Raw genomic sequence first — 57,671 nt, forward strand, 5'->3', positions numbered from 1 at the left:
TCGCGCTCGCGCGGCGTCAAGCGGTCCAGCGGCGATGCGGTCGCGCTGGCCTGGATCATCCGCGCGGCCAGCCCTTCGCTGAAGAACGTCTGCCCGGCCAGCACCGCGCCGATCGCGCGGACGATCTCGCTTGCGGGCGAATCCTTCAGCAGGTAGCCGCTCGCGCCGGCGCGCACCGCCTGCGTCACGTATTCGATGTTGTCGTGCATCGACAGCATCAGCACGCGGATGCCCGGAAACCGCTCATGAAACACGCCCGCGAGCGTGATGCCGTTCATTCCGTTCATGCCGACGTCCATCAGCGCGAGATCGGGTTCGAGCGACTCGGCGAGCGCGAGCGCCTCGTCCGCGTTGCCGGCCTCGCCGACCACCGACAGGTCGGCCGCTTCCAGCCGCATCCGCAAGCCGTCGCGCACGAGCGGGTGATCGTCGACGAGCAGCAGTCGGGCAGCGGGCCGGGCGGTATCGGGGGCGCTCATGCGTGAAAGTCTCCTGTGATGGGGCGCGTCGTCACGCCGCGCCGGGCAGCGGCACGCTCGCGGCGACGATCGTGTGGCCGACCTGCGACGTGATCGTCAGCGTGCCGCCGAGTGCGTCGAGGCGTTCGCGCATGTTGCGCAGGCCGATGCCGTGGCGCACGTCGGCCTGCGAGCGTTCGGCGTCGAAGCCGCAGCCGTTGTCGGCGATCGTCAGCGTGACGGTGTGCGCGCCGACGTCGAGCGTGACGGCCGCGCGCGACGCCCGCGCATGATGCACGATGTTGCTGAGCGCTTCCTGTGCAATCCGGAACAGCGCGGTGTTGACGGCTTCGGGCAGCGGCTGCGTGCCGCTGTGCGCGACCTGCGTATAGCCGATGTCGATGCCGCTTTCGGCGCCGAGTTCGCGCACGAGTTGCTCGAGCGCGGCCGCGAGGCCGAGATCGTCGAGCATCGACGGCCGCAGCGCATGCGAGATGCGCCGGACCTCGCGCAGCGTGTCGCCGAGCCGCCCGACGCCCGACGCGAGCGCCTGCTCGGCTTCGGGCACGCGCGACGTGCCGCGCTCGAAGCGTGCGAGCGCCGATTCGAGCATCAGCTTCGCGGACACCATCATCTGGCTGATCCCGTCGTGCAGTTCGCGCGACAGCCGCGCGCGCTCCTGCTCCTGCGATTCGACGACGCGCTGCGCGAGCAGCTTGAGCTTCGCATCGGCGCTGCGCGACTCGCTGACGTTCAGCACCAACGCACACACGGCGATCGCCGCCGCGCCGGTGAGCGCGATCGCGGTGAGCCAGCTCATCGTGCGTTCGATGTTCGCGGACGCGCGCGCGTCGATGCGCTGCAGTGCGGTATCGACGTCGTCGAGATAGATGCCGGTGCCGACCATCCAGCCCCAGCGCTCGAGCGCGACGACATAGCCGAGCTTCGGCGCGACGCGGCCCGTCGACGGCCGCTGCCAGGCGTAGCGCACGTAGCCGCCGCCGTGCGATGCCGCGCCGATCAGCTTCTGGATCGTTAGCGCGCCCTGCGGGTCGCGCATCGACCAGAAGTTGTGGCCGACGCGCTCGGGCTCGCGCGGATGCATCAGCGAATTGCCGTGCAGGTCGTACACGAAGAAATAGCCGTCGGGGCCGAAATCCATCTTCTGCAGCATCGCGAGCGCCTGGGTGCGCAGCAGCGCATCGTCGCGCGCATTGCGGCCGCTCGCGTCGTAGAGCGGCATGATCGCGCTCGTCGCGAGCTCGACGTAGTGTTTCAGCTCGACTTCCTTGCTCGACAGGTACGCGGCCTGGATCGTCGCGTGCTGGGTGCGCGCGAGCGACGTCGCCTGCTGGCGCACGCCGAAGCCGATGCCGGCGATCGCGAGCAGGAACGGCACGATGGCCAGAAGGAAGATCTTTGCCTTGAGTCTCATGGTGGTGCGAAGCGGCCGCGAACGGGTGCGGCCGGTCAGGCGCCGGCTGGCCGCGCGCATCGGCCGCGCGGCGGCGCGGTGGCGTATCGAGCCGATATTGTCGGTGATTTTGCACGCGGACGGCGGCGGCCCCGCCGCTGTCCGTACGCTCAGGCCTGCCGCGACTCGAGATCGTCCGGCGACGTGGCTGCCTGTACGACGATGCGGTTGCGCCCGCCTTCCTTCGCCCGGTACAACGCCTCGTCGGCCAGCTTCAGCGCGGCCTGGATGTTGTCGTCGCGCTCGGGATAGCTGGTCGTCACGCCGATGCTCACCGTCAGCCGGCCGACCGTGCCGGCGTCGTGCCGGATGCCGAGATCGAGGATGCCCGTGCGGATCGTTTCGGCGATCGTCACCGCGCCGTCCGTGTCGATGTCCGGCAGCACCACGACGAATTCCTCGCCACCGTAGCGCGCCGCATAGTCGGCCGGCCGGCGCAGGCATCCGGCGATGCAGTGGCCGACCGCGGCGAGTGCGTCGTCGCCGGCCTGGTGGCCCTGCGTGTCGTTGTAGTGCTTGAAGTAATCGACGTCGATGAACAGCAGCGACAACGCATGTTGCGAACGTGCGGCGCGGCGCCATTCGCGCGCGAGCGTGACGTCGAGCATCCGGCGGTTGTCGAGGCCCGTCAGGCCGTCGGTGCGCGCGAGCGCCTGCAGCTCGGTTTCCGCGCGGTGGCGCTTGCGCAGCTGCACGTCGAGCAGCAGCGACAGGCCGACGAAGCCGATCGCGAGCAAGACCATCGCGGAGCCGATCGGGATCGCACGGTCGTACCACGCGGCGTAGGTGTCCGCTTCCGAGCGCGCGACCATGACGATGAGCGGCAGGCCGTCGAGGTGCCGGAACACGTACAGGCGCCGCACGCCGTCGATCGATGCGGTATCGGCGAAGCTGCCTTCGCTGGCGGTCATGAATTGCCGGAACGTGCTCGCGCGGCTGATGTCGCGGCCGACGATCTTGGGGTCGTACGGCTCGCGCGCGACCATCTTGCCGTCCGTGTTGATCAGCGCAACCGAACCGCGATCGCCGAGCGACAGGCGCGAGAACAGGTTCTGAAAATATTCGAGCCGGATCGACATCACCGCGACGCCGCCGAACGACCCGTCGGGCCGCGTGATCCGCCGGCTCAGCGCGATGCTCGGCGAGCCCCCGCGCAGCCGGGAATGATACGGATCGCTGACGTACAGGCCGACGTCGGGGCGGGCGCGGTGCACGGTGAAGTACGGCTCGTTGCCGAAGTTGGCCTTGCGCGGCACGTCGCTCTTGCCGTCGACCGCGATGTCGCCCTTCGCGTCGAGCACGTAGATGCCGCCGAGGTACTTGGCCGTCGTCGCACGGTCGAACAGCACCTGGCGGCGCAGCGGCATCGGCAGCCTGGTGACTTCGGGGTCGTTCGCGCCTTCGACCACCGCCTGCAGCGACAGCGAATAGATCTCGATGTTGCGTTCGATGTCCCACGACGCCATCAGCGCGAGGTTCTGCTGCATGCTGCGCGAGCGGTCGCGCGCATCGATACGGCCTTCGTACAGCACGATCCCGCACAGGAGCAGCAGGATCAGCGCGATCAGCAGCCCCGTATAGAAGATCAGGTGCGGCAGGAGGAACCGGCGCAGATGAGCGGCGACACGGCTCGTCAGGCCGGATTCGCTGGGCATTGCGTAGTCGGTTTCGGCCATGGTCCGTGGATCGGGGGCATCGTCGCCGGGCGGCGGGCCGATGCGATTGTTCGTATGACTACCGGTGGCGATCCGGTGCGCAGCCCTGCCCGTACCAGCCCTCCGTTCAGCTGAGAAAACGGGCACCGATTATCGACGATCGCGGCCGGATAAACCCTATATTCATAGGTAAACGTCTACTGCAATTCGACGATCCGATGAATCGCGCGATGCGAATTCCACGGAGTATAACGCGCGTGTTTGCATGCGCGGAAAATGTTGCGTCGGGTTGATCGGGGTCAAATTATGGTGTAATCCCGGGCTTGCAAATATCGGGGGAAGCGTTGCCCCGCAAGGCTTTGCGGCGCGGCGGAAGGCGGGGCGCCATACGGCCGCGGAAACGGCGAATTAACGATCGGCGGACCGTCGCACGCGAAAGCCGGCGATAGGCGCCGATTATCGGTTTCAACGATCGGGTGAACGCGAATATGAAAAACGGGCAGCCGTGAGGCTGCCCGTTTCGCGAGGCCGGTGTACAACCGGCATTCCGGCATGCGGGACGCGCCTGCCTGCGCAGGTTTATGCGCCGTGCTGCTGCGCCTTGAACGCGAGCCGGAACCGATGCAGCAGCGGCTCGGTATAGCCGCTCGGCTGCGACGTGCCTTGCAGCGCGAGCGCGCACGCGGCCTTGAACGCGGTCGACTGGTCGTAGCCGGGCGCCATCGGGCGATAGTTCGGATCGCCGGCGTTCTGCTGGTCGACGACGCGGGCCATCCGCTTGAACACGTCGAGCACGAACGCCTCGGTGATCACGCCGTGGCGCAGCCAGTTCGCGATGTGCTGGCTCGAAATGCGCAGCGTCGCGCGATCTTCCATCAGGCCGACGTCGTGGATGTCCGGCACCTTCGAGCAGCCGACGCCCTGTTCGACCCAGCGCACGACGTAGCCGAGGATGCCCTGCGCGTTGTTCTCGACCTCGCTCAGGATCTCGGCCTCGCTCCACGCGGCACGCTCGACGACCGGCACGGTCAGCAGCCCTTCGAGCAGCGCGTCGCGCTCGCTCGCGTACGGTGTCTTCTCGAGTTCCTGCTGGACGGCCTGCACGTCGACGAGGTGGTAGTGCAGCGCGTGCAGCGTCGCGGCGGTCGGCGACGGCACCCAGGCGGTGTTCGCGCCGGCGCGCGGATGCGCGATCTTCTGCTCGAGCATCGCATGCATCAGGTCCGGCATCGCCCACATGCCCTTGCCGATCTGCGCGCGGCCGCGCAGGCCGGCCGACAGGCCCGCGAGCACGTTGTTGCGCTCGTACGACTGGATCCACGCCGACGACTTCATGTCGCCCTTGCGGATCATCGGGCCCGCTTCCATCGCGGTATGCATCTCGTCGCCGGTGCGGTCGAGGAAGCCGGTGTTGATGAACGCGACGCGCGCGGCCGCTGCCGCGATACACGCGGCGAGGTTCACGCTGGTGCGGCGCTCCTCGTCCATGATGCCCATCTTCAGCGTGTTGCGCGGCAGGTTGTACAGATCTTCGATGCGCGCGAACAGCGTGTCGGCGAACGCGACTTCGACCGGCCCGTGCATCTTCGGCTTCACGATGTAGATCGAGCCCGTGCGCGAGTTGCGCTTGGCCTTCAGGTCGTGCAGCGCGCACAGCGTCGTGACGACGCCATCGAGAATCCCTTCCGGAATTTCGTTACCGTCGCGGTCGAGCACCGCGCCGTTGGTCATCAGGTGGCCGACGTTGCGCACGAACAGCAGCGAGCGGCCGTGCAGCGACAGCGTGCCGCCGGCCGGCGTCGTGTACTCGCGATCGGCGTTCAGGCGGCGCGTGAAGGTCTTGCCGCCCTTCGCGACTTCCTCGACCAGCGTGCCCTGCATCAGGCCGAGCCAGTTGCGGTAGAGCTGGACCTTGTCGTCGGCGTCGACCGCCGCGACCGAATCCTCGCAGTCGATGATCGTGCTGACCGCGGCTTCGAGCACGACGTCCTTCACGTTCGCGAGATCGGCGCGGCCGATCGGGGTCGACGCATCGATCTGGATCTCGAGGTGCAGGCCGTTGTGCTTCAGCAGGATCGCGGACGGCGCATCGGCCGCGCCTTGATAGCCGACGAACTGCGCCGGCTGCGCGAGGTGCACGACGCCCTGCGCGGTTTCGACCGCGAGCTGGCCGTCCTGCACGCGGTAGCGCAGCGCGTCGCGGTGCGAGCCGCTCGCGAGCGGCGCCGCGTTGTCGAGCACATTGCGCGCGTAGTCGATCACGCGCTGGCCGCGCGTCGGGTTGTAGGCCGCGGTGCGTTCGGCGCCGCCGTCTTCCGGCAGCGCGTCGGTGCCGTACAGCGCGTCGTACAGGCTGCCCCAGCGTGCGTTCGCGGCGTTCAGCGCATAGCGTGCGTTCGACAGCGGCACGACGAGCTGCGGGCCGGCCTGCGTGGCGATCTCGCTGTCGACGTTCGCGGTGGCTGCCGCGACGTTCGACGGGACCGGCACGAGGTAGCCGATTTTTTCGAGGAACGCGCGATACGCGGCATGGTCGCGTACCGGGCCGGGGTGCGCGCGATGCCACGCGTCGAGTTCCTGCTGCAGGCGGTCGCGTTCGGCGAGCAGCTCGCGGTTGCGCGGCGCGAGGTCGTGCACCAGCGCCGAGAAACCGCTCCAGAACGCGGCCTTGTCGATGCCGGTGCCCGGCAGCGCTTCGTTTTCAATGAACTGGCTTAGCGCTGGCGCGACTTGCAGTCCTGCTTGGTCGATCATCGTGAATCCTCCCGGGGAAAATGCGCGCGGTTTGGCTGGTTATTCCGCGACGCTCTGTGTACCGGCGCGGGCGATCTGCGCGTCCTGTTCGGACTTTACGCCAGACACACCGATCGCGCCTGCGATCTGGCCGCCGACCGTGACCGGCACGCCGCCTTCGAGCAACCCCGACAGCGGCGCGCTCAGAAACGCGGTGCGGCCACCGTTGATCATATCTTCATACGCCTTCGTCTCGCGACGGCCGAGCGCCGCCGCGCGCGCCTTGTCCTGCGCAATGGTGCTGCTGGCCGGCGAGGCGCCGTTCAGCCGCGCGAAGGCGAGCAGATGGCCGCCATCGTCGACGACGGCGATCGACACGGCCCAGCCGTGGCGTTCCGCTTCCGCGCGGGCGGTGGCGAGCATGCGCTCGGCGTCGGCCAGTTCGAGTTCGGGTTTCGTTTGCATGGCGTTCCTCCGGAAACGGCGGTCGGTTGACCAGCCGGTTGTCGACGAGCTCGATCCATTGGCGCACGGGTGTGCGGCCCGCGTCGTGCAGATGAGTCTGGCAGCCAACGTCGGCGGTGACAATCGATTCCGGCTGCGTGCGAGCGTGGTGACGCGACCCGCCTTGTCCGCATAGACGGGGTCGGAGCGCAGCAGGTCGCCGTATTCCTTCATGAACGCGCCGCAGCCGCTCGCGTCAGTACGATCGCTTCCGCGCCGGCTGCGATCGCGGGCCACCACGCGTCGACGTTGCGGCTCGAACGAGGGATGTACGCGGGACGGGGCTTGGCCGGCGCGGTAACCGCTAGAATTGCGGTTTTAGCCCGGAACACGTCCATGTCTTTTGCCTCGCTTGGCCTGATCGAGCCGTTACTGCGTAATCTGCAGGGCCTCAATTACCAGACACCCACGCCGGTGCAGGCCAAGGCGATTCCTGTGGTGCTCGGCGGCAAGGACGTCATGGCCGCGGCGCAGACCGGCACCGGCAAGACGGCCGGTTTCGCGCTGCCGCTGCTGCAACGGCTGGTGCAACACGGCCCGGCGGTATCCAGCAACCGCGCGCGCGTGCTGGTGCTGGTGCCCACGCGCGAACTGGCCGAACAGGTGCTGCAAAGCTTCGTCGAGTACGGCAAAGGTCTCGATCTGCGATTTCTGGCCGCCTACGGCGGAGTGAGCATCAATCCTCAGATGATGAAGCTGCGCAAGGGCGTGGACGTGCTCGTTGCCACGCCGGGCCGCTTGCTCGACCTCAATCGCCAGAACGCGGTGCAGTTCGATCAGGTGCAGACGCTGGTGCTCGACGAAGCCGACCGCATGCTCGATCTCGGCTTCGCGCGCGAACTCGACGCGGTCTTTGCCGCGTTGCCCGCCAAGCGCCAGACGCTGCTGTTCTCGGCCACGTTCTCCGACGAAATCCGCAAGATGGCGGCCGGTATTCTGCGCAGCCCGGTCGATATCAGCGTCAGCCCGCCCAACGCGACGGCCAGCAAGATCAAGCAGTGGGTCGTGCCGGTCGACAAGCGGAACAAGCCCGACCTCTTCATGCACCTGGTGGCCCAGAACAGGTGGGAGCACGCGCTGGTGTTCGTCAAGACCCGCAACGGCGTCGACTATCTAGCGCTCATGCTGGAGAAGACCGGCTATGCGGTCGATACGATCCACGGCGACAAGCCGCAACCCGCGCGTTTGCGCGCGCTGGAGCGTTTCAAGACGGGTGAAGTACAGATGCTGGTCGCCACCGATGTGGCGGCGCGCGGGCTGGATATCGACGATCTGCCGCTCGTGATCAACGTCGATCTGCCGATCGTCGCGCAAGACTACGTGCACCGTATTGGCCGGACCGGCCGCGCGGGCGCGAGCGGCGTGGCGGTATCCCTCGTGTGCGCCGATGAAGCGCCGCAACTGGCCGCGATCGAAGCGCTGATCCGGCAGACGCTGCGGCGCGAAGAAGAGCCGGGTTTCGAAGCCGAACACCGCGTGCCGGAAACCAGCGCGACGGGCGAGATCATCAAGAAACCGAAAAAGCCGAAGAAGCCGAAGGTGCAGCAAGCTGCGCCGGTCGGCAGGCAGGCGCAGCCGGGCAAGAAGCCGCCTACGCAAGGTGGCGAAGGCAAGCGCAAGCCCGTGGCGCAGCATGCGAAGCCCGCCGTCGGCACGGGAACGGACTACACCATCGGGAGCCCGTTCAGCGTGCAGAAGCCGCGGAGCAAACCGGCCGGCAAGGCGGGGGCGGGGAAGCCGGCCGGCAAATCGGCGGGTGGTCGGGGCAAGCCCGGCAAACCGTCCAGATAACCCGAACCCTTCCCGTTCAAAACGTCTGACAGGATTGATTCGTCCGATACGGTGAACGAATACGAGCGGTTCGGAACAGCGCTGCCGGTTTTCTCGTGAGCGACCTGGAACCGCCCGCGACAAGGCTTCCCGGCATGACCAACGATGTGCGATGACTGAAGTGAGAGAGGGAATGACGACGACATTCGACGAGGCGACAACGGCGGCGATCGCCGCGTTTGCCCAACTGGATTTGTACACGGCCGTGCAAGCGATGCGCGCCGAGGCGGATTACGACCACGAACGAGACCAGTGGATCTCGCGCTATATCGACGAGCACGGCGGCGGCGCGGACGATGCGGAATACGACGCCTTGCACGCGCGGGCCCAGGCAACGCCGGAATACGCGCAGTTCATCGATGCGGTTCGCCAAGAAATCCTCGAATACTTCGGCGTGACCGACGATCAACTGGACTGCATGGTCGTGCTGCGCGAGGACGACAGCGACGAGCTGTGGGCGGAAGTCAACCGGCAGCGGAGCGCGCTGGGAACCGGTGAAGTGCGCGGGGATCTCTGACCACGGGTGAGCGTGGTGCCTCGACTCCCGCCCATCAATCAATCTTCTCGCGCAAGTCGCAGCAAGACGTCGGCGAGGGCCCGGATTTTCGGTTGTGCCGCACGTTGGGGCGGATAGACGAGGAAGTAGGACAGGCCGTCTTGAGCCACATCCTCGAACGGTGTCACCAGCGATCCCGCACGGAGCCGGTCTCTCGCCATTCGCGGGTCGCCGATGGCAATGCCGTGTCCTTCCGTCGATGCCGCGAGCGTCAATTCGAGGGTATCGAATACGAGTCCGCGTCCCGCGTCGATCTGGCGTGCCCCGACATGATCAAGCCAGCACCGCCACTCTGCGTGGCTCGGCCCGGGATGCAGCAAATCGACCTGCGCGAGATCGGCAACGGATCGCAGTGAGGTTGCCAGTGCGGGCGCGCACATCGGCGTGAGCCTCTCGGAGAACAGCGGTATCGCGTCCATGCCGGTCCACTGTCCCGTGCCGCGCACGACGATGGCATCGACATCGGACGTCGTGAAATCCGGCGTATCGTCCGCGGAGGTCGAAATACGAAGCTCCGTGCCGCTCATCGCGCGATGAATGTCCGGCAGCCGCGGGAGCAGCCAGCGAACGGCGAACGTGGACGGCAACTTCAACGTGAGCACCGAAGTCGCCCGTGCATGAACGTCCGCGTGCCGGACCAATTGCGTGAGCACGTCGACCGCGACCGTCAGCAGTGCATTGCCTTCTGCCGTCAACGTCAGGCCCGATACATGGCGCACGAAGAGCGCGCATCGGTAATGCGTTTCCAACTGCTGTATCTGGCGGCTGACTGCACCTTGCGTGCGGCATAGGTGATCCGCAGCCTTGCTGACGCTGCCCAGCTGTGCCGCGGCGACGAACGACTGAATTGCCGCCAACGGCGGGAGCGGTCGCGTCAGGTCGGCCAGCGGGTATGCATGCGCGGCATACCCGGGTTGCAAATTTTTCGATTGTTCGGTCATCGGGGCGTCGCTATCGTGCGTGTACCGGATGCCCCGTTCTTGCGAGTGAACGGGGTCGTCAACGAATGATCGGAGGATAGTTTTGGACTCAACGTCGGAATCACTCCATACGCAACAGGTTCGCGCTTACCTTCGAGAACTGGAGCGAGGCGATGTCGGTGCGATCTGCGCGCTATTTACACTGGACGCGCAGATTTTCTCGCCATTTCTCGGCTGGATGCAGCCCGAACCCTTCTTTTCGAAGGTCGCCGCCGCGTCGGGAGACAGCAGGATTACACCGATCGACATCTGCGTCAGCGCAGCCGGAGCCCCACGTGCGACAGGTTACTTCATCTACGACTGGGCCTTGAAAGACGGTTCGGTGGCGCGCTTCGAGTGCGTCGACGTGTTCGAGTTCGACGTCGCGGGGCTCATCGAACGGATGATCATCGTCTACGACACCCATCCGATTCGCAGTACGGTCGGCGACAAGTACGCGTAGCCGACCCTCGGCGATGGGGCGGGCTGCCGCAGTCGTTGACGGCGTCGAAGACCGGATGGCCGGCTGGGGCGGACAGCGGCCGTTGTAAAGGCGCACGCTAAATCTCCCTTCGCTTGAAAGGGGATTGTCACGAAATCAGAGGATGGTTTCCGGTTATCGAATGTTTCAAAACCATTTCCAATCATGGGTCGCCTTTTCTATACCGGTGCTATCGATAGAAACAATCAATTTATTCGGGCGGCTGACCGCCTCTTGTAGACCGTCCAGGCTTGTATTAATCTGACGTCTACCGGGTACCGCTGAATCCACCCCTCCCCCTGCATCGTTCGGTATAAACGATGCAGACGGTGAGGTGCATTGTGACTTCGAGTCGATTTGCCTGGTTTGTCCTTGGACTGAGTGTGATTGCCGAAGTATTCGGTACCATTGGGCTCAAATTCTCGTCTGGATTCACCCACCTTCCTTCTTCAGTCTTCACCGTCGTTTGCTACGCCGGCGCCGTTTGGCTCATGTCCATTACGACATTAAACGTCGAGGTGGGTCTGGCCTACGCCGCGTGGGCCGGCGCCAGTACCGCCATCACCGCCGGACTCGGAATATTGCTCTTCGGCGAATCTGTTTCGGTATCGAAGCTCTGTGGCCTCGCGATGGCTGCAGGTAGCCTCGTCCTGCTGAATCTCAGTGATGGCCCTACCTAGCAATATCTCTCTCCTCGTCTGAACCGATACTCAACGAAGTTGCGAAAGTATTGATTTTATTCGCGATGGTGAATCGTTTATAAATTTTCATACCGGGGTATGAGATGAAGTCTGAGAATACTTGGGCATTCGCGCTTGTTTGCGTGACCATACTCTGGGGCTGGTCATTTGTCGCAATTCATCAATCTCTAGGGTTCGTCAGTGCATCAACGTTTAACGCATATCGCTTCCTGATCGGCGCAGCGGCGATGTTCATCGTGTTGATGCGCCGCTGGCGACACGTCGAATGGCGCGCAGGGCGGCGTGCCATATTGCCCGGCGTGGTCCTTTTCATCGCATTCGCGTTCCAGACAGCCGGCATCGCTTACACGACTGCATCCAACGCGAGCTTCATTACGGGGCTCGCGGTCATCTTCGCTCCAGCATTTGGCTACTGGATGCTCAAGATTCGGCCGAGCCGGCAACAGGTGATCGGCGCGGCGATCGCCGCTGTTGGTCTTGCCATGTTGACGATGCGGGACCTTTCGATACACGTCGGTGATGCACTTGTTCTTGGGTGTGCTGTTTTCACGGCGCTGCACATCGTAGTGCTATCGAAGCGAAGCAAGGGCGCCGACGTCGAACTGCTTGCATTCATCCAGGTATTGGTCGTAGGCGTACTGTCGCTGTTGTGGTCGTTGGCATTCCACGAGTTTTCAGTTCCTAACTCACCTCAGCCCGTCTGGACGGCGATCATCGTCGGAATCGGGGGGACCGCGATCGGCTATTTCGTGCAGACCCGGGCACAGGTCGAATCCGCACCTGGTCGAATCGCACTGATCCTGGTGCTGGAGCCCGTTTTCGGTGGGCTCTTCGGCTACGTCCTCGGTGGTGATCGCCTGAGTTCCATGAATTTCGCCGGCGCAGCGCTCATCATCGCCGCGATGTTCGTCACGGAGTATCGCCCTCGCTTACGTGTGGTCACGAATTGATATCCCGATTGTGGAGAGGCAATCGGTGTTTGTGCATGTTCCTTAGAACTTTTCTTTTGTGGAGAAATTCATGCGCGATCAAGTCCAGAAAGAGTCCAGTGAGCTTATCGTGATCGACCGAAGGCTCGACAACACAGCGCCCTGGCAGGAGTGGGCTAACCAGATTGTCGACCAAGGATTTGCGATCATCTCGATCGGGCCAAGGATGCAGGATGACTTCCATGCGCTTCAGCAGTTGGCGGGGACTGTGGGTTTCCGCGACAAACAGGAGTTCTGCTTCGTCGACCGGACCGACGGCTACTTTCCGGTCGGATACTCCCATATCGGAAAAGAAAATAGTGACCGGTGCGAGATCTTCAACTACTGGCATCGCTTCAAGGACGAGCACCAGCAGTACGAGTTCAGCCGTAGCGAGTTTTACTCGCGTATCGCGAGCTACGAGGCGCAGGTCGCCGGCTATGGGCAGAAGTTGGTCGACGAAATCCGGAAGCGCTACGGCTACGCACGCGAAATTCCGACGCGCGACGACTCATATCTGCAATACAACCACTACCGCGAAGACCTCCGTCTCGGCAACAGCCGTTATCTGCAAGGAAAGCACGAGGACGGACACCTGATCACGGTTATCAAGCCGAATGCGCCGGGACTCGTCCTGTTCCAGGGCGACAAGGAGTGTCTCGTCGACGTCGCGAAGGACCAGGCCATCGCGATCTCAGGGTCTCTATTAACGGAGCTCTCTGACGGAGAAATCCAACCGACTTTCCACGCCGTTCTGAACCTTACCCTGCCGACCGCCCGTGCCTCGATCGTCTACAACGTGAACGTATTGAGCAGTATCATTCCGAGCTTCAAGCAGGGCCGCGATATCCGCATGTACGACTTCGCGAACGAGCGTCATCTCGAATTCGGGCATGCACCCTACGTCATCGAGCAGGTTTAAGCCCTGTCCGTTCTGCAAAGCTACGTCGAGCGCCAGACAACTCACCATCCTCATTGATTGTTGTTGAAAAAATGAGGATGGCATTCCGCTCCCGTCCATCCCCAGTTTCATACATTCACCTCAGGGCCGCGAGGGAACGCACCGCTCGCCGTGCCTGAGTCGTTGAATGGCAGCTTTCCGACTCCGCGAAAGGAAGCTCAGGCTCCCCGACCGACATGCACGCACCCCCGCAAAGCATGAAAAAAGCCCGCCGAAGCGGGCAACCTCACGATGCGGAGGGGGAGATTCGAAACGCGAGCGGCGCGCGTTCAGCCTTTCGTCGCGCCGAACGTGAGCCCCGCGACGAAATGCTTCTGCATCGCGAAGAACATCGCGACCGACGGCAGCGCGGCGAGAATCGACCCGGCGGATACGAGATTCCACGACGTCGTCCATTGCCCCTTCAGCGCCACGACACCCGCCGTGATCGGCGCGGCCTCATCGCCTTGCGTCAGACACAGCGCCCAGAAGTAATCGTTCCACACGAACGTGAACACGAGAATCGCGAGCGCGGCCAGCGCCGGCCGGATCAGCGGCAGCACGATGCGCCAGAACACCGTCCATTCGCCCGCGCCTTCGATGCGTGCCGCCTCGATCAGCTCGAACGGCAACTGCTTGATGAAGTTGCGCAGGAACAGCGTGCAGAACCCCGTCTGAAACGCGACGTGGAACAGGATCAGCGCTTCGACGGTGTTGAACACGCCGAGCCGCAGCGACAGGTCGCGCACCGGAATCATCAGCACCTGCACCGGCACGAAGTTGCCGGCGACGAACGTGCCGAACAGCGCGGTATTGCCGCGAAACCGGTAGGTCGCGAGCGCGAAGCCAGCCATCGCGGCGAGCGCGATCGAGCCGATGACCGACGGCACCGTGATCTGCACGCTGTTCCAGAAGTAATGCAGCATCGGCGACGTCGTCAGCGCGTCGCGATAGTTCTCGATCATCGAGAAATGCCGCGGCCAGCCCCAGTAGTGGCCTTCGACGAGTTCCTCCGTCGAGCGCACCGACGTGACGAACACCGCGATCATCGGCAGCAGCCAGATCACGAGCGCGACGGGCAGCGACAGCTTGTACAGCCGGCGCGATATCGGCTTCCAGTGGGCAACGGGTGTCGGAAACATGATGAGTGAGCTCCCGGAAGGTCACTGTTCGTTGCGCAGCATCCGGCGCAACTGGAACACGATATAGACGAGCATGATCGCGAACAGCACGACCGCGATCGATGCGGAATAGCCGAGCCGGTAGTACTTGATCGCCTGGTCGTACATGTAATACGCGAGGACGGTCGAGCTTTCGAACGGGCCGCCGCCCGTCATCACCGAGATCAGGTCGAAGCTGCGCAGCGCGCCGATCACGGTGACGACGATCGCCATGAAGGTGGTCGGCCGCAGTTGCGGCAGCACGACGTGCCACAGCAGCGCGAAGCCGCGTGCGCCTTCCATCCGCGCGGCTTCGATCTGTTCCGGGTTGACCGACGTGAGGCCGGTCAGGTACAGGATCATGCAGTACGCCGTCTGCGGCCACAGCGCGGCGAACACGATGCCGAAGGTCGCATAGCGCGCGTCGCCGAGCACCGGGATGCCGTGCCCGGCGATGAGCGCGAGCAGCCCGAAGGTCGGATCGTAGAACCACGAGAAGATCAGCCCGACGACCACGCCCGACAGCACGAACGGCGCGAAGAACAGCGACTTCACGAGCCGGATGCCGCCGACCGCCTGGTTCAGGTACAGCGCGAGCGCGAGGCCGAGCGGCGGCGCGAGCATGAACAGCACGAGCCAGATCACGTTGTTGCGCAGCGCCGTGTAGAACGTCGGCGCCTGCAGCAGCTCCGCATAGTTCGCGAGACCGACGAAGGTGCGCTCGGTCATTCCGTCCCAGTTGTACAGGCTCAGCGACAACGTCGACAGGATCGGCCAGATCACATAAATGGCAACCATCGCGCAGGCCGGCGCGAGAAAGAGCCACGCGGCACGCCGTTGCCGCCGCACGGCGGGCGACGGGCGGCGCGCGGGCAGCGCGCTGGCGGATGAGCCGCGCGGCGGCGCGGTGCCGGCGGGCGGGGGGGACGTGATCGGACTGGACACGGCAAGCCTCCTGAACGGACACGGCGGCGCGTGGCCGCCGGTTGGGTCACGCGGTCACTTCTTGTAAATCCGCTTGCGGGTCTGTTCGAGTTGCGCGAGCACCGTATCGAGCTGCGCGGGATTCGCGAGGAACTGCTGCATCCCCTTCATCCCCTCGTCGGCCATTTCCTTGGTCATGTCGCGGTCGTAGAACTGCGCGACGCCGCCCTTCGTGTCGGCGAGGATCCGGAAGCCGATGCGCGAGATCGGATCGGCCGGCTCGGGCGACTTGCTGTTCGCCGACAGCGAGCCGAGCCCTTCGGCGAGCTTCGCGCCCATCTCGGGGGTTTCGACGAACGCGAGGAACGTGTGCGCGTCGGCCTTGTTCTTCGCCTTGGTCGGGATGTGCAGCGATTCGACCGGGCCGTCCTCGGCGGTCGGCACCTTCGGATCGATGATCGGGAAGCGGTAATAGCCCATGTCCGGCTTCACGTTCGGCGGGAAACCCGCCGCGATGAAGGTGCCCATCAGCATCATCGCGGCCTTGCCCTGGAACAGGAACGGCTGCGCGCCGTCGAGATCGTAGGACAGCGCGTTGTCGATGAAGTAGCCCGAGTCGATCAGCGATTTCCACGTCGTGTAGACCTTCTTCACGCGCGGGTCGGTGTACGGCACGTCGCCGGCCATCAATTGCTGGTGGAACGCGTTGCCGTTCAGGCGCAGGTCGAGATAGTCGAACCAGCCGGCGAGCGTCCACGCGTCGCGGCCACCGATCGCGATCGGCGTGATGCCCGCGGCCTTCAGCTTCTTGCATGCATCGAGAAACTGGTCCCACGTCTTCGGTTCGTCGGCGATGCCGACCTTGCGGAACAGGTCCTTGCGGTAGAAGAGGCCCCACGAGTAGTAGACGGTCGGCGCCGCGTACTGCTTGCCGTTATAGGACGACGCGCTGCGCGTCGACGCATACATCGCGTCCCAGCCGTTCTTCGACCAGTCGCCGCTCAGGTCCTCGAACAGCCCGCGCTTCGCGTAGTACGCCATCCGCTCGCCCGCGTGCCAGTTCACGACGTCCGGTGCGACGGTGGTGAGCCACGCGGGGAGCTGCACCTTGTACGCTTCCTCGTCGACGAAGGTCGGCTTCACGTCGATGTCGGGATGGGCCTTGTGGAACGCTTCGATCGTCGACTGCCACACCGCACGCTGGCTCGCGCCCTTGAACGCGATGTTGATGGTCAGCGTGCCGGCATCGGCAGGCGTCGTCATGGCGAGCGACGCAAGGCCGAAGGCGACGGCGGCGGTCGCCAGGCGGGCAGCGACGCGAAGGGGGCGATGGGTCATGAGTGTCTCCAGTCCTGTGTGTCGTTGTGCGTGACCGGCGCGTGGCGGCGCCGGGGGCGGTTGCTAGGAACGGCTTCGATACACGGCGACGCCTTGCGGCTCGACCTGCGCGCCGCCGAACACGAACGCGGACGGCGGTACGCCATCGATCGTGTGCGGCGTGCCCGCGTAGTTGAATACGTAAGTCAGGCCGCCGCGCCGGCTCACGCGCACGGCGTCGCCGAGCGGCGTCGGGGCCAGGCCCGCTTCGGCCGCGATATCGGCGAACAGGCGCACGGTGGTCGCCTCGTCGAACAGCGCGGCCCAGTAATGCAGCGTGCCGTGCGACAGGCAGGCCGGGTGACCGTCGGCGAAGCGTGCGTGCACGACGCTGCGTGTGTCGTCGTCGTTGAGCTCGACGAGATCGCGCCAGTGACGCGCGTCGCCCGCGAGCGGCGAACCGTCGCGCAGCGTGCCGTCGACTCGTTCGGTGACGTTCGGCCGCAGCGACTCGACGCGCCACACGCGTACCGGCAGGATCGACGCGAGGGGGCCGGGCGGCAACGCCGGCGGAATCTGCAGGTCGATGGTTTTCGAGCCGGTGCGCGGGCCGAACACCGCATGGGCGCCCGACGCGGCGAGCCGCGACGCGAAATCGTCCGGCACGACCGGCAGCGGCGGCACGACGACGAGCCGGTAGCCGTCGAGCGGCGCGTGCGCGGAAACGATGTCGACGTCGAGCCCGAGCGAACGCAGCGCCGAGTAGTACTCGAATGCGAAACGCGGGTAGTGGAAATCGGCGCCTTGCGGCTGCACTTCGAACAGCCACTTCGCGTCGTAGTCGAACACCAGCGCAACGGGGGCGCGCACCGCGCCGTTCGCGTCGGCATCGGCGCCGGCGTCGAGCACGGCGGCGATTTCCTGCGCGACGCGCTGCGCTTCGCGGCCGCCTTCGTCGAGCCGGTTGTCGGGGGTATTCAGGCCCGCGTGCATCTGCTCCTGCGCAAACGGCGCCTGCCGCCAGCGGAAGTACGACACGCAGCCGGCGCCGTGCGCGAACGCTTCCCAGCTCCACAGCCGCACCATGCCCGGCAGCGGCGCGGGGTTCCAGTGCGCCCAGTTCACCGGGCCCGGCTGCTGCTCCATCACCCAGAACGGCAGCTTCGACATGCCGCGGTACAGGTCGTGATTGAACGACGCGAAATCGGGATGGCCGGTGCGCAGCCAGCGCGCCTTCACGTCGGGCGCGAACCACAGCTCCTCGAGCGCGCCGAGCGGATAGCTGTCCCACGTCGCGAGATCGAGGTCGCGCGCGACTTCGTAGTGATCGAACTCGGTGAAGAGCTGCATGAAGTTGTGCGCGACCGGGCGGCCCGGCGAATGCGCGCGGATCACGTCGACCTGCATCCGGTGATAGCGCGCGAGTTCGTCGGACGCGAAGCGCCGGTAGTCGAGGCGATGCGACGGATTGGCTTCGGTCACGGTGCCCACGGGCGCGTCCACTTCGTCGAAATGGCGATATTCCATGCTCCAGAACACGGTGCCCCATGCGCGGTTCAGCGCGTCGATCGTGCCGTAGCGTGCTTTCAGCCATTCGCGAAAGCGCACGAGCGCGGCCGGCGAGTAGCTGACGACGGTCTGGTGGCAGCCGAGTTCGTTGTCGGTCTGCCAGTAGCGCACGGCCGGGTGGCGACCGTAGCGTTCGGCGACCGCCGTGCAGATCTGGCGCGACGCTTCGAGATAGACCGGCGACGAGAAATCGTAGTGGCGGCGCGAACCGAACGCGCGCGGGCGGCCGTCCGCGCCGATCGCGAGGATGTCGGGATGGCGGTCCACCAGCCATTTCGGCGGCGTCGCGGTCGGCGTGCACATCACGATTTCGAGGCCGGCCGCGCCGAGCACGTCGACCGCACGGTCGAGCCAGCCCCAGTCGTATTCGCCCGGCGACGGCTCGATGCGGCTCCACGCGAATTCGGCGATCCGCACCTGCTCGATGCCGAGCGCTTTCATCCGGCGGGCGTCGTCGGCCCACATCGATTCCGGCCAGTGTTCCGGGTAGTAACAGACTCCGAGGCGCATGCCCGATCCTTATGCGTAGTGGTGGACGGGAAGGTCGGCGCACGCGGGCACCGCGCGGCCGTCTTCGGTGAACAGGTGGCAGGCCGCGGCCGGCGCGTGCACGTGCACGCGTTCGCCGGTGCGCACCGGCGCGTCGCCGGGTACTTTCGCGATCAGCGGCGTCGCGTCGGGTAGGCCGGGCGAGTCGAGGTGCACGTAGGTCTGCTCGCCGAGGCGTTCGACGAGCGCGACGTCGCGCGCGAGCGTCGTCGCATCGGGGGCGGCGCCGAGCGTCAGGTGTTCGGGACGGATGCCGAGCGTCACGGCGGCGCCGGCGGAGAGCGCCGAGCCGTCGCGCGGCAGCGTGAAGGTTTCGCCGGACGGCACGAGCGTGACGGTCGTGCGACGCGCGTCGCACGCGGTCACGACGGCCGGCAGGAAGTTCATGCGCGGCGAGCCGATGAAGCCCGCGACGAAGCGGCTGGCCGGATGGTGATAGAGGTCGAGCGGCGCGCCGACCTGAGCGATGCTGCCGTGCCGCGCGGTATCCGCGCCGGCGTGCAGCAGCACGATCTTGTCGGCGAGCGTCATCGCCTCGGTCTGGTCGTGCGTCACGTAGACGACGCTCGCACGTTCGAACTGCCGATGCAGCTTCGCGATTTCGACGCGGGTCTGGCCGCGCAGCGCCGCATCGAGATTCGACAGCGGTTCGTCGAACAGGAATACGCCGGGCTCGCGCACGATCGCGCGGCCGATCGCGACGCGCTGCCGCTGGCCGCCGGACAGCGCCTTCGGCTTGCGCTCGAGCAGCGTGTCGAGCTGCAGGATGCGCGCGGCGTCGCGTACCTTGCGGTCGATCTCGGCCTTCGGCACGCGCGCGAGCTTCAGCCCGAACGCCATGTTCTCGTACACCGTCATGTGCGGAAACAGCGCGTAGCTCTGGAACACCATCGCGACGCCGCGCTCGGCGGCCGGCACGTCGTCGACGCGGCGGCCGTCGATCGACAGCTCGCCCGCGCTCAGATCCTCGAGCCCGGCGATCATGCGCAGCAGCGTTGATTTCCCACAGCCGGACGGCCCGAGAAACACGCAGAACTCGTGCGCGCCGATCTCCAGATCGACGTCGCGAATGACCGGCGCGTGCTCGCCATAGGCTTTCTGCACGCGTCGCATCGAGATGCTCGCCATTGTCTCCGCTCCATGTTCTAATGCGCCGTACTGCTTGATTAAGCGCTTAATCATCGCGATCAAAAAAAGGGGCGATGCGATCGCGGCCGAGTCGCGCCCGTTGGTCGGGCGGCAAGGTGTCCGGCGATAGTGCGCCGCTTCGGTGAGCGAAGCAAATACTGGATCGACGTCTCATATAGTGGGCAAACGATGGCAACACTGGATGAAGTGGCGCGCCGCGCCGGTGTGACGGCCGCGACGGTGTCGAACGTGCTGCGCGACCGCGGCCGGGTCGGCGACGCGACGCGGGCACGGGTGCTCGATGCGGTCGACGCGCTCGGGTATCGGCCGCATCTCGCCGCGCGGGCGCTGGCGGAAGGGCGCGCGCCGACGGTTGCGCTGATGGTATCGAGCATCGCGAACCCGTTCTATCCGGAGTTCGCGTTGGCGGTCGAGCGCGCGGTACGCCGCAACGGGCAGTTCCTGATCGTCTGCAATACGAACGAAGATCCGTTGCAGGGGCGCGCGTATCTCGACCAGATCGCCGGCACGATCTCCGAGGGGATTCTCGTGACCAACGCGAACCTGCATCTGCCGGACCTGCTCGACGTCGCGCGGCGTGGCGTGCCGGTCGTGCTGTGCCTGTGGGAGCGACCCGAGGCGCCGCCCGACGGGTTGCCGTGCGTGGCGATCGATTTCCGCGAGGCGGGACGGATCGCGACGCGGCATCTGCTCGAACTCGGTCACGAGAAGATCGGCGTGATCGTCGGCGGCGCGGCGTGCGGCGTGCAGGCGGCGCGCTACGACGGCTTCGTCGACGTGATGCGCGACGCGGGGCTCGACGCGTCGATCGTCGCGGCCGAGCGCGATTCGATCGAAGGCGGCCTCCGTGCGGCAGGCCGGCTGCTCGATGCGCACCCGCGATTGACCGCGCTGGTCGCGACCAACGACCTGCCGGCGATCGGCGCGATGCACGCGGCGGCCGATCGCGGCCGGCGCGTGCCCGACGATCTGTCGATCGTCGGCATCACCGACATCCATCTCGCCCGCGACACGCGGCCCACGCTGACGACCGTCGCGATCCCGACCGCCGAAGCGGCCGGCCTCGCGGTCGAATTGCTCAATACGCTGCGCGAGGCGGCCGGGCAGGGCGACGACGCGTCGCGCGTGCGGGTCGCGTCGCTGCCGACGCTGGCGGTGCGCGGCACGACCGGGCCGGTGCACGACCGCGCACCGCGCCGTGCCGGCCGCGCGCGCCGCACGTAAGGCCGCGAACGGGCCAGGTGACGGCGCGAGGTTCGTTGGTAGAATTCGCATCCGTAGACAGCCGCCGGCGGCGATCCAGACCGCCGGCGGCTGCGCCCGACGGCCGACCCGCGCCCGCTTCGGCGCTCGACCCCATACGTGAATGAAGAAAACCGTCAAGACAGGTACGGCAACGGCTTCCGGCACGGCGCGCGCACGCCGGCCGACGCAGGCGGAGCGCAGCCAGGCGACGCGTGAGCGCGTCATTGCCGCCGCGATAGCGCTGCTGCACAAGGAAGGCTATTCGGGCGCGACGACGCTCGCGATCCGGCGCGAAGCCGACGTCAGCATGGGCGCGCTGCAGCACCAGTTTCCGACCAAGGCGGAATTGATGGCCGCGGTGCAGGAACGGCTCACCGGCGATCGCTTCGCGCAGTTCGAACGCGCGTCGCGCAGCGCCACGACGCCGCTCGAGCGGATCGACCGGATGCTCGATGTCGCCGGCGCGCTCATCGGTACGCCGCTGTTCGCCGCCAGCATGGAGATCCAGCTGGCGCGACGCGCCGACAAGGAACTCGACGAGGCCGTGGCACGCATCCTCCAGCCGTTCGACGACGGGTTTCGCGCATTGATGCGCGATGTCGTCGCGGGTTTCGACCGGGAGACCGCGCTCAAGGTCACGCAATTGCAGTTGCTGGGCGGATCGATGATCCGCGGGCTGACCATCGACGTCGTGACGGGCGGCGAACCGGCCGCGGCGCGGGCCGCGTTCGCGCTGTGGCGCGACATCGCGCTGCGGCAAATCACGGACATGACGCAATCCCCCGCGCCCGCGCCGACGAAAACCGACAAGCGCCGCGCTTCGCGCTGAGATTCCGCTGACGATTCCGGCCGCGCACGTCATCGTGCCGGCCGCGCCGCATTTCGAGACACCGCTCGGTTTGCTCAATTGACAAGCAATATAGCCTACTTGTATGTTGCGGCTCATGCATGTTCGTGGCTGCGCTGTTGCTGATGGCAATGCGTCGAACCGATACGCATGCCTGTGCGACCCGATCACGGATTCTTGCCGACATGACCCGAGCAACACACCTGTACCGAACCGCCGGCTTCGCCGCCGCGCTCCTGATGCTGTCCGCATGCGCGAGCATGAAGCCGCATGCGGCCGATGCCGATCGTGCGGATGCCGGCGCCGCCTCCGCCTCCGCCGTCTCGCATGCTGGCCGCTGGTTGATCGACGACGAAGGGCGCGTGCTGATCGTTCACGGCGTCAACGTCGTGGTCAAGCAGCCGCCGTATGCGCCGGAAGCCGCCGGCTTCGGCGCGAAAGAAATGGACCGGCTTGCGGCGGACGGCTTCAACGCCGTGCGTCTGGGCGTCGCGCAGCAACAGCTCGAACCCGCGCCCGGACGCTACGACGGCGCCTACCTCGCATCGCTCGCCCGCACTCAGCGGCAACTCGCGGATCGCCGCATCTACACGCTGCTCGACATGCATCAGGACGGCTACTCGCGCCGGTTCGTCTCCGAACGTCGCCGCGACGAAGTCGCGGCGGGCAATCCCGGCGGCGCGGAAATCAACAACGGCTTCGCCGACTGGATGGCGCTCGACGACGGCTTGCCGAACGTCAACCCCGGCCATCCGTACTACTACGTCACGTCTAAGGCGATCAACCGCGCGTTCGACCATCTCTACGGGAATGCGCGCGGGCCCGAAGGCGTCGGCCTCGCGGACCGTTTCGCCGCTGTGTGGCGGCATGTCGCCGCCGGTTTTGCGGGCCGGCCTTATCTGCTCGGCTACGAATTGCTGAACGAGCCGTGGCCGGGCACACGCTGGCTCGACTGTGCTGGGCCGCAAGGCTGCGCGGCGTTCGACCAGAAGGTGATGTCGGTTTTCAACCGCACGCTGCGAACCGCGATTCGCGATACGGATCGCGGCACGCTGGTCTTTCAGGAACCGAATCCGCTGTTCAATCTTGGTTTTCCGACGCAGCTCGACCCAGGCGATGCGCGCTCGGGTTTCGCGTTCCACAACTACGCGTCGAAGGTCGATCAGTTCGCGAAAGCCGTCGACACGACCCTGCCCGCCGGCCAGCCGCCGTTGTCCGGACGGCTTGCGCCGCTGCTCGGCGGCACCGACGCGGACAAGGAGGCGCGCGTGTTCGGCAATGCGCTCGCCCGTGTCGATGCGACCGGCGAGGCGTTGCTGATGACCGAATTCGGCGGCCTCGACGCGCCCGATCCGGCGGGGCGCCTGGTCGAGCGGATGGCGGACGCCGCGGACCGCGACATGATTCCGTGGATCTACTGGCGCTTCCCCGTTCCGGCCGATTCCACGGCTGCATCGTGGCAATCGGTGCGCGACGTGCTGGTGCGCCCTTATCCGCAAGCGATCGCGGGCACGCCGACACGCTGGCGCTTCGACCCGGCAACGCAGCGTTTCGAGCTGCGCTATGCGACGCGCCCGGCCGGCTCGGCGCTGCGGCCCGGTGCGCTGACGCAGATCTTCGTGCCCGACTACCGCTATCCGCACGGCTATCGCGCGCGGGTGACCGGGGGAACGGTCGAATCCGCGCCCAATGCGCGCGCGCTGCTGGTGGCCGCCCGCCCGGATGCGGCGGAGGTGATCGTCGAGGTCACGCCGGCGCCGTAATCGGCGCCCGGCGCAACGCGCACCATCCGCACGCAATTTAAAAGCAGTGTGTATTGCTTGATTAAGGCGACACCGCATTCCATACGGTCGTCCGTCGCTACCTGGAGACATCAATGCCCATCGATACGTCCATTCCGCGCTCGCCGGCGCGCCGCACCTTCCTGCGCGCCGGCGGCGCGGCCGCCGCCGGCCTGGCCTGCGCACCCACGTTCGCCCGCGACGACGGCATGCGTTTTGCCGACGATTTCGTGTGGGGCGTCGCGGCGTCGGCTCCGCAAACGGAAAGCCGGGAAGGCCGCGGGCGGAGCAACTGGGACGTGTTCGCGGAGCGCGCCGGCACGATCGCCGACGGCTCGACCAATGCGCGCTGCACCGAATTCGAGCGGCGCTATCCGGCCGATATCGCGTGGATGGCGGCCGCCGGGATTCGCGCCTTCCGCTTCTCGATCGCGTGGCCGCGCGTGCAGCCGCAAGGGCCCGGCGCGCCGAGCGACGCCGGCCTCGCCACCTATGACCGGATGATCGACACGATGCTCGCGCGCGGCATCGAGCCGTTTCCGACGCTGTTTCACTGGGATACGCCGGTCTGGGCCGGCGATTTCCGGACACGCGACATCGCCTATCGGCTGGCCGATTACGCCGATCGGGTGACGCGCCGGCTCGGCGATCGCGTGAAGCACTGGATCGTGCTGAACGAGCCCAATAGTCTCGCGCTGCGCGGCTACGGGATGGGCGTGCATGCGCCGGGGCTGCGTTCGCCGGAAGGCGTGTTCGCGGCGATGCATCACCAGAACCTCGCACAGGGCCTCGCATTCCAGGTGCTGCGGGCGAACCTGCGCGACGCGCGGATCGGCACGACGATCAACCTTCAGCCGGTGCGCCCGGCGGCGGCGCGCGACGAAGACCGCAAGGCGGCCGGCCTCGTCGACGTGCTGTGGAATCGTGCGTTCCTCGATCCGCTGTACGGTCACGGGTATCCCGAGCCGCTCGCGCATTCGCTCGCCGGCCTCGTGCGGCCCGGCGACATGGCCATCGTCGCCGCGAAGCCGGATTTCCTCGGGATGAACTACTACTCGCGCATCTACGTTCGCGCCAATCCGTCCGCCCCGTTCGGCGTCGAGCAGGCCGAGCCGCCGGCCGATCTGCCGCGCACTGCGTACTTCCAGGTCGAGCCGGACGGGATGACCGAGATGCTGCTGCGCGTGCATCGCGATTACGGCGCGCCGGACATCTACATCACCGAAACCGGCTTCGCGCTCGACGATCCGGCGCCGCACGACGGCGTCGTCGACGACGGCCCGCGCGGCGATTACCTGTCGTGCTATCTGCGCGCGGCGCACGACGCCTATCGGCAAGGTGTGCGACTGAAAGGGCTGTTCTACTGGGCCGCCACCGACAACTGGGAATGGGGGCAGGGGTTTTCGAAGCGATTCGGCCTCGTGCACGTCGATCTCGACACGCAGGTTCGTACACCCAAACGCAGCCTCGCGTACTACTCGCGATGCATCGCGCAGAACGCGGTGGCGTGATGCGCGGCTGCTTTCCTCATTCGTCATCGACCCTCGGCATCGCATGAAATCCCGTTCGCTCGCCCGGCGCCGCCCGCGCCGGATCGTACCGGCCAGCGCCGCGCCTCATTCCCCCGACTCGCCGACCTCCGACCGTCGCACGCTGTTGCCGCGCAGCTGGCGGGGCGTCCGGCTGGTGACCGCGCTGGTCGTCGCGTGCGCGGCCGCCGGCGCGGCGATCGGCTGGCTGTCCTCGGTAACGCCGTCCCGTGGCGAGGGCGCGCGCGCCGTCATTGGCAACGGACACGACGGGCCGCTCGACATGGCGTGGATTCCCGGCGGCACCTTCCTGATGGGCAGCGATGCGAAGGCGGCGCAGCCGAACGAGCGGCCGGCGCATCGGGCCACCGTGCGCGGCTTCTGGCTCGATCGTCACGACGTGACCAACGCGGAATTCCGGCGCTTCGTCGATGCGACCGGTTACGTCACGACCGCCGAGCGCAAGCCGGACTGGAGCGCGCTGAGGGCGCAATTGCCGCCCGGCACGCCGCGGCCGCCCGACAGTGCGCTGGTGCCGGGCGCGCTCGTGTTCGTCGGCACGGCGGGCCCGGTTCCGCTGGACGACTACGCGCGCTGGTGGCGCTTCCTGCCCGGTGCCAACTGGCGACACCCCGACGGGCCCGGCAGCACGATCGCGGGCAAGGACGACTACCCGGTCGTGCAGGTCTCGTACGACGATGCGCGCGCGTATGCGCAGTGGGCCGGCAAGCGGCTGCCGACCGAGGCCGAATGGGAATTCGCGGCGCGCGGCGGTCTCGAGCAGGCCGATTACGCGTGGGGCAATCAGCTCAAGCCGGCGGGTCGGCAGATGGCGAATATCTGGGAAGGGCAGCAGCCGCAGCCGTTTCCGGTCGTCGACGCGCGCAGCGGCAAGCCGGCAGCCCCGAGCCCGGTCGGCACCTATCCGCCCAACGGCTACGGGCTCTACGACATGGCCGGCAACGTGTGGCAATGGGTGGCCGACTGGTATCGGGCCGATGCGTTCCTGCTGGCGGTCGAGAGCGGCCGTCCGGTCGCCGACCCGCAAGGGCCCGCCGACAGTTGGGACCCGACGGAGCCCGGCGTGCCGCCGCATGCGCCGAAGCGCGTGATTCGCGGCGGCTCGTTTCTCTGCAACGAATCGTACTGCCAGAGCTATCGACCGAGCGCGCGGCGCGGCGTCGATCCCGAAGCTGGGATGTCGCATCTCGGCTTCCGGCTGGCAATGGACGAGCGCGCGTGGCTCGCCTGGCGCGGCCACAAGCACGCCGGCGCAAACGCAACGGATTGACCGGCCGAGATCAACGCAATCGAGGAGACGAACATGAATTCCCCCCTGACCCGGCGATTCCGCCGGCATATGCCGTCACGCGTCATCGCGTGCGCGATGGCCTGGCTGCTGATGCTGTGCGCCGGCGCCGCGCATGCCGGTGCATCGCGACCGAACATCGTGTGGATCACCGTCGAGGACATCACGACCTTCATCGGCGGATACGGCGACCCGCAGGTCAAGACGCCGAACATCGACCGGCTGGCACGCGAAGGCGTGCTGTACACGCATGCGTACCAGGTGTCGGGCGTGTGCGCGCCGTCGCGTTCCGCGCTGATCACCGGCGTGTACCCGACCTCGGTGGGCGCGCAGCATCACCGGACCGGGCCGGGCGAGATCTCGGTTCCCGGCGTGACGGCGAAGGACAAGCCGAACGGCGTGCCGGCGACCTATTCGGTGGTGCTGCCGCCCGACGTGAAGGCGTTCCCCGAGCTGCTGCGCAAGGCCGGCTACTACACGTCGAACAACCAGAAGACCGACTACCAGTTCGTGCCGCCGGTGACGGTGTGGGACGAGAACGGCCCCGCCGCGTCCTACCGCTATCGCCCGAAGGACAAGCCGTTTTTCGCGGTGTTCAACTTCTTCGTCACGCACGAGTCGATGATCACCTATCGCAAGGACCCGCTGCGCGCCGATCCCGCGTCGATCACGGTGCCGCCGATCTATCCGGACACGCCGGCGGTGCGCGGCGACATCGCGCGCATGTACACCAACATCGAGACGATGGACCGGCAGGTCGGCGAGCTGATCGAGATGCTCAAGCGCGACGGCGTGTACGACAACACGATCATCTTCTTCTTCGCGGACAACGGCGGCACGCTGCCGTGGATGAAGCGCGAGGTGCTCGAGCGCGGCACGCGCGTACCGCTGATCATTCGCTTCCCCGGCGCGCCGCGAGGCGGGTCCACCGATGCGCAGCTCGTGAGCGGCGTCGATCTCGCGCCGACCGTGCTGTCGCTGGCCGGCGTGCCGATTCCGTCGTACATGCAGGGGCAGGCGTTCCTCGGGCCGGCGCGCGCATCGGCGCCGCGCCGCTACGTGTTTGCCGCGCGTGACCGGATGGACAACGAATACGACCGCGTGCGGATGGTGCGCGATCAACGCTTCCGCTATCTGTACAACTACATGCCGGAGAAGCCGTACTACCAGCCGATCCGGTTCCGCGAAAGCATGCCGATGATGCGCGACATCCTGCGGCTGAAGGATGAAGGCAAGCTGCCGCCGGCCACCGCGGCGTGGTTCGGCACGAAGCCGGTCGAGGAGCTGTACGACGCCGATCGGGACCCGTGCGAGCTGCACAACCTCGCGGACGATCCGCGCTATCGCGCCAAGCTCGACGAACTGCGTGCCGCCTTCCACGCGTGGACCGATCGTTACGGCGACATGGGTGGCATACCGGAACCCGAAATGATCTCGCGGATGTGGCTCGGCGGCTCGGCGCCCCCCGCCACGGCGACCCCCGAGATCCGGCCGGCGCCGGGCGGCGTGACGATCGCATGCGCGACCCAGGGCGCGTCGATCGGCTACTGGGTCGAACGTCGCGACGACCCGGCGCCGCGCCTCTCGCACACCGTGCTCAGCTGGGACTTCGAACGGCTCGCCGGCGAAATGCTGCCGCCGAAGCTCGGTGCGCGCTTCGCCCATCTCGGCGATCAGCGGCCCGTGTCGCCGGCCTGGTCCGTGTACGACGCGGGGCGTGTGATTCCGTTGCGCCCCGGCGACGTGCTGCACGTCAACGCGATGCGGATCGGCTATACGGCCGCGACGCTCGACTACCCGTTCCCGCAGACGGAAGCGCGCCGCTAGCGCTTCCCGAACGCGTGACGGCCGGCCCGCGCGGATCGCCGCGACGCGATTCCGCGAGCCGGTCGACGCTGTCACATCGACCAGGAACATACCGAGGCGATGTCGCAACACTAAGTAAAACGAAATATATGGATGGAGACACATGAAGCGAATCATCGTGGTTTCGGCGTTGGCATGCGTTGCAGCAGACGCGGTCGCGCAATCGAGCGTGACGTTGTTCGGTTACATCGGCGCGGGCGTGCGCTGGACCGATGGCGTGAAAGGGGGGAGTCAGATCGGGTTCGACAACAACGCGATATCGGGCAACATTTTCGGCATCAAGGGCGCCGAGGATCTCGGCGGCGGCATGCAGGCGATCTTCATGCTGCAGAGCGGGTTCCTGACGGGCACCGGTGCGCTGGCGAAATCGCCCGGCCTGCTGTTCTCGCAGATGGCTTATGTCGGCCTGAGCGGCCCATACGGCCGCGTCACGTTCGGACGGCAACTGAACGCGCTCGAGGACATCGGCATTGCGCTCGACCCGAATTCCGCGCAAGGGCAGTCGCTGTCGACGATCCCCGGCGTGGTGTGGGGCGGCAACTTCTTCACGAACGATTCGCGCTTCAACAACACGATCAAGTACGTCGGCACGTTCGGCGGCGCGACCGTGCGCGGCAGCTATTCGCCCGGCGGGGTCGCCGGCAATCAGCGCGCCGGCTCGAACGTTGCCGTCGGCACGAGCTACCGGTTCCGGACGCTGTTGCTCGGCGCCGCCTATCAGACGACCTGGAACGCCGACGCATCGCAATGGGCGCGCACGATCATGGGCGGTGCGACCTGGCAGGTCGGCCCGGCCCGGCTCTACCTGAGCTACAGCGATCTCGCCGTCAGCGCCGCGAAGGCCGGCGCGCCGGAGCGGCGCGACCGGATTCCGGCGGTCGGGATCGTCTATCAGGTCACGCCGTTCCTGCAATTGTCCGGCGCGACCTATTACGACTTCGCGCAGAACCTGAAGAACACCGGCGGTGCGGACGGCCGCAAGCTGACGTCGTACGCGATGCTGCAGTACTTCCTGTCGAAGCGGACCAGCCTGTATGCGTAGTTCGATCGAAACGGCTTCTCGGGGGCCTACAAGAAGGATCAGACCAACATCGGCGGGCTGTCGCTGCGACCGGACGGACGCACGGTGACCGGCGTGTCGGTCGGCATGATCACGCAGTTCTGATGCGCGCGGCTTTAACGGCCAGCGTGTAGTTCGTTCTCCATCCTGTTGCGGAACTCATCCATGACTTATTCGAACCCTCGGGTTGTACTGATGCTCGCCGCGTTGCTGCTGGCGCCCGCCGCGCCGGCGCTGGCCCAGCCGTCGGCATCGCGCGCCACCGTGCCGGCCGTCGACGCGGGAAGCGATGCCGGTGTCGCCGGGACCGCCGCGCCGAACCGCGATACGGCGCGGGCCAGACGGAAATCGAACCGGCTGCTCGTCAAGCGCGTGGCCGCGGTGCTCGCGCGCACGCGCGGGCTCGATTCGAGCCGCATCCTGATTCGTGCGGCCGACGGCACGGTGACGTTGTCGGGCACCGTGACGGACAACGTGCAGATTCCGCTGGCGGTCAATGCGGCGCAGCAGGTCACCGGCGTGACGGCCGTTCGTAATCAGCTGCGTATCGGGACCCAGATCGAATAGCGTCGATCGCCGCGCCGGCCGGCGCACGTGACGTACACGCGCCACGCGCCGGCCTCAGCCGCCTTCGACGAGCCGCAGCACGATGCGTCGGGCCGAATCGAGATGCGCGACGGTCATCGCGCGGGCGCCGCGCGCATTGCGTTCGAGGCATGCCTGCAGGATGTCGTCGTGCTCGACCTGGAACGACGGCGTATCCGCGAGCAGCGTGGCCTGCAGGCGCTCGTAACGTTCGACCTGGCCGCGCAGTTCGGCGATCGACTTCAATTGCCGCGCGTTGCCGCAGCACGAATACAGCAACGCATGGAATTCGCGGTTCAGCTCGCCCTGCCGGCGCGGCACGGTTGCATCGCCGAGCAGCCGATGCACGAGTTCGGCGCGCGCGAGCGTTTCGTCGTCGAGCCGCTTCACGCTGCGGTAGATCGCATCGCCTTCGAGCAGCACGCGCAGATCGTAGATTTCCTGCACATCCGACACGCTCAGCATGCGCACGACCGCGCCGCGATTCCTGAAGATGTCGAGCAAGCCTTCGCGTTCCAGCCGCTGGATCGCCTCGCGCATCGGAATCCGGCTGATGCCGAACCGCTCGGCCAGATCGCGCTCGACGAGCCGCTCGCCGGCCGCCAGCTCGCCGTTGATGATCATGTCGCGCAGCGACGCGGCGACCGCGTCCGCCGTGGAGTCGAGTTTGGCTTCCATGCCTGCCTGTTTCGTCATTTTGGAATAATGGTATACCAAATGGCTATGCGATGCCACAATGATGGCCACCGGCGGGCGTCACGCAACGGCGTCCGGCCCCGGTCAGGCAACCGACATCAATGGAGAGCGAGATGGCATCGGGCGAACACCAGTATCGCGTCGTAGTGGAGTGGACGGGTAATCGCGGCACCGGCACGTCGGGGTATCGCGAGTACGGCCGCGATCATGTGATCCGGGCCGGTTCCAAGCCGGATATCCCGGGCTCGTCGGACCCGGCGTTCCGCGGCGACGCGGCGCGCTGGAACCCCGAAGACCTGCTGCTCGCGTCGGCATCGGCATGCCACAAGCTGTGGTATCTGCACCTGTGTTCGGAGGCCGGCATCCGCGTGCTGGCCTATGTCGACCACGCGGAAGGCACGCTGCTCGACAGCGGCGCAGCGGGGCGCTTCACCGAAATCGTGTTGCGCCCGCAGGTGACGATCCGGGTCGGCGACGATCGCGAACGCGCGGCGCATCTGCATCACGATGCGCATGCGAAGTGCTATATCGCGAATTCGGTCAATTTTCCGATTCGCTGTGAGCCGGTGATCGAGGTTGACGCGGCGTAGGAAACCGCGGCTGCGTCGTCATAGCCCGACGCCGTAAACCTCCCGCGCCGCCGCCCGAATCGCCTCCACCATCACCGTCACCGCCGGCGAATGCAGCCTGTCGGTGCGCGTGATGATCCCGAAATCGTCCATCCGGCAATCCATCTCCAGCGGCAGCACCGTGACGATGCCGTGCCGCGCGTAGTAGCGCGCGACGTCCTCGGCGAGCACCGCGATCATGTCGCTCTGTTCGAGCAGTTGCGTGATGAACAGCAGCGCCGAGGTTTCGACGAGATTCGCCGGCGGCGCGAGGCTCGCGCGCTGGAACACGAGTTCGAAGCGGTGCCGCAGCACGCTGCCGGCCGGCGGCACGACCCACGCGGCGCGCTGCACGTCGGCGAGCGCAACCGGCGCTTGCGCGAGCAGCGGATGGCCGGTTCGCACGACGGCGGCTACCGATTCGCCGGTCAGCGGCTCATAACGCAGGCGCAGTTTGTCGTGCTCGGCGGACAGCCGGCCGAGCACGATGTCGATCTTTTCCTGCGCGAGGTGTTCGAGCAGCACGTTGCTGGTGTCGATCTCGACCGACACGTGCAGGCCCGCATGCGTACCCTTTACCGCGGCGACGGCCGGCGGCACGAGCCGCAGGGCCGGCGACGTGATCGCCCCCACCGCCACGTGGCCGAGATGGCCGGCCTTCAGCGCGGCCAGCTCCTCGCGCGCCTGGTCGAGGCTGCCGAGCGCGGCGCGCGCGTGGCGGATCAGCGCGTCGCCGTACAACGTCGGCCGCATCCCGCGCGGCAGGCGCTCGAACAGCACCGCGCCGATCGACTCCTCCAGTTCGCGCAGCAGCTTCGACGCGGCCGGCTGCGTCATGTTCAGCGCGGCCGCCGCGCGGTGGATGCTGCCTTCGTCGGCGAGCGCGACGAGCAGCAGCAACTGGCGCGTCTTCAGACGGGCGCGGTTTCCCCACGGGCTGGCTTCGGTCATCGTACGGGTTTATATCGATATCGGAATCGATATCGTAATCGCCTAAATCGTCATTAGCCAGTTATCAAAATTCTGCCTAGACTGCGCCGGTATCCCGTCACCACAGGACTGACGATGTCGGCAACAAAACCCAGGCTGCGCTCCGCCCAATGGTTCGGCACGAACGACAAGAACGGCTTCATGTACCGGAGCTGGATGAAGAACCAGGGCATTCCCGATCACGAATTCGACGGCCGGCCAATCATCGGCATCTGCAACACGTGGTCCGAACTGACGCCGTGCAACGCGCACTTCCGCAAGCTCGCCGAGCACGTGAAGCGCGGGATCTCGGAAGCGGGCGGTTTCCCGGTCGAGTTCCCGGTGTTCTCGAATGGTGAATCGAACCTGCGGCCGTCTGCGATGCTCACGCGCAACCTCGCGTCGATGGACGTCGAGGAAGCGATTCGCGGCAACCCGATCGACGCGGTCGTGCTGCTCGCCGGCTGCGACAAGACGACACCGGCGCTGCTGATGGGCGCGGCAAGCTGCGACGTGCCGGCGATCGTCGTGTCGGGCGGCCCGATGCTGAACGGCAAGCTGGAGGGCAAGAACATCGGTTCGGGCACGGCCGTGTGGCAGCTGCACGAAGCGCTGAAGGCCGGCGAGATCGACGTGCATCACTTCCTGTCGGCCGAAGCCGGGATGTCGCGCTCGGCCGGCACCTGCAACACGATGGGCACCGCGTCGACGATGGCGTGCATGGCCGAGGCGCTCGGCGTCGCGCTGCCGCACAACGCGGCGATTCCGGCGGTCGATTCGCGTCGCTACGTGCTCGCGCACATGTCGGGCATCCGCATCGTCGAGATGGCGCTCGAAGGGCTCGTGCTGTCGAAGATCCTGACGCGCGCGGCGTTCGAGAACGCGATCCGCACGAACGCGGCGATCGGCGGCTCGACCAACGCGGTGATCCACCTGAAGGCGATCGCCGGCCGCATCGGCGTGCCGCTCGAACTGGAAGACTGGATGCGCATCGGCCGCGACACGCCGACGATCGTCGACCTGATGCCGTCGGGGCGCTTCCTGATGGAGGAGTTCTATTACGCGGGCGGGCTGCCGGCCGTGCTGCGCCGGCTCGGCGAAGGCGGGCTGCTGCCGCATCCGGATGCGCTCACGGTGAACGGCAAGTCGCTGTGGGACAACGTGCGCGAAGCGCCGAACTACGGCGACGAGGTGATCCGCCCGCTCGACCGGCCGCTGATCGCGGACGGCGGCATCTGCATCCTGCGCGGCAATCTCGCGCCGCGCGGCGCGGTGCTGAAACCGTCGGCGGCGAGCCCCGAACTGCTCAAGCATCGCGGCCGCGCGGTGGTGTTCGAGAACCTCGACCACTACAAGGCGACGATCAACGACGAAGCGCTCGACATCGATGCGAGCTCGGTGATGGTGCTGAAGAATTGCGGGCCGCGCGGCTATCCGGGCATGGCCGAGGTCGGCAACATGGGGCTGCCGCCGAAGCTGCTGCGCCAGGGCGTGAAGGACATGGTGCGGATTTCCGACGCACGGATGAGCGGCACCGCGTACGGCACGGTCGTGCTGCACGTGGCACCGGAAGCGGCCGCCGGCGGGCCGCTCGCCGCGGTGCGCAACGGCGACTGGATCGAACTCGACTGCGAGGCCGGCACGCTGCATCTCGACATTACGGATGAGGAACTGCAACGCCGCCTGTCGGACGTCGATCCGACCGCGGCGCCGGGCGTGGCCGGCCAGCTCGGCAAGGGCGGCTACGCGCGGCTGTATATCGATCACGTGCTGCAGGCCGACGAGGGGTGCGACCTCGACTTCCTGGTCGGCACGCGCGGCGCGGACGTGCCGAGCCATTCGCATTGAGCAGGCGGGCGGCGCGACATGCGCCGCCGCCGGTTGCGGGCCTTCCCGGTCCGCGCTTCATGAAACCGTGAACGCATGACGGCCGGTGACAACCGGGCCGAAGCAGGACGCGAACCATGACATCGAGCAGCACGCCGCGCCATCGCGGCATTTTTCCCGTCGTTCCGACGACGTTTACCGACACCGGCGAGCTCGACCTCGCGAGCCAGAAGCGCGCGGTCGATTTCATGATCGACGCCGGCTCGGACGGGCTGTGCATCCTCGCGAACTTCTCCGAGCAGTTCGCGATCACCGACGACGAACGCGACGTGCTCACGCGCACGATCCTCGAGCACGTGGCCGGCCGGGTGCCGGTGATCGTCACGACGTCGCACTACAGCACGCAGGTGTGCGCGGCGCGCAGCCTGCGCGCGCAGCAGCTCGGCGCGGCGATGGTGATGGCGATGCCGCCGTACCACGGCGCGACGTTCCGCGTGCCCGAAGCGCAGATCTTCGATTTCTTCGCGCGCGTGTCGGATGCGATCGACATCCCGATCATGATTCAGGATGCGCCCGCGAGCGGCACCGCGTTGTCCGCGCCGTTCCTCGCGCGGATGGCTCGCGAGATCGAGCAGGTCGCGTACTTCAAGATCGAGACGCCGGGCGCCGCGAACAAGCTGCGCGAACTGATCCGGCTCGGCGGCGACGCGATCGAGGGGCCGTGGGACGGCGAGGAGGCGATCACGCTGCTCGCCGATCTCCATGCGGGCGCGACCGGCGCGATGACGGGCGGCGGCTTCCCGGACGGCATCCGGCCGATCCTCGAAGCATTCCGCGAAGGGCGGCACGACGATGCGTTCGCGCATTACCAGGCATGGCTGCCGCTGATCAATCACGAGAACCGCCAGTCCGGGATCCTCACCGCGAAGGCGCTGATGCGCGAAGGCGGCGTGATCGCGTGCGAGCGGCCGCGGCATCCGATGCCGGAACTGCACCCGGACACGCGCGCGGAATTGCTCGCGATCGCGCGCCGGCTCGATCCGCTCGTGCTGCGCTGGGCGCGCTGAGCGATTCACGAAGGAGACATGCAGGATGAGTGATCCGATTTCGCTGGGTGTCGTCGGGATCGGCAAGATCGCGCGCGACCAGCATCTGCCGGCGATCGCCGCCGAGCCGGGCTTCGCGCTGACCGCCTGCGCGAGCCGCCATGCGGAAGTCGCGGGGGTGCGCAACTATCCCGATCTGCGTGCGCTGCTGGCCGCCGAGCCCGAACTCGACGCGGTGTCGCTGTGCGCGCCGCCGCAGGTGCGCTACGCACAGGCGCGCGCGGCGCTCGAAGCCGGCAAGCACGTGATGCTCGAGAAGCCGCCGGGCGCGACGCTCGGCGAAGTGGCCGCGCTGGATGCGCTGGCCCGCGAGCGCGGCCTCACGCTGTTCGCGACCTGGCATTCGCGCTGCGCGAGCGCGGTCGAGCCGGCGCGTGTGTGGCTTGCGCAACGCACGATCCGCGCGGTGCAGGTGCGCTGGAAGGAAGACGTGCGGCGCTGGCATCCGGGGCAACAGTGGATCTGGGAGCCGGGCGGCCTCGGCGTGTTCGATCCCGGCATCAACGCGCTGTCGATCGTCACGCGCATCCTGCCGCGCGAGCTCGTGCTGCGCGAGGCGACGCTCATCGTGCCGAGCGACGTGCAGACGCCGATCGCGGCCGAACTCGATTGCGCGGATACCGACGGCGTGCCGGTGCACGCGGAATTCGACTGGCGCCACGGCCCGGTCGAGCAATGGGAGATCGCGGTCGACACGGCCGACGGCGTGCTCGCGATCAGCCGCGGCGGCGCGCAATTGTCGATCGCGGGCGAGCCGGTCGAGATCGGGCCGGAGCGCGAGTACCCGGCGCTGTATGCGCACTTCCACGCGCTGATCGCGCGTGGCGAAAGCGACGTCGACGTGCGGCCGCTGCGGCTCGTCGCCGATGCCTTCCTGTTCGGCCGGCGCGTGCAGACCGACGCGTTCGGCCGCTGAACCTGCGTGCGCGCTTCGGTACGGCGAAGCGCGCACGACGAATGATTGATTACGGCACACATCACGGCATCAGCCGGTACAAAGGAGACACCCATGAACCGCACGACTCACACGATCCGTCGACACACCCTGCGCGCGCTGCTGGCCGCGCTTTGCATCGCGCCGCTCGGGATGACGGGCGCCGCGCACGCCGACGCGCCGCTGAAGATCGGCTTCCTCGTGAAGATGCCCGAGCAGGCGTGGTTCATCAACGAGCAGAACGCCGCGTCCGCGCTCGGCCAGAAGGAGAACTTCTCGGTCGTGAAGATCGGCACGCCGGACGGCGAGAAGGTGCTGGCCGCGATCGACAACCTCGGCTCGCAAGGCGCGCAGGGCTTCGTGATCTGCGCGCCGGACGTGCGTCTCGGGCCGGCGATCGCATCGCGCGCGAAGCGCTACAACATGAAGTTCGTGACGGTCGACGACCAGCTCGTCGATTCGAGCGGCAAGCCGCTGCCGAACGTGCCGCACCTCGGGATGTCGGCGACCAAGATCGGCAACCAGGTCGGCCAGGCGATCTCCGACGAGATGAAGCGGCGCGGCTGGAAGCCGGAGGAAGTCGGCGCGCTGCGCATCACCAACTACGAGCTGCCGACCGCGAAGCTGCGCACCGACGGCGCGACGCAGGCGCTGCTCGCGAACGGCTTCCGCAAGGAGAACATCTTCGACGCGCCGCAGAAGACGACCGACGACGAAGGCGGCTTCAGCGCGGCGGCACCGGTGCTCGCGCGCCATCCGAACGTGAAGAAATGGGTGATCTACGCGCTGAACGAGGAAACCGTGCTCGGCGCGGTGCGCGCGACCGAACAGCTGCACATCCCGGCGGCCGATGTGATCGGCGTCGGCATCAACGGCGCGGGCGAGGCGTTCGCCGAATTCCAGAAGAAGGAGCCGACCGGCTTCTACGGGACGATCGCGGTCAGCTCGACGAACCACGGCAAGGACAGCACGCAGAACCTCGTCGACTGGATTCGCAACGGCAAGACGCCGCCGGCCGACACGCAGACGAGCGGCAAGCTGATGACGCGCGCGAACTGGCAGGCCGTGCGCGCCGAACTCGGTATCTGAGCGGGGCGAGGCGAGAACGCAATGACGATGCAGACGATGACGGCCGCGTCCGGCCACGACGCCGAAGCGGGTACGCCGCCGGACGGCCCGCTGCTCGCGCTCGACGGCATCACCGTGACGTTTCCGGGCGTGCGTGCGCTCGACGCGGTGTCGCTGTCGGTGCGCGCGGGCGAAGTGCACGGGCTGATGGGCGAGAACGGCGCGGGTAAATCGACGCTGCTGAAGGTGCTGTCCGGTGTGAACCAGCCGCAGGCCGGCACGCTGACGCTGAACGGCACCGCGCAGCGTTTCGCGTCGACGCGCGCGGCGCTCGAGGCCGGCATCGCGATCATCTACCAGGAACTGCATCTGGTGCCCGAGCTGACGGTCGCGGAAAACCTGATGCTCGGGCAATTGCCGAGCCGGCTCGGCGTGGTCGACGAGCGCACGCTCGCGGCACGCGCGCTCGATGCGCTGGAGCGGCTCGGCGAGCACATCGATCCGGGCATCCCGGTGAAATATCTGTCGATCGGCCAGCGCCAGATGATCGAGATCGGCAAGGCGCTGATGCGCCATGCGCGCGTGATCGCGTTCGACGAACCGACGAGTTCGCTGTCCGCACGCGAGACCACGCAACTGTTCCGGATCATCCGCGCGCTGCGCGCGGAAGGCCGCGCGATCATCTACGTCACGCACCGGATGGAGGAAGTCTACGAACTGTGCGACCGCGTGACGGTGTTTCGCGACGGCCGCCGCATCGACACGTTCGATTCCGTCGCCGATCTCGACCGCGACCGGCTGATCGGCTGCATGGTCGGCCGTTCGATCGAGGACGTGTACGGCTACCGGTCGCGCCCGGCCGGCGACGTACTGATCGAAGCGAAAGGGTTGGCGGGGCCGGGGCTGGCCGAGCCCGTGTCGTTCACCGCGCGGCGCGGCGAGATCGTCGGCTTCTTCGGGCTCGTCGGCGCGGGCCGCTCCGAGCTGATGAAGCTGCTGTACGGCGCCGTGCGACCGAGCGCCGGGCACGTCGAGCTGAACGGCAAGCGGGTGGCGTTCGGCAGCCCGCGCGACGCGGTGCGCGCCGGCATCGCGCTGTGCCCGGAAGACCGCAAGCAGGAAGGCATCGTCGCGATCGCGTCGGTGGCCGACAACCTGAACATCAGCGCGCGCCGTCATTTCAGCCCGGCGCGCGTGCTGCTCGACGGGCGACGCGAACGCGAGCTTGCGCAGAAATACATCGAGCGGCTCGCGATCAAGACCCGCGACGGCGACACGCCGATCGGCGCGCTGTCGGGCGGCAACCAGCAGAAGGTCGTGCTCGCGCGCTGGCTGGCCGAGCGCATCGACGTGTTCCTGATGGACGAGCCGACGCGCGGCATCGACGTCGGCGCGCGCGCGGAAATCTACAACCTGTTCTACGAACTCGCGGAAGCGGGCCGCACCGTGATCCTCGTGTCGAGCGATCTGGCCGAGGTGATCGGCGTGTCGGACCGCATCGTCGTGATGAAGGAAGGACGGATTGCGGGCGAGGTTGCGAAGGCGCACGCGACGCCCGATGCACTGATCAAGCTCGCGCTGCCGCGCTAGCGGCGTGCTGTTCAACCGGAAAGCAAGTGAACTGATATGAGCCAGGCAATGCAACCCCAACGTACTTCCCCGTCCCCGGATGCCGCCGCCGCGGCCACGCCCGTGCGACCACGCAGCGGCGTGTGGCAGCTGATCAACCGCTCCGGCATCGTGATGGTGTTTCTGGTGCTGTTCGCGACGCTGTCGCTGACCGTGCCGGACTTCCTCACGCCGCGCAACATCCAGGGCCTGCTGCTGTCGGTCACGCTGATCGGCTCGATCGCGGTGACGATGATGTTCGTGCTCGCGCTCGGCGAGGTCGACCTGTCGGTCGCGTCGATCGTCGCGTTCTCGGGTGTCGTCGCGTCGACGCTGATCACCGCGACGCACAGCGTCGTGCTCGGGATCGCGGCCGGCGTGCTCGCGGGCGGCGCGGTCGGGCTCGTGAACGGCGTGCTGATCGCGCGCTATCGGATCAACTCGCTGATCGTCACGCTCGCGATGATGGAAGTCGTGCGCGGGCTCGCGTTCATCACGTCGAACGGCGACGCGGTGATGATCTCGGAAGAACGCTTCTTCGATCTCGGCGGCGGGTCGTTCCTGGGCATCTCGTTTCCGATCTGGAGCAACATCGTCGGCTTCGTCGTGTTCGGCTTCCTGCTGCGCAAGACGGTGTTCGGCAAGAACGTGCTGGCCGTCGGCGGCAACGGCGAGGCCGCGCTGCTCGCGGGGCTGCCGGTGATGCGCATCAAGATCGCGGTGTTCGTGCTGCAGGGGCTCGTGACCGGCTTCGCCGGCGTGATGCTCGCGTCGCGGATGAGCCTCGGCGATCCGAAGACGTCGGTCGGCCTCGAACTCGGCGTGATCTCCGCGTGCGTGCTCGGCGGCGTGTCGCTGACGGGCGGCGTCGCGACGATCTCCGGCGTGCTGGTCGGCGTGCTGATCATGGGCTCCGTGCAGGACGCAATGAGTCTGCTGAACGTGCCGACCTTTTACCAATATCTGATACGCGGCGGAATTCTGTTGCTCGCGGTGCTGTTCGACCAGTATCGTCGCAACCAGCGGCGCGCGATGAAGATCTGACTTCGGTGATGGCGCGGCCGCCCGCGAACGCGACAGATCAGATATCGGGAGACGGCATGCAACAGACTCATCCGGCCGCGTCGGCGACGCTGCTGGCCGACAGCCGCAACACGCTCGGCGAAGGCGCGACGTGGTGCGACAGGACGCACACCCTGTACTGGGTGGACATCGAAGGCGCGCGGCTGTGGCGCTGCCCGGCGGATGGCTCGGACCTCGTGCAATGGGCGATGCCCGAGCGGCTCGCATGCTTCGCGCTGACCGACGATCCGGACGTGCTGTTGGTCGGGCTCGCGACCCATCTCGCGTTTTTCGATCTGCGCAGCGGCGCGTTCACGCGGATCGTCGACGTCGAGCCTGAACTGCCCACGCGGCTGAACGACGGGCGCTGCGACGGGGCCGGCGCGTTCGTGTTCGGGATGAAGGACGAAGGCGCCGAGCCGCCGCGTGCGGTCGGCGGGTTCTATCGGCTCAATTCCGACCTCACGCTCGAACGGCTCGCGTTGCCGCCGGCCGCGATCGCGAACAGCATCGGATTCTCGCCGGATGGTTCGAAGATGTATTTCTGCGATTCGCTGGTGCGCGAGATTTTCGTGTGCGATTACCGCGCGGGTGGCGATGTGGCCAATGTGCGGCCGTTCGCGCGGCTGACGGATGTAGACGGCGACCCGGACGGCTCGATCGTCGATCGCGACGGCGGGTTGTGGAATGCGCAGTGGGGTGGGCGGCGCGTGGTGCGCTATGGGCCGGACGGGATCGAGACGGATCGCGTTGAAGTGCCGACCGCGCAGCCGAGCTGTGTGGCGCTTGATGGTGACGGCCGGTTGTATGTGACGAGTGCGCGTGTTGACCTGAGCGACGATGCGCTGGCGAGCGACGCGCACGCGGGCGGCGTGTTCGTCGCGCAAACGCGGCACGTGGGGCTGCCGACCGCACGGTTCGCGGGCACGCCGCGTGGTTGATCGCCTGGCCGCCGCATCCGGGTTCCCGTCCATGGGATCGCGCTGACGCGGCGGGCTTCACGCTCATGCCGGCGCTCCGCCGCGCATGCGCGAACGCGCGGCGGCTGCCCGTCTGCCCGAACACGCCTTTCTTCTCCCCGACCTGCTGGTAAGATGGCCCGCAATTCCATCCAGCACGCGCCATGAGTTCCACCCCGACCAAGCCCACCCGTTCGAAACCCGCCGCGAAGGACGCCGCCCACATGCCGGGCGACAAGCCGAAAGCGCGCGTGCAGCAGCGCCTGACCTACGTGATCGGCGGCCTCGACCGGCTGCTGCGCCGCCACATGACCGACGCACTCGCGCCGCTCGGCATCACGCTCGCGCAATACACGGCGCTGTCGGTGCTCGAGGCGCGCGGCGCATCGTCGAACGCGCAGCTGGCCGAGCGCTCGTGGATCACGCCGCAATCGGCGAACGAGGTGATGAGCGTGATGGCCGCCCGCGGTTTCGTCACGCGCGAAGCCGACCCGTCGCATGGCCGCATCATCCTGCTGACGCTGACCGATGCAGGCGCGGCGATGCTGCGCGAATGCGAAGCCGCGCTGCGGCCGGTCGAGGCACGCATGCTCGGCGACATCTCGGCCGACGACGCCGCGCACGTGCAGCGCGCGCTCGAACTGTTCTCGCGCAACCTGCGCGGCTGACCGCTTCCCCGTTTTCACGACGCAGGCCCGCCAGGCCCGCGCTCGCTGCGTCCGCGCCATCGGGCGTTCGCCCGACCGCGCCCTGATTTCCCCCGCGCTTTCTCCGCGTTCCGCTCCGGGTTTACACCGGCGCTCGTGCCGCTTGCAATATCAGGTAGCCTGATATTAAATGAAGTCGTCCGCAGCATGCAGGCTGCGCACCGAATCGCACTGGAAACGAACGACAGGAACAGACATGAGCAAGTACGACAACCGCTGGCAGACCGTTGAAGTGAAAGTGGAGGCCGGCATCGCGTGGGTCACGCTGAATCGCCCCGAGAAGCGCAACGCCATGAGCCCGACGCTGAACCGGGAGATGCTGGAAGTCCTCGACGCGGTCGAGTTCGACGACGAGGCAAAGGTGCTGGTGCTGACCGGCGCGGGCGCCGCGTGGACGGCCGGCATGGATCTGAAGGAATATTTTCGCGAGATCGACGGCGGCTCCGACGCGCTGCAGGAAAAAGTGCGCCGCGACGCATCGGAATGGCAGTGGCGCCGCCTGCGGATGTACAACAAGCCGACCATCGCGATGGTGAACGGCTGGTGCTTCGGCGGCGGGTTCTCGCCGCTCGTCGCGTGCGACCTCGCGATCGCGGCGGACGACGCGGTGTTCGGGCTGTCGGAGATCAACTGGGGCATCCCGCCGGGCAACCTCGTCAGCAAGGCGATGGCGGACACGGTCGGGCATCGTCGCGCGCTGCACTACATCATGACCGGCGACACGTTCACCGGCGCGGAGGCGGCGGAAATGGGCCTCGTGAACAGCAGCGTGCCGCTCGCCGAACTGCGCGACGCGACGATCGCGCTCGCCGCGCGGCTGATGGACAAGAACCCGGTCGTGCTGCGCGCGGCGAAGCACGGCTTCAAGCGTTCGCGCGAACTCACGTGGGAACAGTGCGAGGATTACCTGTATGCGAAGCTCGACCAGGCGCAACTGCGCGATCCGGAGCGCGGCCGCGAGCAGGGGCTGAAGCAATTCCTCGACGACAAGACGATCAAGCCGGGCCTGCAGGCATACAAGCGCTGAGACAAGCGCCGACGCAGCCGCCGGCATCATCGCCGGCGTAATCGCAAGAGACAGGCAAGGCAGGAGACGACATGACAGACAGACGGATGCTGATCGGCGGCGAGTGGTGCAACGCCCGCGACGGGCGCACCTTCGACCGCTTCAACCCCGCGACCGGCGCGCTCGCATCACGCGCGCCGGCGGCCGGCGTGGCCGACGCCGACGCGGCGATCGACGCCGCGCACCGCGCGTTCCCCGCATGGGCGGCGCTTGCGCCGACCGAGCGCCGCCGCCGGCTGCTGAAGGCGGCCGACCTGATGGATGCGCGCATCGACGCGTTCATCGCGACCGGCGTGGCCGAAACCGGCGCGACGCCCGGCTGGCTCGGCTTCAACGTGACGCTCGCGGCGAACATGCTGCGCGAGGCCGCGTCGATGACGACGCAGATCGACGGCGACGTGATCCCGTCCGACGTACCGGGCAATCTCGCGCTCGCGATGCGCGTGCCGTGCGGCGTGGTGCTCGGCATCGCGCCGTGGAACGCGCCGGTGATCCTCGGCACGCGTGCGCTGGCGATGCCGCTCGCATGCGGCAACACGGTCGTGCTGAAGGCGTCCGAGGCGTGCCCGGGCGTGCACGCGCTGATCGGCGAGGTGCTGGACGAAGCGGGGCTCGGCGCCGGCGTGGTCAACGTGATCACGCACGCGGCGGCCGACGCGCCCGAACTCGTCGAGCGGATGATCGCGCATCCGCACGTGAAGCGGATCAACTTCACCGGGTCGACGCACGTCGGCCGCATCATCGCGCGCCACGCCGCCGCGCACCTGAAACCCGTGCTGCTCGAACTCGGCGGCAAGGCGCCGGTGCTGGTGCTCGACGATGCCGATCTCGACGCGGCCGTCGACGCGATCGCGTTCGGCGCATTTTTCAACCAGGGGCAGATCTGCATGTCGACCGAGCGCGTGATCGTCGCGCGGCCGATCGCCGATGCGCTCGTCGAACGGCTCGCCGCGAAGGCGCGCACGTTGATCGCCGGCGATCCGCTGGTCGGCCATTCGCTCGGCACGATGGTCGATGCGTCGGCCGCCGCGCGCGCGGCGTCGCTGGTCGAGGATGCGCGTGCGCAGGGCGCGCAATTGCCGCTCGGCTGCCGTGTGGAGGGTGCGACGATGCAGCCCGCGATCGTCGACGGCGTCATGCCCGGCATGCGGCTCTATCGCGAGGAATCGTTCGCACCGGTCGTCGCGATCCTGCGCGCGGACAGCGACGACGAGGCGGTCGCGCTGGCGAACGACAGCGAATTCGGGCTGTCGGCGAGCGTGTTCAGCCGCGATATCGCACGTGCGATGGCGGTCGCGCGACGGATCGAATCGGGAATCTGCCACGTCAACGGGCCGACCGTGCACGACGAAGCGCAGATGCCGTTCGGCGGCACGAAGGCGAGCGGCTACGGCCGCTTCGGCAGCCGTGCGTCGATCGCCGAATTCACCGAGCTGCGCTGGATCACCGTGCAGACCACGCCGCGCCACTATCCGATATGAGCGAGCCGACGATGAATGCAGAGAAGGCGCCGCTTCAGGTCGGTCAACACGCCGACGCCGTGCGCTATCGCGCGGCCGCCGTCGCCGTTGGCGCGGCCGAGATTCGCCGCGCCGACGACGGTACCTGGTACCTGCGTTCGCGCGAGCCGCTCGGCGATTACCCGACGCGCGTCACCGACTGCCTCGTGCGGGGCGCGCAAGCGCACCCCGACCGCGTGCTGGCCGCGCGGCGCGGCGCCGACGGGAACTGGATCGAGATCACTTATGCGCAGATGCTCGAACGTGCCCGCGCGCTCGGCCAGGGCCTCGTCGATCTCGGGCTGTCGGCCGAGCGTCCGCTCGCGGTGCTGTCCGGCAACGATCTCGAGCACCTGCAGTTGATGTTCGCGGCGATGCTGGCCGGCGTGCCGTACTCGCCGATCTCGCCCGCGTATTCGCTGGTGTCGACCGACTACGGAAAGCTGCGTCATACGCTCGGCGTGCTGCGGCCGGGCGCGGTGTTCGTCGCGGAACGCGCGCCGTTCGCGCGGGCGCTCGACGCGACGTTGCCGGCCGATGCGGCGCTGATCGTCGCGCGCGATGCCGATGTTGATGCAGAGGATCGCGCGGTGCCGCTGTCGCGCCTGCTCGCCACCGCACCGCGCACGATCGACGCGATCCACGAGGCGATCGGCCCCGACCATCTCGCGAAGATCCTGTTCACGTCCGGTTCGACGAAGCAACCGAAGGCCGTGCCGACCACGCACCGGATGCTGTGCAGCAACCAGCAGATGCTGCGCCAGACGATGCCGGAACTCACGCGCGAGCCGCCGGTGCTGGTGGACTGGCTGCCATGGAATCACACGTTCGGCGGCAGCCACAACCTCGGCATCGCGCTGTACAACGGCGGCACGCTGTATATCGACGACGGCCGCCCGATGCCCGGCCGCTTCGACGAAACCGTGCGCAATTTGCGCGAGATCGCCCCGACGATCTACTTCAACGTGCCGAAGGGCTGGGAGGAACTGACCGCCGCGCTCGAACGCGATGCCGAATTGCGCGACACGTTCTTCTCGCGCGTGAAGCTGTATTTCTTCGGCGGCGCGGGGCTGTCGCAGGCCGCGTGGGACCGGCTCGACCGCGTGACCGAAGCGCATTGCGGCGAGCGTATCCGGATCATGGCCGGCCTCGGGATGACGGAGGCGTCGCCGTCGTGCCTGTTCACGACCGGCCCGCTGATGCGCGCCGGCTATATCGGGCTGCCCGCGCCCGGCTGCGACGCGAAGCTCGTGCCGTGCGGCGGCAAGCACGAACTGCGCTTCAAGGGGCCGAACGTAATGCGCGGCTACTGGCACGCGGACGTCGATCCGCGCGACGTGTTCGACGAAGAAGGCTATTACCGCAGCGGCGACGCGGGCGTCTTTGCCGATCCGGAGCGGCCGGAACTCGGGCTGCTGTTCGACGGGCGATTGACCGAGGATTTCAAGCTGAGCAGCGGCACGTTCGTGAGCGTCGGGCCGTTGCGCGCGCATGCGGTGTCGACGGGTGCGCCGTACGTGCAGGACGTGGTCGTCACCGGGATCAATCGCGACGACATCGGCTTGCTGGTGTTTCCGCGCGTCGACGCGTGCCGGGCGCTGGCAGGGCTCGCCGCGGATGCCTCGGTGACCGACGTGCTGCGCGCGCCGGCCGTGCGCGCGGCGTTCGCGGCGTGGCTGGCTGCGTTGAACCGGAATGCGAGCGGCGGGTCGACGTTCGTCGCGCGGATCAAGCTGATCGACACGCCGCCGTCGCTCGATCTCGGCGAGGTGACCGACAAGGGTTCGCTGAACCAGGCGGCCGTGCAGAAGCATCGCGCGGCGACGATCGACGCGCTGTACGACCCGGCGCGGCGCGATCCCGACGTGATTTACGCGTAGGCAGCACGCGCGAGCAGTTACAGCAGTAAGCAACCAGCAGGCACAACGACCGGCCGGCCACGACACCGGCAGGCGCTCTTTCGGCCAGTGAATCAGGTTGCCTGATAAAGGCGGCCGTTCATACGACACCTCGCGCGCCGAACCGCCACTGGCCGGCGGTGGCGCGCGGCGGTCGTTACACGGCCGACCGACTACAAAGACATGGGACTGGAGACATGAACACTTACGTTGCCGAAAAATCCACGGTCGCGACCACGCTCGCGCTGTGTTTCGCGATCGCACTCCTCGAAGGGCTCGACCTGCAGTCGGTCGGCGTCGCCGCGCCGCGGATGGCGCGCGAATTCGGGTTGACCGTGTCGCAGATGGGCATCGCGTTCAGCGCGGGTACCTTCGGGCTGCTGCCGGGCGCGATGCTCGGCGGGCGGCTCGCCGACCGGATCGGCCGCAAGCGCGTGCTGATCGCATCGGTCGTGCTGTTCGGGCTGCTGTCGATCGCGACCGCGCAGGTATCGACGTTCGCGATGCTCGTCGTCGTGCGCGTGCTGACCGGCATCGGCCTCGGCGGCGCGATGCCGAACCTGATCGCGCTGTCGTCCGAAGCGGTCGAGCCGCGCTCGCGCAGCAGCGCGGTCGCGACGATGTACTGCGGAATCCCGTTCGGTGGCGTGATCGCATCGGTGATCGGCGTGCTGCTCGCCGGCGACACCGAATGGCGGCACATCTTCTACGTCGGCGGCGTGGGGCCGCTGCTGCTCGTGCCGCTGCTGGTGTGGTTCCTGCCGGAATCGCGCGCGTATCTCGACGTCGCCGGCACGCAGGCCGCGCGCGCGAGCGTCGCCCGCACGCTATTCGGCGACGGCCGCACGACGTCGACGGTCGCGCTGTGGGTCAGCTACTTCTGCACGCTGATCGTCCTCTACTTCCTGCTGAACTGGCTGCCGTCGCTGATGGCCTCGCGCGGGCTCGACCGCGCGCACGTCGGCCTCGTGCAGATCGCGTTCAACGTCGGCGCGGGGCTCGGCGCGCTCGGCATCGGCGCGGCGCTCGACCGGATGCGCGCGTCGCGCGTGGTCGGCGGGATGTACGTCGGGATCGTGCTGTCGCTGGCCGCGCTCGCGGCCGCGCCGGGTTTCGGGTCGCTCGCGGCCGCCGCGTTCGCGGCGGGGATGTTCGTCGTCGGCGGGCAGTCGGTGCTGTATGCGCTCGCGGCGATCTACTACCCGACCGCGATGCGCGGCACCGGCGTCGGCGCGGCGGTGGCGGTCGGCCGGCTCGGCTCCGTCGTCGGGCCGCTCGCGGCCGCGACGCTGCTGGCCGCGGGCCGCAGCGCGCCGGTCGTGATCGGCGCGAGCATCCCGGTCACGCTCGTCGCGGCTTTCGCTGCGTTCGTGCTGATTCGCCGCCCGCAAGCGGGCGACTGAGGGTTCGATTTTTCAATGCGCGCCGTCAGAGCGCGCGATTCAACATGGTCTGGAGACGCAACGAAATGAAGACGAAGACAAGGAACGGCCTGCTGGCCGCCGGCGCGTGCTGCGCACTCGCCGCGCCGGGCGCGCACGCGCAGTCGAGCGTGACGCTGTACGGGATCATCGATACGGGCGTCGAATTCGTGTCGCACGCGAACGCGGCCGGCGATCACGTGGTGCGGATGCCGGGCGTGACGGGCGAGCTGCCGTCGCGCTGGGGGCTGCGCGGCACCGAGGATCTCGGCGGCGGCTATCAGGCGGTGTTTACGCTCGAAAGCGGCTTCAACGTGCGCGGCGGCGATCTCGGGCAGGGCGGCCGGCTGTTCGGGCGGCAGGCGTTCGTCGGGCTGAAGAGCGGCTTCGGCACGCTCGCGTTCGGCCGCCAGTACACGATGACGTACCTCGCGCTGCAGGGCGCGGACATCATCGGCCCCGACATCTACGGGCTCGGCTCGTTTGACGCGTACGTGCCGAACGGCCGTGCCGACAACGCGGTGACCTACCTCGGCACGTATCGCGGCGTGACGCTCGGCGCCGCCTATTCGTTCGGCCGCGACGGCGCGGGCACCGGCAATTCGCCGGGGCAGGGCACGTGCGCGGGGCAGGTGCCGGGCGACGCGGTGCAGTGCCGCAACTGGTCGGTGATGCTCAAGTACGACAGCGCGTACTTCGGTGCGGCGGCGTCGTACGAGGAACAGCGCGGCGGCACCGGCGCGGCCGCCAACTTCTTCGACGGCGTGGCGCCCGTTCCCTTTACCAGCAGCGGCGGCAAGGATGCGCGCACGCACGTGAGCGCGTATGCGCAGGCGGCCGGCGCGAAGATCGGCGCGGGCTGGATCGGGCGGCGCGTGTCGACCGGCTCGCCGGCCGCGGCGGGCGCGCATTCCGACCTGTTCTTCGTCGGCGCGTCGTATGCGGTGAAGCCCGATTTCATCGTCGACGGCGAAGGCTACCGGATCGTCAACAGCGCGCACGACACGCGCGCGACGATGGCCACGCTGCGCGCGACCTATCTGCTGACCAAGCGCACGGCCGTCTACGCGCAATCGTCGTATCTGTGGAACAGCGAGCATGCACGCTATTCGGTCAGCGGCGGCGGGCCCGGCACGACACCCGGCGCGGGGATGGGGCAGCTCGGCGCGATGGTCGGCATGCGGCACATGTTCTGATTCACCGGCGTGACGAACCCAACGGGAGTTATCTTGAACAGGAAATCTGCATTCCTCTGTATTGCGCCGTTGTCCGCCGCTGCCCTGCTCGCCGGTTGCGGCGGCGACGATTCGATCAGCGCTCCGCCCACGCACCTGAGCGCCGCGACGCCGGCCACGATGGCGCAGACCTGCGACGCGCTCGCCGCGAAGCTCGCGTATGCGAACACGTCGTTCACGTCGGTGACGACCGCCGCGGCCGGCACGCTGACGGTGGCCGGCAAGCCGGTCGCCGAGCACTGCGTGATCGCAGGCAAGATGAACCAGCGCGTGAGCGGGGTGGACGGCAACACCTATGCGATCGGCTTCGAGATGCGTTTGCCGAAAGCGTGGAACGGCCGCTTCTTCTACCAGGCCAACGGCGGGCTCGACGGCAACGTCGTGACCGCGACCGGCGAGATCGGCGGCGGCGGGCCGCTGACCAACGCGCTGAATCAGGGCTTCGCGGTGATCAGCTCGGATTCCGGGCACAGCGCCGCGCAGAATCCGCTGTTCGGTCTCGATCCGCAGGCGCGGATCGATTACGGCTACGGCGCCGTCGACGCGCTGACGCCGATGGCGAAGCAGGTGATCCGGCTCGCGTACGGCAAGGCGCCCGATCGCAGCTATTTCGGCGGCTGCTCGAACGGCGGCCGTCACGCGATGGTCACGGCGGTGCGCAACCCGGCCGACTACGACGGCATCATCGCGGGCGATCCGGGCTTCCATCTGCCGAAGGCGGCGATCGGGGAGATGTATGGCGCCCAGCAGTTCGCGAAGATCGCGTCGGCCACCGGAACGAACGGGTTGCCGGACATCCGCAGCGGTTTCAACGATGCGGAACGCCAGTTCGTCGGCGCGAAGATTCTCGAAAAATGCGATGCGCTCGATGGCGCGGCCGACGGGATGGTGCAGGACGTCGCCGCGTGCCAGGCGCATTTCAGCGTCGACACGGACATCCCGACCTGCGCGAACGGCACGCGCACCGGATCGTGCCTGACGCCTGCGCAGAAAACCGCGCTGGAGAACGTGTTCACCGGTGCGCGCAACAGCGCGGGCACGGCGCTGTACGCGAGCTTTCCGTACGATCCGGGCATCTCGGGCCCAGGCTGGGCCGGGTGGAAGCAGTCGAATTCCATCACGCTCGATCCGGCCGCGATGGCGTTCACGTTCATGACGCCGCCGAAAACCGCCGCGGCGCTCGCGAACCTGCCCGGTTTCGCGCTCGGTTTCGACATGGACAACGATGCGCCGGCGATTTTCGCGACGAACGGCACTTACACGCAATCGTCGTGGTCGTTCATGACGCCGCCCGACGAGACGAACCTCGCCGCGCTGAAGTCGCGCGGCGCGAAGCTGCTCGTCTATCACGGCACGGGCGACCCGGTGTTCTCGTTCAACGACACGCGCGACTGGTACGCGCAGGTCGCGCAGGCGAACGGCGGCGATGCGTCGAGCTTTGCTCGCTTCTATCCGGTGCCGGGGATGAACCACTGCTCGGGCGGCCCGACCGCCGATCAGTTCGACATGCTGACGCCGCTCGTCGCGTGGGTCGAACAGGGGCAGGCGCCCGCGGCGGTCGTGGCGACCGCGCGCGATACGACGAACGCGGTGCCGAATGCGGACGTGCCGACGTCTTGGGGCGCGGGCCGCACGCGTCCGTTGTGCCCGTATCCGCAGGTCGCGCGCTACAACGGTTCGGGCGACCTGAACTCGGCGGCGAGCTTCAGTTGTCGTTGAGGTAACCGTCGATGGGAAACGGCCGGCGCACGTTGTCGTGCGCCGGCTGTTTCATCGCCGCATTCACTCGCCGGCATCGACCGGCACGTCGAGCCCGACCTTCACGCGGCTCATGCTGACCAGCGTCTTGAACCGCTTCACGTTGTTGTTCGCGAAGAACAGCTCGCGCGTGAGCGCGTTGTACTGATCCATGTTGCGCACCGCGAGGATCAGCACGAAATCCCATTCCCCCGTCACGTAGTAGCACTGCTGGATTTGCGGGCAGCGCTCGAACGTGCGCTTCATCGCATCGAGCTGGTCGATCTGCTCGCTTTCGACCTCGACGTTCACGACGATCGTCAGCGGATGATCGACCTTGTCCGGCGCGACGACGGCCGTGTAGCGCTCGATCACGCCATCTTCCGCGAGGCGCCGCAGCCGCCGGTTCACCGCGGCGGTCGACAGGTTGACGCGCGCGCCGAGCTCGGCCTGCGGCGTCTGCGCGTCGCGCTGGAGTTCCATCAACAGCTTGCGATCGAACGCATCGAGAGGGGTCGTCATGATGGTGCGTGAAACCTCGAAAGAATGAGAAATTTTTGCGTCGGAGCGGTCGATTTGGCGATTTCATTCACCGGCATGCGCAATATTATTTTTCCAACGGGCGACAAGCGCAATGCGCGCCTGCCTGCCCCGACCCATCTGTCTCACCTGACCGCCCGCCTGCGCGGTCCCGATCCGGAGCCTTTCGCCATGCTGATCGCCAACCCGCGCGCGTCGCGCACCGCCTACCCGAACGCGCTGCGCCGCGTGATGAACATCGCGTCGGCCGACGAGAGCGGTGCGTGGCTCGCGCACTGGCCGCTCGTCGGGAACGCGCGCACGCCGCTGCGGGCGCTGCCCGATCTGGCCGCGCGGCTCGGCGTCGCGAGCGTCAGCGTGAAGGACGAGTCGTGCCGCTCGCCGCTCGGCAGCTTCAAGGCGCTCGGCGCGCCGATCGCGCTGGTGCGGCTCGTGAAGCGGTTGCGGCGCTCGCAGGCACTCGATCCGCAGGGGCTCGTCACTGGCCGCTACGCGTCCGAGCTGGCCGACCTGACGGTGATCAGCGCGACCGACGGCAATCACGGCCGCGCGCTGGCCGCCGCCGCGCGCGCGATCGGCTGCGGCTGCGTGATCGTGCTGCACGCGAACGTCGACGCCGAGCGCGAACGCGCGATCTCGGCGTACGGCGCGCGAATCGTGCGCATCGCGGGGAACTACGACGAATCGGTCGTCTGCGCGGCGCAGCTCGCGCAGGCGAACGGCTGGTACGTCGTGTCGGATACGTCGTACGACGGCTACGAAGCGATTCCGCGCGACGTGATGCAGGGCTACGGCGTGATCGCCGCCGAAGCGGTCGCGCAGGCGGCGGAGGACGACGGGCGGCCGTTCACGCACGTGTTCCTGCAGGGCGGCGTGGGCGGCCTCGCCGCGGGCGTCGCGAGTTACCTGTGGGAGCGCGACGGCGTGCAGCGGCCACGCTTCGTCGTCGTCGAGCCGCGCCAAGCCGATTGCCTGTACCAGAGCGCGTTGGCCGGGCGCGCGACGAAGGCGAGCGGCAGCGTCGATTCGGTGATGGCCGGGCTCGCGTGCGGCGAGGCGTCGCCGCTCGCGTGGGATTTCCTCGAGATGTGCATCGACCACTTCATGCTGATCGACGATGAAGACGCGGTGCAGACGATGCGCGGCCTCGCGGCCGGCAGCGAACGCGACGTGCCGCTCGTCGCCGGCGAATCGGGCGCGGCCGGCGTGGCGGGGCTCGACGTGCTGATGCGCGACCCGGCGCTTGCGCGGCAGGTCGGACTCGACGCGAATGCGCGCGTGCTGGCGATCAACACGGAAGGGGCGACCGCGCCGTCCGTGTACCGGGATTGCGTCGGCGAGACGGCCGCCGCGGTGCTCGCGCGGCAGCGCGACTGGCTGAGCCGCGTGGCGGTGGCGGCTTGAACGACGTGACGACCGACATGACGACCGACGAGGCAAACGCAATGGACGCAATCGACGCAACGGCAGAAAGCACGCTGCAGGGGCAGCTGAAAACCTGGCGCCGCCATCTGCACCAGTATCCGGAGACGGGTTTCGAAGAAGTGAATACGTCGGACTACGTCGCGCGGATTCTCACGACGCTCGGGCTCGACGTGCATCGCGGCATCGGCGGCACGGGGCTCGTCGCGAACCTGACGGCGGGCACCGGTCAGCGCGCGATCGGCATTCGCGCGGACATGGACGCGCTGAACATCGCCGAGCACGCGCCGGGCCGCGAACACGTGTCGCGCACGCCGGGCAAGATGCATGCGTGCGGGCACGACGGCCACATGTCGATGGTGCTCGGCGCCGCGCAACTGCTGGCCGAGCGCAAGGATTTCGACGGCACGGTGCGCTTCATTTTCCAGCCGGCGGAAGAGCACGGCCGCGGCGCGAAGGCGATGATGGCCGACGGGCTGTTCGAGCGCTTTCCGGTCGATGCGATCTTCGGCGCGCACAACATGCCGGGCATGCGCGCGGGCACGTTCGCGACGCGTGCGGGCGGCATCATGGCGAGCGAGGACAACTTCGTGATCCGGATCGACGGGCGCGGCACGCATGCGGCGCGTCCGCACATGGGCATCGATCCGATCGTGATTGGTTCGCAGATCGTGCTCGCGCTGCAGACGATCGTGTCGCGCAATCTCGATCCGGGCCAGCAGGCGGTGATCTCCTGCACGGAATTCGTCACCGACGGGCTGCGCAACGTGCTGCCGTCGACGGTGACGATCAAGGGCGACACGCGCAGCTATTCGCGCGACGTGCAGGCGCTGCTGGAAACGCGGATGCGCGAGATCAGCGAAGGGATCTGCCGTACGCATGGCGCGACCTGCACGTTCGACTACACGCACGAGTTCGCGCCGACGGTGAATTCGCCGGAATGGGTCGACACGGCCGTGCAGGCCGCCGCGCATATCGTGGGCGCCGACGCGGTGAACGCCAACGTGCAGCCGATGATGGTTTCTGAGGATTTCGGCGCGTTCCTGCAGGCGGTGCCGGGCAATTTCGTGTTCATCGGCAACGGCGAAGCGGCCGGGCAGGGCGGCGTGCCGCTGCACAACGCGACGTACGATTTCAACGACGAGATTTTGCCGGTGGGCGCGCGGTATTTCGCGGAGGTGGCGCGGCGCGCGTTGAAGGCGGTGTAGCGGAGCAGGGGCGGATGAGGTCGATTCCGTGGCGGGAAGGCAGAGGCAATTCCTGGGCTGCGGGGCTGACCAAAGGCGGAATGACCGAGGCGAGCCGACGGAGGCTGGCGAGCAGGGAAATCGCCGTGGCGGATAGGGGCGGCCGAGGCGATTTAATTGAAGTTTTTGCGCATAAACATACGACAACATATCTCTCAGAGCGGGGGCGATAATATGTGAGTGTGTGCTCACATATAGCTGATTATGTGCGTGAAAGCTGGATAAGCAACGGACGCGTGTTCCGTGCCAGGCGTGCGCAGACTGTGCGGCATGGTACGACGACGTATAAATGTGATCCCATAGCCCGGCGCGTCGATACCCTTACCCACATGGCATGCCCATGGCGCCCATCGTCGTCGTTCATCTTTCTCTCTCCGATCACCCGCCTCGCAGCGGGTAACGCGCCACGCCTTCATCGTCACATTCGACTGCGACTACCAACTGGCGAACGATGCGGTGCGCACGCGAGCGCCGATCGTGCAGAACGTGACGGTCACGACGCCAGGGCTGATCTACGCGTTCAGCGTGAGCGCGATGACGCCGACGCAAGCGACGATCGCCGGGCAGGTTGTCAACACGACGATCGCCGATAAGCGATGAGATGAGGTAATGCGCCACGACGTTCGCGTGCGGCCGGCCGGTACCTGCACGCGAACGCGAATACGCTACGCCAGCGTCTTCACCATGTAGTGCTCGTCGTAGAAGCGGCCATCGACGAACAGGGAGCGCGGTTCCGTGCCGAACCGCACGAACCCCTGCGATGCATAGAGCCGCTCCGCGGTACGGTTGACGTCGTTCACGCACAGCATCAGTTGCTTGCATCCCCACGCGTTCGCCGCATGCCCGGTCGCGCTGTCGAGCAGCGCCTGCGCGATGCGTTGCCCGCGATACGCGGCATCGACGTACACGCCCCAGATCGTCGCCTTGTGTGCGATCTTCGTGCGCGCGTCGCGGCGTACACCGGTGATGCCGACGAGCGTGTCGCCGTCGAACGCGCCGAACACGGCCTGTGCCTGCGTCGGCGTGAGGCGCTTCGCGAATTCGTCGACCGGCACCTGCGATTCCTCGTCGAGCGTCGGCAGGAAGGACGTGGGCGCGGTGTCGACCGCGCGCAGGCGGACGGTCTGGAACTGCGCCGCATCGGCGGCGTCAAGCAGGCGGATCGTGATCTTTATCGTCATCGGCAGCATTCCGGTTGTGGGCCGTGCATGCCGGCGCGCCGCTGCTGCGGTCGCGGGATGCATCGCCCTTATCGTAATAGGAATCCGGATGTCGCGGAGCGATGGTCGGTGCGTCGCAGGGGTAGCGGGCACGATCGTGAACGGAGAAGACAGGGATGGCGGCGCGTCGTGCCGCGATCAAGGAGGGCGCGCGTAAGGGGTGTAAAGCGCGTGCGCCGTCGCGCCGCACCGGCGCCCGACGTCAAACCGGCGACGTGCGCGCGATCAATTCACGCGCACGCCAGCGGCATCAATAGCGCGACAGTTGATTGCCGTTGATCTGCACCCGGTCGCCCGGACGCAGGTTGCCCGGCGACTGCACGTCGAACGAGCGCATCGAGCCGTCGCTCACCTGCACGTCGATCCGGTAGCTGCTCGGGCCTTGCGCGGCGCCCATCTGCTGGCCGATCTGGTTGCCCGCCACCGCCCCGCCGAGCGCGCCGATCACGGTCGCCGCATCGCGGCCGTGACCGCGGCCGAACTGGTTGCCCACCAGGCCGCCAACCAGCGCGCCGACGACGGTGCCGGCGATGCCTGACGGGGCGACCGAGCCGTTGACCGGCTGGATGTTCGACACGGTGCCGTACTGCGTGCCGTACGGGGTCGCGTATTGCTGCTGATTGCCGTACTGATCATACGGCTGCGAGCCGTATTGCGACGGGTTGCCGTATTGATCGTACGGCTGCGGCGCCTGGTTCGGATACGCCGGTTGCTGCTGCACGTAGCCCGGTTGCGAGTACGCGGGCTGCCCATAGCCGGGCGTCGCGTATTGCTGCTGTTGCGAATAGCCCGGCTGTGCGCCGTAGTAGCCCGGCGCGACGCAGGCAGTGAGCGGAAGCGCCGCCACGGCGACGAGCGAGGCGAACAGAACGGTCTTCGTGGAAGGCATGCGCATCATGATGATTCCTGCATCGGCAACGTGTCCGCCGATGGATTCCCGTGATGGGTGGCGAACTCGGCGTGAGTATAAGGAATGGCCGGATGCGCGTCCGGTGCGGCCGGGTAACAACGTGTAAAGTCTGTTGCCGCGTAAATCCCCGGTGGGGCGGGGCGTCGAAGCCGTGCGCGGCAAGGACATGGCGCGGCTTCCCGGCGCACGCGTGCCGACGACGCGACCCGTGCATTGCCGAAGACATTTCGGCCATTTCCTCGACGATCGCGCCCCCGTCGCGCCCGGCCCGGCAGGCTTCCGCGCCGCGCATCGCGAAATCGAATGCGCGGCATCGCGACATTTAATTGGCCTCGGGCGGCAGCGTTCGATATCGTGGCCGGATTCCCTGCCAACGGTCGCGCCGCGCCGGCCGCGGTCCTTCCTCGATCCGCGCCGGTGTCGCGCCGCGACCGCCCCACATTCGAAGCCATGACCGAACGACTCTTCATCAACGCCCGCGACGCCGGCGGCCAGCTCGTCAACCTCGTCGTCCGCGACGGCCGCTTCGCCGCGATCGGCGCCGATTGCACAGCCGCGCCCGGCGCGCAGACGATCGACCTCGACGGCCGCGTCGTGCTGCCCGGTTTCGTCGACGGCCACATCCATCTCGACAAGAGCTTCGTCGGCGATCGCTGGGTGCCGCACGAACCGGTCGGCTCGCTGCGCGAGCGGCTCGCGGTCGAGAAGCGCCAGCTCGCGGCCGCGCCGCCTACCGTCGAGCGGGCGAATGCGCTGATCGCGCAGGCCGCCGCGTTCGGCACGATCGCGATGCGCAGCCACGTCGACGTCGATGCGACGACGGGCCTGTCGAACCTGCACGCCGTGATGGCCGCGCGCGAACAATGGCGCGGGATCGTCGACATCGAACTGGTCGCGTTTCCGCAGGCCGGCGTGATCACCTGCCCGGGCACCGCCGAGATCCTCGACGCGGCCGTGCGCGAAGGCGCCGACGTGGTCGGCGGGATCGACCCGACGACGCTCGACGGCGACGCGGATGGTCAGCTCGACATCGTGTTCGGCATCGCCGAGAAGCGCGGCGCGAAAATCGACATTCACCTGCACGAACCGGGCGACACGGGCATCGCGCAACTGCTGCGGATCGCGGCGCGCACGCGCTCGGCCGGGCTCGCCGGGCGCGTGAACGTGAGCCATGCATACGCGCTCGGCCAGGTGAGCGACGACGACGTGCAGCGCACCGCTGCGGCACTGGCCGAAGCCGGCGTGTCGATCCTGACGAATGCGCCGGGCGACTGCGCGTTTCCGCCGGTGCAACGGCTGCGCGACGCGGGCGTGCATGTGTTCGCGGGCAACGACAACATTCGCGACGCGTGGTGGCCGTACGGCAACGGCGACATGCTGCAGCGTGCGATGATGGTCGGCTACCGGTCGGGCTTCTACACGGACGAAGAGCTCGGCATCGCACTCGACATGGCGACGCACGCCGGCGCGCGCGCGATCGGCAAGGAGAACTATGGAATCGCGGTCGGCTGCGACGCGAGCTTCGTCGCGGTGCGTGCGCCGAACGCGGCGGCGGCCGTCGCCGGCGTGCCGGCCGAACGCTGGGTATTCCGCCGCGGCGAAAGCGATACGGACGCACCGTTCGCGCCGTCGCTGCGCTTCACGCGCTGACCCACTCGACCGGCGGCACGGCCCGCGCCGTGCCTGCGTTGCACTGACCGACCCGACTGGAACCGACATGACGAACCTGCTGATCCGCAATGTCCGCACGAGCGCCGACGCGGCGCTCGATATCCTGATCGAA

Annotated in this window: 49 protein-coding genes and 2 pseudogenes (2 of these 51 only partly in view); 34 read left to right on the top strand and 17 right to left on the bottom strand. The window is 67.5% G+C overall.

Going from position 1 to position 57,671, the window contains the following annotated elements:
- The 6 genes and pseudogenes from AP428_RS27235 to AP428_RS36050 form a co-directional block, all read right to left on the bottom strand.
- Positions 1–479: the 5' portion of a response regulator transcription factor gene (locus tag AP428_RS27235; RefSeq protein WP_011548771.1), read on the bottom strand. It extends 166 nt beyond the left edge of the window; the window shows 479 of its 645 coding nt (coding positions 1–479); it begins with the start codon at positions 477–479; its stop codon lies beyond the left edge, outside the window.
- A gap of 31 nt (positions 480–510) precedes the next feature.
- Positions 511–1,893 carry a cache domain-containing protein gene (locus tag AP428_RS27240; RefSeq protein ID WP_041489506.1) on the bottom strand — a complete coding sequence of 461 codons (1,383 nt, stop codon included), beginning with the start codon at positions 1,891–1,893 and terminating at the stop codon, positions 511–513.
- A 149-nt stretch (positions 1,894–2,042) separates the two neighbouring features.
- Positions 2,043–3,608: a sensor domain-containing diguanylate cyclase gene (locus tag AP428_RS27245; protein ID WP_011548773.1), complete on the bottom strand. Its 1,566-nt coding sequence runs from the start codon at positions 3,606–3,608 to the stop codon at positions 2,043–2,045.
- Positions 3,609–4,166: 558 nt separating this feature from the next.
- Positions 4,167–6,341, bottom strand: a complete 2,175-nt coding sequence (locus AP428_RS27250) for a malate synthase G (RefSeq protein ID WP_011694906.1) — start codon at positions 6,339–6,341, stop codon at positions 4,167–4,169.
- A 39-nt stretch (positions 6,342–6,380) separates the two neighbouring features.
- A complete protein-coding gene (locus AP428_RS27255; protein WP_011548775.1) occupies positions 6,381–6,785 on the bottom strand; it encodes a heme-binding protein in 405 nt (134 codons plus the stop codon).
- Positions 6,786–6,810: 25 nt separating this feature from the next.
- Positions 6,811–7,099: pseudogene (locus AP428_RS36050) on the bottom strand (hypothetical protein); the annotation flags it as partial.
- A gap of 61 nt (positions 7,100–7,160) precedes the next feature.
- On the opposite strand from AP428_RS36050, the gene AP428_RS27260 reads away from it, so the two are divergent.
- Positions 7,161–8,615: a DEAD/DEAH box helicase gene (locus AP428_RS27260; protein WP_041489654.1), complete on the top strand. Its 1,455-nt coding sequence runs from the start codon at positions 7,161–7,163 to the stop codon at positions 8,613–8,615.
- A gap of 172 nt (positions 8,616–8,787) precedes the next feature.
- A complete protein-coding gene (locus tag AP428_RS27265; protein WP_011548777.1) occupies positions 8,788–9,171 on the top strand; it encodes a hypothetical protein in 384 nt (127 codons plus the stop codon).
- A gap of 38 nt (positions 9,172–9,209) precedes the next feature.
- Here the strand turns inward: AP428_RS27265 and AP428_RS27270 are convergent, their stop codons facing one another.
- Positions 9,210–10,151 carry a LysR substrate-binding domain-containing protein gene (locus AP428_RS27270; RefSeq protein ID WP_011548778.1) on the bottom strand — a complete coding sequence of 314 codons (942 nt, stop codon included), beginning with the start codon at positions 10,149–10,151 and terminating at the stop codon, positions 9,210–9,212.
- Between the two features lie 82 nt (positions 10,152–10,233).
- Between AP428_RS27270 and AP428_RS27275 the strand changes: the two genes are divergently transcribed.
- The 4 genes from AP428_RS27275 (at position 10,234) to AP428_RS27290 (ending at position 13,241) form a co-directional block, all read left to right on the top strand.
- Complete coding sequence (locus tag AP428_RS27275) at positions 10,234–10,632, top strand: nuclear transport factor 2 family protein (RefSeq protein WP_011548779.1); 399 nt, start codon at positions 10,234–10,236, stop codon at positions 10,630–10,632.
- A gap of 338 nt (positions 10,633–10,970) precedes the next feature.
- Positions 10,971–11,330, top strand: a complete 360-nt coding sequence (locus AP428_RS27280) for a multidrug efflux SMR transporter (protein ID WP_011694904.1) — start codon at positions 10,971–10,973, stop codon at positions 11,328–11,330.
- 104 nt (positions 11,331–11,434) lie between these two features.
- On the top strand, positions 11,435–12,301 hold the full coding sequence (locus AP428_RS27285) for a DMT family transporter (RefSeq protein ID WP_011548781.1): 867 nt from the start codon (positions 11,435–11,437) through the stop codon (positions 12,299–12,301).
- Between the two features lie 70 nt (positions 12,302–12,371).
- On the top strand, positions 12,372–13,241 hold the full coding sequence (locus AP428_RS27290) for a hypothetical protein (RefSeq protein WP_011548782.1): 870 nt from the start codon (positions 12,372–12,374) through the stop codon (positions 13,239–13,241).
- Between the two features lie 308 nt (positions 13,242–13,549).
- On the opposite strand, the gene AP428_RS27295 is transcribed toward AP428_RS27290, so the two are convergent.
- The 5 genes from AP428_RS27295 to AP428_RS27315 form a co-directional block, all read right to left on the bottom strand.
- Entirely contained in the window at positions 13,550–14,401 is an 852-nt protein-coding gene (locus AP428_RS27295) for a carbohydrate ABC transporter permease (protein WP_011548783.1), read from the bottom strand.
- Positions 14,402–14,422: 21 nt separating this feature from the next.
- Positions 14,423–15,364 (bottom strand): carbohydrate ABC transporter permease, encoded by a 942-nt coding sequence (locus AP428_RS27300; RefSeq protein WP_011694903.1) that lies wholly within the window; start codon positions 15,362–15,364, stop codon positions 14,423–14,425.
- Between the two features lie 54 nt (positions 15,365–15,418).
- Positions 15,419–16,681, bottom strand: a complete 1,263-nt coding sequence (locus AP428_RS27305; RefSeq protein ID WP_011548785.1) for an ABC transporter substrate-binding protein — start codon at positions 16,679–16,681, stop codon at positions 15,419–15,421.
- A gap of 63 nt (positions 16,682–16,744) precedes the next feature.
- Positions 16,745–18,739, bottom strand: coding sequence for a beta-galactosidase (locus AP428_RS27310; protein WP_011548786.1), 1,995 nt, complete (start codon positions 18,737–18,739; stop codon positions 16,745–16,747).
- 9 nt (positions 18,740–18,748) lie between these two features.
- A complete protein-coding gene (locus tag AP428_RS27315) occupies positions 18,749–19,906 on the bottom strand; it encodes an ABC transporter ATP-binding protein (protein WP_011548787.1) in 1,158 nt (385 codons plus the stop codon).
- Between the two features lie 189 nt (positions 19,907–20,095).
- On the opposite strand from AP428_RS27315, the gene AP428_RS27320 reads away from it, so the two are divergent.
- From AP428_RS27320 to AP428_RS27355, 8 genes are all read left to right on the top strand, one after another.
- Positions 20,096–21,151: a LacI family DNA-binding transcriptional regulator gene (locus AP428_RS27320; RefSeq protein ID WP_011548788.1), complete on the top strand. Its 1,056-nt coding sequence runs from the start codon at positions 20,096–20,098 to the stop codon at positions 21,149–21,151.
- A 142-nt stretch (positions 21,152–21,293) separates the two neighbouring features.
- The gene (locus AP428_RS27325) at positions 21,294–22,001 is read left to right on the top strand and encodes a TetR/AcrR family transcriptional regulator (protein ID WP_011548789.1); all 708 of its coding nucleotides are present in this window, start codon (positions 21,294–21,296) and stop codon (positions 21,999–22,001) included.
- A gap of 203 nt (positions 22,002–22,204) precedes the next feature.
- On the top strand, positions 22,205–23,782 hold the full coding sequence (locus tag AP428_RS27330; RefSeq protein ID WP_226292223.1) for a cellulase family glycosylhydrolase: 1,578 nt from the start codon (positions 22,205–22,207) through the stop codon (positions 23,780–23,782).
- A gap of 113 nt (positions 23,783–23,895) precedes the next feature.
- A complete protein-coding gene (locus AP428_RS27335) occupies positions 23,896–25,311 on the top strand; it encodes a glycoside hydrolase family 1 protein (RefSeq protein ID WP_011548791.1) in 1,416 nt (471 codons plus the stop codon).
- Positions 25,312–25,354: 43 nt separating this feature from the next.
- The gene (locus tag AP428_RS27340) at positions 25,355–26,620 is read left to right on the top strand and encodes a formylglycine-generating enzyme family protein (RefSeq protein ID WP_011694902.1); all 1,266 of its coding nucleotides are present in this window, start codon (positions 25,355–25,357) and stop codon (positions 26,618–26,620) included.
- 33 nt (positions 26,621–26,653) lie between these two features.
- Complete coding sequence (locus AP428_RS27345; protein WP_011548793.1) at positions 26,654–28,465, top strand: sulfatase; 1,812 nt, start codon at positions 26,654–26,656, stop codon at positions 28,463–28,465.
- Positions 28,466–28,607: 142 nt separating this feature from the next.
- Complete coding sequence (locus tag AP428_RS27350) at positions 28,608–29,546, top strand: porin (protein WP_011548794.1); 939 nt, start codon at positions 28,608–28,610, stop codon at positions 29,544–29,546.
- Between the two features lie 183 nt (positions 29,547–29,729).
- Complete coding sequence (locus AP428_RS27355) at positions 29,730–30,131, top strand: BON domain-containing protein (RefSeq protein ID WP_226292224.1); 402 nt, start codon at positions 29,730–29,732, stop codon at positions 30,129–30,131.
- 54 nt (positions 30,132–30,185) lie between these two features.
- Here the strand turns inward: AP428_RS27355 and AP428_RS27360 are convergent, their stop codons facing one another.
- Complete coding sequence (locus AP428_RS27360) at positions 30,186–30,827, bottom strand: GntR family transcriptional regulator (RefSeq protein ID WP_172593257.1); 642 nt, start codon at positions 30,825–30,827, stop codon at positions 30,186–30,188.
- Positions 30,828–30,958: 131 nt separating this feature from the next.
- Here AP428_RS27360 and AP428_RS27365 point away from each other — a divergent pair, with 131 nt between their 5' ends.
- Positions 30,959–31,435, top strand: a complete 477-nt coding sequence (locus AP428_RS27365; protein ID WP_011548797.1) for an OsmC family protein — start codon at positions 30,959–30,961, stop codon at positions 31,433–31,435.
- 18 nt (positions 31,436–31,453) lie between these two features.
- Here the strand turns inward: AP428_RS27365 and AP428_RS27370 are convergent, their stop codons facing one another.
- Complete coding sequence (locus AP428_RS27370; RefSeq protein WP_011548798.1) at positions 31,454–32,404, bottom strand: LysR substrate-binding domain-containing protein; 951 nt, start codon at positions 32,402–32,404, stop codon at positions 31,454–31,456.
- Positions 32,405–32,518: 114 nt separating this feature from the next.
- Between AP428_RS27370 and AP428_RS27375 the strand changes: the two genes are divergently transcribed.
- The 14 genes from AP428_RS27375 (at position 32,519) to AP428_RS27440 (ending at position 50,531) form a co-directional block, all read left to right on the top strand.
- Positions 32,519–34,270 carry an IlvD/Edd family dehydratase gene (locus AP428_RS27375; protein WP_011548799.1) on the top strand — a complete coding sequence of 584 codons (1,752 nt, stop codon included), beginning with the start codon at positions 32,519–32,521 and terminating at the stop codon, positions 34,268–34,270.
- Between the two features lie 116 nt (positions 34,271–34,386).
- Positions 34,387–35,316, top strand: a complete 930-nt coding sequence (locus AP428_RS27380) for a dihydrodipicolinate synthase family protein (protein ID WP_006480236.1) — start codon at positions 34,387–34,389, stop codon at positions 35,314–35,316.
- Positions 35,317–35,341: 25 nt separating this feature from the next.
- Positions 35,342–36,271 carry a Gfo/Idh/MocA family protein gene (locus AP428_RS27385; RefSeq protein ID WP_011548800.1) on the top strand — a complete coding sequence of 310 codons (930 nt, stop codon included), beginning with the start codon at positions 35,342–35,344 and terminating at the stop codon, positions 36,269–36,271.
- Between the two features lie 93 nt (positions 36,272–36,364).
- A complete protein-coding gene (locus AP428_RS27390; RefSeq protein ID WP_006480238.1) occupies positions 36,365–37,378 on the top strand; it encodes an arabinose ABC transporter substrate-binding protein in 1,014 nt (337 codons plus the stop codon).
- Positions 37,379–37,399: 21 nt separating this feature from the next.
- Positions 37,400–38,947 (top strand): L-arabinose ABC transporter ATP-binding protein AraG, encoded by a 1,548-nt coding sequence (gene araG / locus AP428_RS27395; protein ID WP_011548801.1) that lies wholly within the window; start codon positions 37,400–37,402, stop codon positions 38,945–38,947.
- 36 nt (positions 38,948–38,983) lie between these two features.
- Entirely contained in the window at positions 38,984–40,009 is a 1,026-nt protein-coding gene (gene araH / locus AP428_RS27400) for an L-arabinose ABC transporter permease AraH (RefSeq protein ID WP_011548802.1), read from the top strand.
- Positions 40,010–40,065: 56 nt separating this feature from the next.
- Positions 40,066–40,968: an SMP-30/gluconolactonase/LRE family protein gene (locus tag AP428_RS27405; protein ID WP_011548803.1), complete on the top strand. Its 903-nt coding sequence runs from the start codon at positions 40,066–40,068 to the stop codon at positions 40,966–40,968.
- A gap of 182 nt (positions 40,969–41,150) precedes the next feature.
- Positions 41,151–41,654 carry a MarR family winged helix-turn-helix transcriptional regulator gene (locus AP428_RS27410; protein ID WP_011548804.1) on the top strand — a complete coding sequence of 168 codons (504 nt, stop codon included), beginning with the start codon at positions 41,151–41,153 and terminating at the stop codon, positions 41,652–41,654.
- A gap of 235 nt (positions 41,655–41,889) precedes the next feature.
- A complete protein-coding gene (locus AP428_RS27415) occupies positions 41,890–42,720 on the top strand; it encodes a p-hydroxycinnamoyl CoA hydratase/lyase (RefSeq protein WP_011548805.1) in 831 nt (276 codons plus the stop codon).
- A 71-nt stretch (positions 42,721–42,791) separates the two neighbouring features.
- Positions 42,792–44,240 (top strand): aldehyde dehydrogenase, encoded by a 1,449-nt coding sequence (locus AP428_RS27420; RefSeq protein WP_011548806.1) that lies wholly within the window; start codon positions 42,792–42,794, stop codon positions 44,238–44,240.
- Positions 44,237–46,138 carry a feruloyl-CoA synthase gene (locus AP428_RS27425; RefSeq protein WP_011548807.1) on the top strand — a complete coding sequence of 634 codons (1,902 nt, stop codon included), beginning with the start codon at positions 44,237–44,239 and terminating at the stop codon, positions 46,136–46,138. Before AP428_RS27420 ends, AP428_RS27425 begins: the two co-directional genes overlap by 4 nt.
- A 215-nt stretch (positions 46,139–46,353) precedes the next feature.
- Entirely contained in the window at positions 46,354–47,559 is a 1,206-nt protein-coding gene (mhpT, locus tag AP428_RS27430; protein ID WP_011548808.1) for a 3-(3-hydroxy-phenyl)propionate transporter MhpT, read from the top strand.
- Between the two features lie 65 nt (positions 47,560–47,624).
- Positions 47,625–48,773, top strand: a complete 1,149-nt coding sequence (locus tag AP428_RS27435; RefSeq protein ID WP_011548809.1) for a porin — start codon at positions 47,625–47,627, stop codon at positions 48,771–48,773.
- Between the two features lie 33 nt (positions 48,774–48,806).
- The gene (locus tag AP428_RS27440; protein ID WP_011548810.1) at positions 48,807–50,531 is read left to right on the top strand and encodes a tannase/feruloyl esterase family alpha/beta hydrolase; all 1,725 of its coding nucleotides are present in this window, start codon (positions 48,807–48,809) and stop codon (positions 50,529–50,531) included.
- 63 nt (positions 50,532–50,594) lie between these two features.
- Here the strand turns inward: AP428_RS27440 and AP428_RS27445 are convergent, their stop codons facing one another.
- On the bottom strand, positions 50,595–51,071 hold the full coding sequence (locus AP428_RS27445) for an Lrp/AsnC family transcriptional regulator (protein WP_011548811.1): 477 nt from the start codon (positions 51,069–51,071) through the stop codon (positions 50,595–50,597).
- Positions 51,072–51,260: 189 nt separating this feature from the next.
- On the opposite strand from AP428_RS27445, the gene AP428_RS27450 reads away from it, so the two are divergent.
- The 3 genes and pseudogenes from AP428_RS27450 to AP428_RS36915 form a co-directional block, all read left to right on the top strand.
- Positions 51,261–52,493, top strand: a complete 1,233-nt coding sequence (locus tag AP428_RS27450) for a diaminopropionate ammonia-lyase (RefSeq protein ID WP_011548812.1) — start codon at positions 51,261–51,263, stop codon at positions 52,491–52,493.
- A 41-nt stretch (positions 52,494–52,534) separates the two neighbouring features.
- The gene (locus tag AP428_RS27455; protein WP_011548813.1) at positions 52,535–53,719 is read left to right on the top strand and encodes a M20 aminoacylase family protein; all 1,185 of its coding nucleotides are present in this window, start codon (positions 52,535–52,537) and stop codon (positions 53,717–53,719) included.
- A gap of 453 nt (positions 53,720–54,172) precedes the next feature.
- Positions 54,173–54,358 (top strand): annotated as a pseudogene (locus AP428_RS36915) (hypothetical protein); the annotation flags it as partial.
- 65 nt (positions 54,359–54,423) lie between these two features.
- Here AP428_RS36915 and AP428_RS27460 read toward each other — a convergent pair.
- Both AP428_RS27460 and AP428_RS27465 read right to left on the bottom strand, forming a co-directional pair.
- Complete coding sequence (locus AP428_RS27460; RefSeq protein ID WP_050768812.1) at positions 54,424–54,948, bottom strand: GNAT family N-acetyltransferase; 525 nt, start codon at positions 54,946–54,948, stop codon at positions 54,424–54,426.
- A gap of 280 nt (positions 54,949–55,228) precedes the next feature.
- On the bottom strand, positions 55,229–55,876 hold the full coding sequence (locus AP428_RS27465; protein ID WP_011548816.1) for a glycine zipper 2TM domain-containing protein: 648 nt from the start codon (positions 55,874–55,876) through the stop codon (positions 55,229–55,231).
- A 462-nt stretch (positions 55,877–56,338) separates the two neighbouring features.
- Here AP428_RS27465 and AP428_RS27470 point away from each other — a divergent pair, with 462 nt between their 5' ends.
- Both AP428_RS27470 and AP428_RS27475 read left to right on the top strand, forming a co-directional pair.
- Positions 56,339–57,538 carry an amidohydrolase family protein gene (locus AP428_RS27470; RefSeq protein WP_011548817.1) on the top strand — a complete coding sequence of 400 codons (1,200 nt, stop codon included), beginning with the start codon at positions 56,339–56,341 and terminating at the stop codon, positions 57,536–57,538.
- Between the two features lie 67 nt (positions 57,539–57,605).
- Positions 57,606–57,671 carry the 5' end (the start) of an amidohydrolase family protein gene (locus AP428_RS27475; RefSeq protein ID WP_011548818.1) on the top strand. The gene runs 1,119 nt beyond the window's last position, so 66 of the gene's 1,185 nt are visible here — the first part of the coding sequence; the start codon lies at positions 57,606–57,608; its stop codon lies off the right edge, out of view.

Origin of the sequence: Burkholderia sp. E168m22 (genome assembly GCF_001319805.1) — a bacterium.
GTDB classification, from domain to species: domain Bacteria; phylum Pseudomonadota; class Gammaproteobacteria; order Burkholderiales; family Burkholderiaceae; genus Burkholderia; species Burkholderia orbicola.

Bases quoted from the DNA above. Each gene is read 5' to 3' on its own strand.
- AP428_RS27315 (WP_011548787.1), bottom strand. From the start codon at position 19,906: ATGGCGAGCATCTCGATGCGACGCGTGCAGAAAGCCTATGGCGAGCAC.
- AP428_RS27375 (WP_011548799.1), top strand. From the start codon at position 32,519: ATGTCGGCAACAAAACCCAGGCTGCGCTCCGCCCAATGGTTCGGCACG.
- AP428_RS27420 (WP_011548806.1), top strand. From the start codon at position 42,792: ATGACAGACAGACGGATGCTGATCGGCGGCGAGTGGTGCAACGCCCGC.
- AP428_RS27390 (WP_006480238.1), top strand. From the start codon at position 36,365: ATGAACCGCACGACTCACACGATCCGTCGACACACCCTGCGCGCGCTG.
- AP428_RS27250 (WP_011694906.1), bottom strand. From the start codon at position 6,341: ATGATCGACCAAGCAGGACTGCAAGTCGCGCCAGCGCTAAGCCAGTTC.
- AP428_RS27450 (WP_011548812.1), top strand. From the start codon at position 51,261: ATGCTGATCGCCAACCCGCGCGCGTCGCGCACCGCCTACCCGAACGCG.
- AP428_RS27255 (WP_011548775.1), bottom strand. From the start codon at position 6,785: ATGCAAACGAAACCCGAACTCGAACTGGCCGACGCCGAGCGCATGCTC.
- AP428_RS27415 (WP_011548805.1), top strand. From the start codon at position 41,890: ATGAGCAAGTACGACAACCGCTGGCAGACCGTTGAAGTGAAAGTGGAG.
- AP428_RS27435 (WP_011548809.1), top strand. From the start codon at position 47,625: ATGAAGACGAAGACAAGGAACGGCCTGCTGGCCGCCGGCGCGTGCTGC.
- AP428_RS27280 (WP_011694904.1), top strand. From the start codon at position 10,971: ATGCAGACGGTGAGGTGCATTGTGACTTCGAGTCGATTTGCCTGGTTT.
- AP428_RS27330 (WP_226292223.1), top strand. From the start codon at position 22,205: ATGACCCGAGCAACACACCTGTACCGAACCGCCGGCTTCGCCGCCGCG.
- AP428_RS27270 (WP_011548778.1), bottom strand. From the start codon at position 10,151: ATGACCGAACAATCGAAAAATTTGCAACCCGGGTATGCCGCGCATGCA.
- AP428_RS27460 (WP_050768812.1), bottom strand. From the start codon at position 54,948: ATGCTGCCGATGACGATAAAGATCACGATCCGCCTGCTTGACGCCGCC.
- AP428_RS27350 (WP_011548794.1), top strand. From the start codon at position 28,608: ATGAAGCGAATCATCGTGGTTTCGGCGTTGGCATGCGTTGCAGCAGAC.
- AP428_RS27290 (WP_011548782.1), top strand. From the start codon at position 12,372: ATGCGCGATCAAGTCCAGAAAGAGTCCAGTGAGCTTATCGTGATCGAC.
- AP428_RS27320 (WP_011548788.1), top strand. From the start codon at position 20,096: ATGGCAACACTGGATGAAGTGGCGCGCCGCGCCGGTGTGACGGCCGCG.
- AP428_RS27410 (WP_011548804.1), top strand. From the start codon at position 41,151: ATGAGTTCCACCCCGACCAAGCCCACCCGTTCGAAACCCGCCGCGAAG.
- AP428_RS27470 (WP_011548817.1), top strand. From the start codon at position 56,339: ATGACCGAACGACTCTTCATCAACGCCCGCGACGCCGGCGGCCAGCTC.
- AP428_RS27425 (WP_011548807.1), top strand. From the start codon at position 44,237: ATGAGCGAGCCGACGATGAATGCAGAGAAGGCGCCGCTTCAGGTCGGT.
- AP428_RS27445 (WP_011548811.1), bottom strand. From the start codon at position 51,071: ATGACGACCCCTCTCGATGCGTTCGATCGCAAGCTGTTGATGGAACTC.
- AP428_RS27310 (WP_011548786.1), bottom strand. From the start codon at position 18,739: ATGCGCCTCGGAGTCTGTTACTACCCGGAACACTGGCCGGAATCGATG.
- AP428_RS27285 (WP_011548781.1), top strand. From the start codon at position 11,435: ATGAAGTCTGAGAATACTTGGGCATTCGCGCTTGTTTGCGTGACCATA.
- araG (WP_011548801.1), top strand. From the start codon at position 37,400: ATGACGATGCAGACGATGACGGCCGCGTCCGGCCACGACGCCGAAGCG.
- AP428_RS27455 (WP_011548813.1), top strand. From the start codon at position 52,535: ATGGACGCAATCGACGCAACGGCAGAAAGCACGCTGCAGGGGCAGCTG.
- AP428_RS27340 (WP_011694902.1), top strand. From the start codon at position 25,355: ATGAAATCCCGTTCGCTCGCCCGGCGCCGCCCGCGCCGGATCGTACCG.
- AP428_RS27240 (WP_041489506.1), bottom strand. From the start codon at position 1,893: ATGAGACTCAAGGCAAAGATCTTCCTTCTGGCCATCGTGCCGTTCCTG.
- AP428_RS27345 (WP_011548793.1), top strand. From the start codon at position 26,654: ATGAATTCCCCCCTGACCCGGCGATTCCGCCGGCATATGCCGTCACGC.
- AP428_RS27380 (WP_006480236.1), top strand. From the start codon at position 34,387: ATGACATCGAGCAGCACGCCGCGCCATCGCGGCATTTTTCCCGTCGTT.
- AP428_RS27405 (WP_011548803.1), top strand. From the start codon at position 40,066: ATGCAACAGACTCATCCGGCCGCGTCGGCGACGCTGCTGGCCGACAGC.
- AP428_RS27295 (WP_011548783.1), bottom strand. From the start codon at position 14,401: ATGTTTCCGACACCCGTTGCCCACTGGAAGCCGATATCGCGCCGGCTG.
- AP428_RS27335 (WP_011548791.1), top strand. From the start codon at position 23,896: ATGCCCATCGATACGTCCATTCCGCGCTCGCCGGCGCGCCGCACCTTC.
- AP428_RS27325 (WP_011548789.1), top strand. From the start codon at position 21,294: ATGAAGAAAACCGTCAAGACAGGTACGGCAACGGCTTCCGGCACGGCG.
- AP428_RS27245 (WP_011548773.1), bottom strand. From the start codon at position 3,608: ATGGCCGAAACCGACTACGCAATGCCCAGCGAATCCGGCCTGACGAGC.
- AP428_RS27355 (WP_226292224.1), top strand. From the start codon at position 29,730: ATGACTTATTCGAACCCTCGGGTTGTACTGATGCTCGCCGCGTTGCTG.
- AP428_RS27465 (WP_011548816.1), bottom strand. From the start codon at position 55,876: ATGATGCGCATGCCTTCCACGAAGACCGTTCTGTTCGCCTCGCTCGTC.
- AP428_RS27360 (WP_172593257.1), bottom strand. From the start codon at position 30,827: ATGGAAGCCAAACTCGACTCCACGGCGGACGCGGTCGCCGCGTCGCTG.
- AP428_RS27305 (WP_011548785.1), bottom strand. From the start codon at position 16,681: ATGACCCATCGCCCCCTTCGCGTCGCTGCCCGCCTGGCGACCGCCGCC.
- AP428_RS27385 (WP_011548800.1), top strand. From the start codon at position 35,342: ATGAGTGATCCGATTTCGCTGGGTGTCGTCGGGATCGGCAAGATCGCG.
- AP428_RS27265 (WP_011548777.1), top strand. From the start codon at position 8,788: ATGACGACGACATTCGACGAGGCGACAACGGCGGCGATCGCCGCGTTT.
- araH (WP_011548802.1), top strand. From the start codon at position 38,984: ATGAGCCAGGCAATGCAACCCCAACGTACTTCCCCGTCCCCGGATGCC.
- mhpT (WP_011548808.1), top strand. From the start codon at position 46,354: ATGAACACTTACGTTGCCGAAAAATCCACGGTCGCGACCACGCTCGCG.
- AP428_RS27370 (WP_011548798.1), bottom strand. From the start codon at position 32,404: ATGACCGAAGCCAGCCCGTGGGGAAACCGCGCCCGTCTGAAGACGCGC.
- AP428_RS27260 (WP_041489654.1), top strand. From the start codon at position 7,161: ATGTCTTTTGCCTCGCTTGGCCTGATCGAGCCGTTACTGCGTAATCTG.
- AP428_RS27365 (WP_011548797.1), top strand. From the start codon at position 30,959: ATGGCATCGGGCGAACACCAGTATCGCGTCGTAGTGGAGTGGACGGGT.